Raw genomic sequence first — 57,671 nt, forward strand, 5'->3', positions numbered from 1 at the left:
TGCTAAATCTGATACGTTTTAATTTCAATGTTAGGTTTATTTCTGGGCTTTCGCTAGTAAACTGATAAACAGATAAAATAGCGACCCGAGGAACGCTGTGGACCCTGTATTTTCAATTGGCATCTCATCATTATGGGATGAACTACGCCATATGCCAGCCGGCGGAGTCTGGTGGGTTAACACTGATCGTGTTGAAGATGCTATCAGCCTGGCGAATCAAACGATTGCCTTTCAGACCGGGACTGCAAAAGTCGCGGCCATTTCTATGGGCAGCGATCCTGGGAAAATATTCAAATTAGATGAATCTCACGGCCCGGAAAAAATTCAGTTATTTTCTATGCCAAATTCTGAGAAGGGTCTATACTTTATGACCCGCGATTTGCTCTGCTCTCTTGATCCGACGCATTACTTATTCATTCTTATTTGCGCAAATAATGGCTGGCAAAATATACCGGTTGAACGTTTGCGTCTGTGGCTGGACAAAATGAATAAATGGACGCGTCTCCATCACTGTTCTGTAGTGGTGCTTAACCCCGGTAATAATAACGATAAACAATTCTCTTTATTAATGGGGGAATATCGCTCGCTTCACGGCCTCGCCAGCATGCGTTATCAGGGCGATCAGCATTTGTTTGATATTGCTTTCTGGTGCAACGAAAAAGGAGTCAGCGCTCGTCAGCAACTCACCGTCCGCCATCATGAGGGGCAGTGGGAACTGGCGCAGAAAGAAGAGGCTGAAATCCAACCCCGTAGCGATGAAAAACAGATCCTGAGTAATGTCGCCGTGCTGGAAGGCGCACCGCCGCTCTCCGAACACTGGACCTTATTCGATAACAATGAAGCGTTATTCAATGAGGCGCGCACGGCTCAGGCGGCAACGTTGATCTTCTCGCTTCAGCAAAACAGCCAGATTGAACCGATGGCGCGTAGCATTCATACCCTGCGTCGCCAGCGCGGAAGCGCGCTGAAAATCCTCGTGCGGGAAAACATCGCCAGCCTGCGCGCGACCGACGAACGTCTGCTGTTAGGCTGCGGCGCCAATATGGTGATTCCGTGGAACGCCCCGCTCTCGCGTTGTCTGACGCTGATTGAAAGCGTTCAGGGTCAGCAATTTAGCCGCTACGTGCCGGAAGATATCACAACGCTTCTGTCGATGACCCAGCCGATGAAACTGCGCGGTTTCCAGAAGTGGGACGTGTTCTGTGAAGCGGTAAATAACATGATGAGCAACACCCTGCTGCCTGCCGACGGGAAAGGCGTGATGGTGGCGTTGCGCCCCGTTCCGGGTATCCGCGTTGAGCAAGCCTTAACGATGTGCCGCCCGCACCGTACCGGCGATATCGTGACGATTGGCGGCAACCGCCTGGTCCTGTTTTTGTCGTTTTGCCGCGTGAACGATCTTGATACCGCGCTCAATCACATCTTTCCGCTCCCGACCGGCGATCTCTTTTCTAACCGCATGGTCTGGTTTGAAGATAATCTCATCAGCGCTGAGCTGGTGCAGATGCGCTTACTGGCGCCAGAACAGTGGGGGCAACCGCTGCCGCTGACCCAGAACGTGAAACCTGTCATTAACGCCGAGCATGATGGCAAGACGTGGCGGCGCATTCCGCAGCCGCTACGCTTACTGGACGACGAAGTGGAGCGCTCATCATGATGACTATCAGCGATATCCTGCAAATCATCGTTGTTTGCGCACTGATTTTCTTCCCGCTGGGGTATCTGGCGCGTCATTCACTACGCCGGATCAGTAACACGACCCGGCTGTTATTTGCAAAACCTCGTTATGTTAAACCGGCCGGAACATTGCGCCGCACGGTGATTTCCAGGGCAACGAAAAAATGACTCAACAAACGCAAAACGCATCACTGCCTTCACCACTCTGGCAATACTGGCGCGGCCTTTCTGGCTGGAACTTCTATTTTCTGGTGAAGTTCGGCCTGCTCTGGGCGGGCTATCTTAATTTTCACCCACTGCTGAACCTGGTCTTTATGGCATTCCTGCTGATGCCTATTCCACGTTACAGCCTGCATCGCATTCGTCACTGGATTGCCATTCCGATCGGTTTTGGTCTGTTCTGGCACGACACCTGGCTGCCTGGCCCGGAAAGCATTATGAGCCAGGGCTCACAGGTTGCGGGTTTTAGCACGGACTATTTACTGGATCTTGCCACCCGCTTTATCAACTGGCAGATGATTGGCGCGGTGTTTGTCCTGCTGGTCGCGTGGCTGTTTTTATCGCAATGGATTCGGATTACCGTCTTCGTGGTAGCGATTCTGGTCTGGCTGAACGTCCTGACGCTGGCAGGCCCCAGTTTCTCTCTGTGGCCAGCGGGCCAACCAACGACCACGGTGACCACCACGGGCGGTACGGCGGCACAAACGGTCGCAACCGCCGAAGGAGCGCCGGTCGTCGGTGATATCCCGGCACAGACCGCGCCGCCGACCTCGGCGAATCTCAATGCGTGGTTGAACACGTTCTACAACGCGGAAGCCAAGCGCAAAACACCTTTCCCGTCAGCGCTTCCTGCGGATGCGCAGCCTTTTGAGCTGCTGGTCATCAATATCTGCTCCCTCTCATGGTCCGATATTGAAGCCGCAGGACTGATGTCGCACCCGCTGTGGTCGCATTTTGATATTCAGTTTAAGCACTTCAATTCTGCCACCTCCTATAGCGGCCCGGCGGCGATTCGCCTGTTACGCGCCAGTTGCGGACAGCCCTCGCACACCAACCTGTACCAACCGGCAGGCAACGAATGCTATCTGTTTGATAACCTGTCAAAACTGGGTTTCACGCAGCATCTGATGATGGGGCATAACGGCGAGTTCGGCGGCTTCCTGAAAGAGGTTCGTGAAAACGGCGGAATGCAGGCTGAGCTGATGGATCAGAAAGGCTTACCTGCGCCGCTGTTGGGCTTTGATGGTTCCCCGGTTTATGACGACACCGCGGTGCTGCAACGCTGGATGGAGACCACGGAGAAAGATAAAGATTCCCGTAGCGCCACCTTCTACAACACGCTGCCACTCCACGACGGTAACCACTATCCGGGCGTCAGCAAAACGGCGGATTACAAAGCCCGCGCACAGAAATTCTTTGATGAGCTGGATGCCTTCTTCACCGAACTGGAGAAATCGGGGCGTAAGGTGATGGTTGTCGTGGTGCCTGAACATGGCGGCGCGCTGAAAGGAGACAGAATGCAGGTCTCTGGTCTACGTGATATCCCGAGCCCGTCAATTACGAACGTCCCGGCAGGGGTGAAATTCTTCGGCATGAAAGCGCCGCATCAGGGTGCGCCGATTGTCATTAACCAGCCAAGCAGCTACCTGGCGATTTCTGACCTGGTGGTGCGCGTACTTGACGGTAAGATCTTCACCGAAGACAGCGTGGACTGGGCGAAACTCACCAGCAACCTGCCGCAGACGGCGGCGGTTTCGGAAAACGCCAACGCGGTCGTTATCCAGTATCAGGACAAACCGTACGTCCGTCTGAACGGTGGCGATTGGGTGCCGTATCCGCAGTAACGAAAAAGGCCGCAAGGATCGCCCTTGCGGCCTGGTTCGGGCGCATGTTGCCACTGCGGCAGGCAGACGCCCATCAGCGCATTACTTCCTGCTACGTAGCCAGTTCACAGCCATACCCGCAATGATACCGGCAATGGCTGGAGCTGCTAAATCGTGCCAGAAGGCAATGCCTAACTGAGTCAGCGTCATATCGCCGGCTGTGTTGCAATGGCAACCGTTCGCGGCTATTCTTGATTTGTTGAGGATCAAGTTAGCCCCCGTTTTGTTGCCAGGTTTAGACCAAACAACGTGCGGGGGTTTTCTCTTTCCAGCAACCGATGCCGCCAGGGATCAAGCCCCCGCAACGTTGCGCCTCACCGGGAAAACCCGGCTTGTGGCTGATTCTACGGTAACCCGCCTTGCCCGACATCCAACACGTTTTCGCTTTGCGTGACGCCTCGCAATCAGCCAACTGGCAGAGACCCACACTCTTCTGTAGAATTGCGTCCCCTCGCGGTCATTAAGCCGTGACGGCTCTTTTTGGCAGGGGACTCCATGCAGCACGACACATCACCACTTTCCACTCACCACGCATCCGGCAAACCGGGATCGCAGACTTTACCGTTTACCCGCTACGACTTTGGCTGGGTATTACTGTGCATTGGCATGGCGATTGGCGCAGGAACGGTATTAATGCCGGTACAGATTGGGTTGAAAGGCATCTGGGTTTTTATCACTGCCTCTCTGATTGCCTACCCTGCCACCTGGATCGTGCAGGATATCTACCTGAAAACGCTCTCCGAGAGCGAAACCTGCAACGACTATACCGATGTCATCAGCCATTACCTGGGGAAAAACTGGGGTGTCTTCCTTGGCGTCATCTACTTCCTGATGATTATCCACGGCATATTTATTTACTCGCTTTCCGTGGTGTTCGACAGCGCATCGTATATCCGCACCTTCGGCCTGACTGACGCCGACCTTTCGCAGTCGTTGCTCTATAAAGTGACGATTTTTGCGGCTCTGGTGGCGATCGCCTCCGGCGGCGAGAAGTTGCTTTTTAAAATCTCCGGCCCGATGGTAGTGGTGAAAGTCGGTATCATTGTGGTGTTTGGGCTGGCGATGATCCCCCACTGGAACTTGAGCAATATCACCGCCTTTCCGGAGGCCCCGGTGTTCTTTCGCGACGTGTTGCTCACGATCCCCTTCTGCTTCTTTTCGGCGGTCTTCATTCAGGTTCTCAACCCGATGAATATTGCCTATCGCAAGCGTGAAGCGGACAGAGTGCTGGCCACCCGCATGGCGATTCGCACCCACCGCATCAGCTACATCACGCTCATCGCGGTGATCCTGTTCTTCTCCTTCTCGTTCACCTTCTCTATCACCCACGAGGAAGCGGTCTCCGCCTTTGAACAAAACATTTCCGCACTGGCGTTAGCTGCGCAGGTCATTCCGGGCCCGATTATCCACGTCACCTCGACGGTACTGAATATCTTTGCCGTACTGACCGCGTTCTTTGGGATCTACCTGGGATTTCACGAGGCAATGAAGGGGATTATTTTGAATGTCCTGGGTCGCGTCGTTAACGTCGGGAAAATTCCTTCGCGCGTGATTACGTTAGGGATCTGCGCGTTTATCGTCACCACGCTGGTGATCTGGGTTTCGTTTCGCGTCTCCGTGCTGGTGTTCTTCCAGTTGGGCAGCCCACTGTACGGCATCGTCTCTTGCCTTATCCCATTCTTCCTGATTTATAAAGTCGCTCCACTGGAAAAACTGCGCGGTCTGAAAACCTGGCTGATTTTGCTGTACGGGATCCTGCTGTGCCTGTCGCCGCTGCTGAAACTGATTGAATAGAAAGAAAAAGCCCGAGAGCGTAACCGCATCCTCGGGCCTGGAGAAGTGACGAATTTACGCTACGGGTTTCTGCGTATTTTCATCCTGGTCAACCGCGAAACAGGCGACCAGTTGACCGCTATAGTCTTTCAGCTGCGGCTGCAACTGGGTGCAGGGTCCGAAGCGGCGACGGCAGCGGGCGTTGAAGGCACAGCCTGGCGGTGGATTCAGCGGGCTGGGTAGCTCACCGGTCAGCTTGATGCGCTCGCGACGCTCGTCCGGATTCAGACGCGGCGTGGCGGAGAGCAACGCCTGAGTGTACGGATGGCGCGGGTTGTTGAAGATCTGGTCCTTCGTCCCTTTCTCCACGCAACGGCCTAAGTACATCACCATCACTTCATCAGCAATATGCTCAACCACCGACAGGTCGTGAGAGATGAAGACGTAAGACAGCCCCAGTTCCTGCTGCAAATCCATCATCAGGTTCAGCACCTGCGCACGGACAGAAACATCGAGAGCGGAGACCGGTTCATCAGCAATCACCACATCCGGATCCAACATCAGACCACGGGCGATGGCAATACGCTGGCGCTGCCCGCCGGAGAACATATGGGGATAGCGGTCGTAGTGCTCGGTTTTCAGCCCCACTTTCGCCATCATCGCCAACGCTTTTTCACGGCGCTGCTCTTTGCTGAGCGAAGTGTTGATCAGCAGGGGCTCTTCCAGAATCTGTCCCACTTTCTTACGCGGGTTCAACGAACCATATGGGTTCTGGAACACAATCTGGATTTTCTGCCGACGCAGTTTCTGCGCATGCGGATCGTGCTTAAGCAGATCCTGCCCCTGGTAATACAGCTCACCGCCCGTCGGGGTTTCAATCATCGTCAACAGACGGCCTAGCGTGGATTTCCCGCAGCCGGACTCACCCACCACCGCCAGCGTTTTGCCACGTTCAAGGGTAAAGGATACCCCGTCGAGCGCTTTCACCAGACGTTCCGGGGAGAAAATCCCCTTCTTCACCGGATAGTGTTTTTTCAGGTCGATCGCCTGCAACAACGGTTGTTGCGAGGTGGCCTCATGCGTACTCATAGTGTGGGCCTCCCGGCATCATCGAGTGGGTAATGGCATTTCGACTGGCGACCGCCATCCAGCTGGGCCAGTTCAGGTTCTTCACTGCGGCATTTGTCCGTCGCATAGGGGCAACGCGGGTTCAGCAGACAGCCCATCGGGCGGTCATATTTCCCCGGCACCACACCTGGCAGCGAGGCCAGTCGCGCTTTATCCTGAGCGAACTCCGGCAGCGCACGTAATAACGCCTGGGTATAAGGGTGACGCGGTGCGCGGAAGATATCGCGCGCCGCCCCCGTTTCCACCACCTGACCGGCGTACATCACAATGATTTTGTGCGCCGCTTCCGCCACCAGCGCCAGGTCATGAGTGATGAGCACCAGCGCCATGTTCTCTTTCTGCTGCAGTTCCAACAGCAGTTCGATGATTTGCGCCTGGATGGTCACGTCCAACGCCGTCGTCGGTTCATCGGCAATCAACAGCTTAGGCCGGCAGGCAATCGCCATCGCGATCATCACACGCTGGCTCATCCCACCGGAAAGCTGGTGCGGATACACATCCAGACGCGAGGCCGGATCGGGGATCCCCACCTGGTTCAGCAGGTCAATTGCCCGCTGGCGACGGGTTTTCTTGTTGCCGCCCTGATGTACCTTGATCGCTTCCATAATCTGGAAACCGACGGTATAGCACGGATTCAGGCTGGTCATCGGGTCCTGGAAAATCATCGCCACTTCGGCACCGACCAGGTTGCGTCGCTCTTTCTCAGAGATACGCTTCAGGTCCTGACCGTTAAACAGCAGGTTCTCTGCCATCACGCGACCCGGATAATCGATCAGCCCCATAATCGCCAGCGAACTCACCGATTTTCCTGAGCCTGACTCACCGACAATACCGACCACTTCACCCTGATTCACACTGTAGCTGATGCGGTCTACGGCGCGGAATTCGGAACCCACATCGCCGAAATGCACCGATAATTTATCTACATTTAATAACGCCATCTCGAACCTCTTACTGCTTCAGTTTGGGATCGAGCGCGTCACGCAGACCGTCACCCATCAGGTTAAATGCCAGCACCGTCAGCAGGATCGCCAGACCCGGGAAGGTCACGACCCACCAGGCGCTTTGTGCGAACTGCAACACATCAGCGAGCATGGTGCCCCACTCCGGTGTTGGCGGTTGCGCACCCATGCCCAGGAAGCCAAGCGCGGCCATATCGAGAATGGCGTTAGAGAAACCGAGCGACGCCTGAACGATCAGCGGCGCAAGGCAGTTCGGGAAGATGTTAATAAACATCTGGCGCATTGCGCCGGCACCCGCCACGCGGGAAGCGGTCACGTAATCACGATTGACCTCAACCAGCACGGCGGCCCGCGTCAGTCGCACATAGTGCGGCAGCGCTACGAACGTCAGCGCCAACGCGGCGTTACCAATCGAAGGACCGAATACCGCCACCAGCACCAACGCGAGCAGCAGGCTCGGCAGCGCCAGCATGATATCGACGATACGCATAATGATGTTATCAATGATACCGCCAAAGTACCCGGCAACCAGGCCCAGCACGACCCCCATCACCAGTGACAGCACCACTACCAGGCAGCCCACCAGCAGTGATAACCGTGCGCCGTACATCAGGCGCGACAGAATATCGCGACCCACGTCGTCAGTGCCTAACAGATGCGCTATGCTGCCGCCGTCCTGCCAGGCAGGCGGTGCCAGCAGGGTATCGCGGAACTGGTCAGCCGGGTTATACGGCGCCAGGACATTGGCAAATACCGCAATCAGGATCATGATCGCGACGTACACCAGTCCTACCACTGCGCCCTTGTTGCGTTTAAAATAGTGCCAGAACTCCTGCATCGGCGTCATCGGCACCGGTGCAGCAATAACTTTATTTTCAGTAACCTGTGACATGATGGCCCCTTACTTCTTATGACGAATACGCGGGTTCACCACGCCGTACAGCAGGTCGACCAGCAGGTTGACGAGAATAATCATCGTCGCCACCAGTAACACCCCACCCTGTACAACCGGATAATCGCGACGTTGCAGCGCATCAATCAGCCAGCGCCCAAGGCCAGGCCACGAGAAAATGGTTTCGGTCAGAATAGCGCCCGCCAGCAGCGTACCGACCTGCAGACCAATCACGGTCACCACCGGCAGCATGGCGTTACGCAACGCGTGAATGATGATGACGCGCATACGCGTCAACCCTTTGGCGCGCGCGGTACGGATGTAATCTTCACCCAGTACTTCCAGCATCGACGAACGGGTCATACGCACTATTACCGCCAGAGGGATGGTACCGAGCACCATTGCAGGCAGGATCATATGCGCCACGGCATCAATGAAGTTCCCCTCTTCCCCCCAGATCGCCGTATCTATCAGCATAAAGCCGGTCAGTGGGTTAGAGTCATCAAGGAACACCATATCGCTGACGCGCCCGGAGACAGGGGTCAGGTTGAGCTGTACAGAGACCAACATGATCAACATCATGCCCCACCAGAAGATAGGCATGGAGTAACCGGTCAGCGCCAGGCCAACAGCGGTATGATCGAAAATAGAACCGCGCTTAACAGCAGCGAGAACGCCCACGGGAATGCCCACGGCGGTGGCGAAAATCATGGCGCAGACACCCAGTTCCAGCGTCGCTTTAAAGCGAGGCACGAACTCGTCCCACACCGGTAAACGGCTTTTCAGCGAGATGCCTAAATCACCATGCATAACCCCCCAAATGTAATGGAGGTACTGCTGCCACATCGGCTTATCGAGACCGAGTTCAGCCAACAGTTGAGCATGACGCTCAGGGGAGATACCACGCTCACCCGCCATGATCATCACCGGATCGCCGGGGATCATATGGACAAAGGCAAAGGTGAGAAGGGTGATACCGATAAACGTGGGGATGACGAGTCCCAAACGTCGGAGAATGAACTGCAACATAACCCGGATTCTCTCTCATGACACACGGCCTGGAACCGTGAGTCTGTATTGCTCACAAATCTTATCCCCTCCTCAATGAGAAGGGGATAAAGCATTACTGCCGGGGGCACTACGCGAACCGACTTAACGGTGCGTAGTGCGCGCCTGGCGTTGCTTTTAATTATTCGACTGAGACGTTTTCGAAGTGGTGTTTACCTAATGGATCAACCACATAGCCTTTGACTTCTTTACGCACTGGCTCATACACGGTGGAGTGAGCCACGATCAGCGCCGGAGCCTGGTCATGCATCACAACCTGAGCCTGTTTGTAGAGCTCAATACGCTTGTTGTGGTCGTCGGTCGCACGCGCCGGTTGAATCAGATCTTCAAACGGCTTGTAGCACCAGCGAGAGTAGTTGGAGCCGTCTTTCGCCGCAGCGCAGCTGAACAGGGTCGCGAAGAAGTTATCCGGATCCCCGTTATCGCCGGTCCAGCCCATCATTACTGCCTGATGCTCACCCGCTTTGGCGCGTTTCAGATACTCGCCCCACTCGTAGGTCACGATCTTGGCCTGAACGCCAATCTTCGCCCAGTCGGCCTGAACCATTTCGGCCATACGGCGCGCGTTCGGGTTGTACGGACGCTGTACTGGCATTGCCCACAGTTCAACGGTAAAGCCTTTATCCTGACCCGCTTCTTTCAGCAGGGCTTTCGCTTTCTCAGGATCGTAGGTGTAGTCTTTCACGTCGTCGTTATAGCCCCACATGGTTGGCGGGATCAGATTCTTCGCAGCAACGCCTGCGCCCTGATAAACGGCTTTGATGATCGCGTCTTTGTTCACCGCGTAGGTCAGCGCCTGACGAACTTTTACGTCATCAAACGGTTTCTTTTCGGTATTGAAAGAGAGGTAACCGACGTTCAGACCCGCCTGCTCCATCAGGTTGATGTTTTTGTCCTGCTTCATGCGCGCGATGTCAGCCGGGTTCGGGTACGGCATCACCTGGCACTCGTTCTTCTGCAGTTTAGCGTAACGCACGGAAGCGTCAGGCGTGATGGAGAAGACCAGACGGTCGATCTGCGGCTTGGTGCCCCAGTAGCCTTCGAACGCTTTGTAGAGAATACGGGAGTCTTTCTGGTACTGCTGCAACTGGAACGGACCGGTACCGATTGGGTTCAGATCCACTTTTTCCGGCGAACCGGCTTTCAGCATATTGTCAGCATATTCTTTAGAAAGAATAGAGGCGAAATCCATCGCCAGATCGGCGAGGAACGGCGCTTCCGGACGCGTCAGCACGAACTGAACGGTTTTGTCGTCCACTTTCTTCACTTCACTGATCAGGTCTTGCAGGCCCATGCCTTCAAAGTATTCATAGCTACCGCCGGATACTTTGTGGTACGGGTTTTGTGCGTTTTTCTGACGGTCGAAAGAGAACACCACGTCATCGGCGTTGAAATCACGCGTCGGTTTGAACTCTTTATTGTCCTGCCACTTCACGCCCTGACGCAGGTGGAAGGTGTAGGTTTTACCGTCTTCACTGATTTCCCACTTCTCAGCGAGGCCCGGAACCACTTCAGTCGTGCCGGTTTTGAATTCGACCAGACGGTTATAGATAGGTACTGAGCTGGCGTCATAGGTTGTACCAGAGGTAAACAGCTGCGGGTTAAACCCTTCAGGAGAACCTTCTGAACAATAAACCAGAGTTTTAGCCTGTACACTTGCTGCGACAGTCATAGCCACAAGGCTCAGACCAAGCTTCAGCATCCCTGACTTCTTCAAGGAAATACTCATTCTTCTGCTCCAAATGTGATGTTGTTGTTTTACCCTTTGCAATGGGTTTGCACCGCCTGGCCTTTTTTGTTTTTTAACCGGCTGGGTCGGCGTTAAGAGGTGGGGATTCCTTTCACATAAACGACTGAGTAGCAGTGCGGATTCTCCATGAAATGCCCCTCATGCCCTACAATCTGTCAACAGAATGTGAAAACGTCAATACAGGTAACCATGATTTACAACAACGGTGAGAATTAGCAAACAAAGATTAAAAAAACTTCAGGTGGGTATTTTCAGCAGAGAAATTTATGCTACGCCCTGAATGCCAGAATAAACCCCTTAATATTTAGCAACATTTGGTGATTAACAATTGTGCAGAATAAAAAAAATTTCTGACGAAATGGTGCATATCTGAGCGATAAATCCCACGAACGTTAAAGCGCACAGCGGAAAATGCTAGCGCCAGCCATAAGTAACGCAAAAAAAGATCCAGGCATAGATAAAAAAAGACAATGGAATATGTCACAAAATCGTTAGCAAATAGTGAGAAGTGATGCGCATTTTCTGTAGCAGAAATTAAGGTCGCTCGCAGGCTGGATAAGGTATCTGCATCGCCATCCGGCAATACCAGAAATGATGCAACGAATTGCCTGATGGCGCTTCGCTTATCAGGCCTACAAATGCAAAAAACCCTGCTCATTGAGCAGGGTTTCAAATTTGGTCGGTGATAGAGGATGACTCACCACTTCGTGGCTCGCCCTACGGGCCGTTGCTGCGCAACGTTCTCTCGCTCCGCTCGAGTCGAACCTCTGCCCCCGGAGGTTCTCATCCTCTCGGCTCTGAATGCAAAAAACCCTGCTCACTGAGCAGGGTTTTAAATTTGGTCGGTGATAGAGGATGACTCGCCACTTCGTGGCTCGCCCTACGGGCCGTTGCCGCGCAACGTTCTCTCGCTCCGCTCGAGTCGAACCTCTGCCCCCGGAGGTTCTCATCCTCTCGGCTCTGAATGCAAAAAACCCTGCTCATTGAGCAGGGTTTTAAATTTGGTCGGTGATAGAGGATTCGAACCTCCGACCCCTTCGTCCCGAACGAAGTGCGCTACCAGGCTGCGCCAATCACCGAATGCGGGGCGCATCTTACTGCGCAGGTGCGCGCCCGTCAATCCCTTAGTCGTAAAATGCCATTTGATCGGCGAGAAAGTCGTCAGCCCTTTTATTGAGCAACGCTTTTCTGTCCGTCAGGGATATGACACCAGTTGTTGTTCTCATTAATTCCGCCATCCGGCGAGGTATAACCGAGACAGCCCATGATGGTGTCGTACAGCTCCACATGACGGCGCGGCACCTTCATTTCCGCTTCCTTCTTCAGGTGCGCGAACGCCTGCGCGTTGGCCGGGTTTTCCAGATATTTATCCGACATCCAGACCATCATGGGTACGCGGAACTGCTCCGGTGGCGCCATCATGCGTGGCGTACCGTGCAGGTGCTCCCGCTCATTGATCGACTCACCGTGATCGGCGGCGTAGAACACAATTGCTTTCTTATCGCGTACCCGATCAATCACCGTATCGATAAAATGATCGACGTAGGTAATCGAGTTATCGTATGAATTAATCATCAGGTCTTTCGGGCACTTACGATCGATAGCGTAGCATTCCGGCTTCCACTGGGCGAACTCACGGGGATAACGCTGGGTGTAGTTGTAATGAGAGCCCTTGGTGTGCAGCACAATCAGATGCTTACCCTGCGGGTTTTCCTGCAGCGAACGATCAACTTCATTCACCAGCAGCATATCATCCACGGCTTTACCCCGGTTACGCGGCTCAGCGGCAATCTGTTCGCGATAAGCAATGTTGTCGGCCATCGTGTTGCTGTAGAACCACATTTCACTCTGCATCGCGTAGAGATCGGAGCTAAAGCCTAACTGCTTGAGCACCGCAAAAACGTTCTGTTCTTTCAGCGTACGCTGGGGGTTGTCCTCGGCCCCGCCCTGACGAACGAACATGCAGCGCAGCGACAGTTTCGTCGCAGTATCACAGGAATAGCCACGATACATCACCAGATTCTTCTCTTTGGCGAGCTTCGGCGTGGTGTCGCGGTCATAACCCAACATTCCCATATGATCCCAACGCGTGGTTTCACCAATAATGAAAATCACCCAAGTGTCATCCAGGTTCTGGGTCGGGGTATAGGTGAATTTCTTCGCCGGGTTGATGAGCGATTTGTTATCAGACGATTCATCTACCTGCGCCCAGGCATACAGGCCCAGCGCAGACAGCCAGTTTGACGGCAGATAGGAGTTCGCCAGTACGCCGCCGTAGCTCGGCATATCCACACCCGCAATACGATCGGCACGTTTCTGATGCATCTCCAGAAGACGGATCGGCACCCAGACCAGCAGCCCCGCCATCAGCACGATCAGCGCGCTGCGCCAGCGCACTTTTGGCGTACAGAGTTGGCGCCAGAGGGTATCCGTCGAACGGTTAAACCAGATAAAGATCAGCGGGATAATACTCACCGCCACCAGCCAGAGGACGAACGTCCAGCCGACCACCTCTTTGGAGAGGTCAATATCCGTGGTCATAACTGAGGCCACGATACCGTAACCGATCATCACGTTCATAAAGGTCATGTAATAGCTTGCGCCGGCTGAAATCAGCACCAGCAGCGAAGCCAGAACACGCCATACCGCCCTGCCAGACAGCGACAGGAGTCGTAAAAAGAAAAACGTTGCCAGCACAGTGCCAGCCAGTTCAACAACCGCGGAGATTCCATTCCAGAGGGTAAAGTCTTGCGCGTAACCGTCAAACCGACGGAGGTAAACCGCGCCATTCATAAACAGACCGATATAGATCGCGAGCAAAAAACTCAGCTTTTGCTGCGACATCGACGTAATGTATCTCATGCAAGCAAGCCCTGGAAATCGAGGGGTTAACACCGCCTGCGCAACGGCGACATCCGCCGGGCAGGTGAAATTGCGAAGGTAGTCAAATAGCAAAATCGACACGCGCGGCTAAGTAGACCACAAGCAGCACAGAAAGTGGCAACAGAGAATGTGATTGAAAGAGATATTTACAAAAATCAAGTTTGAAAGCGGACTATTAACAACAAAAAAAGGCCAGCACATCGGCTGGCCTGTAGAAAATTTTACCGGATATCAGGCGTGTGCCATTTCCAGCGCTTCGCGTGTTGGCTGACGAATGGTGGTGGAGAGCGCCAGCGAGAGGATCAGCAGAGCGAAAATAACGCAGAAGGTCACGTAGAACCCACCGAACAGCGACGCGATAATCGAACCACAGATACTGCCAATCCCAAAGCCCAGATAAATCACCCCGTAGTTTTTCGCCAGGTTGTTCAGACCGAAGAACTCGCTGACCAGCGACGGGAAGACGGTGATCGTCCCACCAAAGTTAAAGGCGATACAGGCAATGGCAGCGAAGAAGGTCAGCGCATTCAGCGGCGCAAACAACAGAGCGGCCATCCCTACCAGAGATACCACCTGACCAAGGGTGATCACACGGATACGGGCGATTTTGTCGGACAGGATACCCAGCACCAGACGACCAGACAGGTTAGCAATAGAAATCACCGTCACTGCATTGGCCGCCGAAGCCACGTCCATATGCGCCAGACCTTGAGCGATATCTTTCGCCACGCCAATCACATACAACCCGCTCATACACGCCGTCAGGAACATTACCGCCAGCATCCAGTACTGCGGTTTACGCATGGACTGTGCCAGGGTGTAGTCGTTTTCCACCACGCCGTTTTGGGTTTTGACTTCCTGATTGGGTGCATCTTTCATCAGCGTAGAGCCAAAGACGATCATCACCAGCACAATCGCCCCCCAAATCACAAAGGTATTTTCCAGACCGACGGTCGCCAGAAGTTGGCTGTCGATGAATTTAAAACCCAGGCTTCCCAGGCCATAAGAGCCAATGGCAAAGGCAGAGATCAGCCCTTTACGCTCCGGGAACCACTTCACGCAGTTAGATAGTGTTAACAGGTAGCCCGCGCCATCGGCCAGTCCCACCAGCACGCCTGCGCTCAGCCACAGCATCATCAGGTTGCTGGAGTGCGCGGTCAGGAAGAAGCCCAGCCCGAGCAGTATACCGGACGCCATGGTGACGCGTTTCACGCCAAATCGTTCCTGCAATTTCCCGGCGACAGAAGAGGATATCGCCAGGCCTAAGCTCAACAGGCCGAAAGAAAAGGCCACCTGGCTGACAGGCTCACCCAACTTTTCGGAAAGCACGCCATTAAACAGACTCCAGGTATACACAGAACCTAAGGCAAATTGCGTAATAATAGTACCGATAAGGGTCAACCAACGGGTGCGCTGATACGATGTGGTTTTCATGGCAGTCTTCCTGCATAAGCAAAAGGGGAAATTCTCTGCCGATAACCATAACGAAATGCATTTTATGCGGGGAGAAAACGGCATGAAGTGCCATCAGAACGGAATGAAATGCCTGGAATAAGGAATGAATGACGAGACAAATTTTCAGCGAACAAATATTTGCCCATCAGTTAGTGCATACTATCACCACAGCCACTGTTATCTCTGCGTTTAAATTGTAAACCACAGGTTAAAACCGGGCGCTCACCCCCATTGTGTAGAGGTAGTCGGTATTGTTGGTGGTGTTTTCCGCCTGCGAGAGCGCGGCATAGGCTGCCATATGCTGATTGAGTAGCATATCTGCGCCAACGGTCACATCCAGCCAGTTACTGTCCTGAGTGGTAGCCGTCATTCGACTGAGTCCCGACTGCGCCTTCCAGACATTTTCGCCAAACTGCTGGTTGTAGCTGATCTGCGCCCACGGCCGCAGATCGCCAAATTGCGAATTCACTCGCCAGCCCAGCGTGCTGACGCTGGCATGCCATAACGGATCGGGCGATTGGCTGATCACACTGTCGCCAAATTCGTTATAAATGGAGGAGGTGGTGCCATCGTAATGCAACGCCGCGACCGGCCCGGTGGTTACGTCGCCAGAGACCGGAAAATTCCAGCCCATACTCATGCCGCTGGTGGCTTCCGTCGGCGACGCCTGCTCAAGATTAACGGCCAGACCAGGCACACTTTGTGTCGTCCGGATACGCTCAGCCAGAATGTCGTCATAGCGCGGTTGGTGATCGCTGTCCCATGTATAGCGTTCAGTCGTATATCCAGGCGTGGTATCAACGATATATTCTTGCTGCCAGGCACGGGCTGTGTTGATGTAAAGCGAACAGACCACGACGCTCGCCAGGAGAATAATTTCCCGGCGACCACTGCATTTTTTTATCATCATCAATGCGACTCCAGAAGAGAGCCGAAATCGGCGATATTATTGTCATTGTAATTTAAGGGATGACAGGCGAAAGCCCTGTATTAAATATTGTCTTTTTCGCTGGCGCGTCAAGGTGCCTGAACGATATTTTTATGGCAAGTCAAAGAGCGAGGGAAAGTATGGAACGTTGCGGTTGGGTCAGTCAGGACCCGCTTTATATTGCCTACCATGATAACGAATGGGGCGTGCCCGAGCACGACGGTAAAAAACTGTTCGAAATGATCTGCCTGGAAGGTCAGCAGGCCGGTCTTTCGTGGATTACGGTCCTCAAGAAACGCGAAAATTATCGCACTAACTTCCACCAGTTCGATCCCGTACGCGTGGCCGCCATGCAGGAAGACGATGTGGAAAGATTGCTGCTTGATGCCGGGATCATCCGCCATCGGGGGAAAATTCAGGCCATCATCGGTAATGCCCGGGCGTATCTGGCGATGGAGCAAAACGGCGAACCGTTTGCCGACTTTGTCTGGTCTTTCGTGGAAAATCAGCCGCAAATCACCCGCGCCGCTACGTTGGGTGAGATCCCGACCTCCACTCCGGCCTCGGACGCCTTGTCAAAAGCATTAAAAAAACGGGGATTTAAATTCGTTGGCACGACTATCTGCTACTCCTTCATGCAGGCCTGCGGACTGGTCAACGACCACATCACCGGCTGTTTCTGCCATCCAGGAGATAAAAATGATTCGCGAGTTTCATAGTGATGACATGACACCGTTGCTGGCGTTATGGCTGGAAAGCACCATCTATGCGCATCCTTTTATTCCCGAACGTTACTGGCATGAAAGTGAAGAGGTTGTGCGTGATGTTTACCTGCCCGCCGCGAGAACCTGGGTCTGGGAAGAAGAAGGGGGGTTGAAAGGATTTGTCAGCGTTATGGAACAACGCTTTTTAGGGGCGTTGTTTGTCGCTCCGGATACGTTACGCAGTGGGATTGGTAAAGCGCTGGTGCAGCATGTTCAGCAGCGTTTCAGCGTGCTGAGCCTCGAGGTATATCAAAAAAACCAGAGCGCGGTGAATTTCTACCATGCGCTGGGTTTTCGTATCGAAGACAGCGCATGGCAGGAAGATACCCAGCATCCCACCTGGATTATGGGCTGGCGGGCGGATCAAACGCAGTAAGCGTGTGCGCTGGCCCGCTGTATTTCTCCATCCACGCCAGGGCGGTATTGCCTGCGCAGCCGTTCCCCAGACGCGAACTGGGCAGGTCTTTGGTCAGCACATTCACCGCGCCATTTTTACAGATGCCCCCGGCAGCAGGGTCGAGATCCGGCCATGCCCCTTCATGAATGCAGATCACGCCGGGTTTGATACCGTCGGTGACCACTGCGCCCGCCAGGATCTGACCACGATGGTTCCAGATACGCACCGTATCGCCCTCACGAATACCGCGCGCCTGCGCATCCTGCGGATGAATCGTCACGGGCTCGCGGTTCGCAACGGCGTACCGTTCACGCAGGTGACTATAGTTAAGCTGGCTGTGCAGCCGATGCGCCGGGTGCGCCGACACGATCTGTAGCTGCTCAGGTTCGGCATTGCCGTGCCACTCATCTGGCTCCAGCCACATCGGATGTCCAGGACAGTCCGCATAGCCATAACCGGCAATCCGCTGCGAATATATCTCGATCTTACCGCTGTCGGTTTTCAGCGGATGCGTGTCCGGATCACGGCGAAAATCAGCAAAGCGAATGAACTGCGCGTTAGCCGGATTATCCGGCATTTCAATCAGTTGATTAGCAGCCCAGAATTCAGCAAACGGCGGCAGTATCACCTGCTGGCTGGCCCCGCGCTGCCCGGCAATGGTGTAGAACGTTTCCAGCCATTCCAGTTCGCTCTTCCCTTCCGTGAAGCGTTGATATCCCCCCGCTTCCCAGCGCTCACTCAGTTCGGCAAAGACGTCAAAATCATTGCGCGCTTCTCCCTGCGGCGGCACAACCTGCTTCATCGGTACCAGATGCTGGTTGCTGTAATCTCCGGTCATGGTGAGATCATTACGCTCAAAAGAGGTCGTCGCTGGCAGTACGATATCGGCGTGCTTTGCGGCAGCGGTCCAGAAGCATTCTGAGATGACCACCAGCTCAGGTTTTTGCCAGGCGCGTATCAGTCGGTTCGTATCCTGATGATGGGTAAAATTCGCCCCACCCGCCCACCAGATGAAGCGGATATCCGGGAAGTGCCGGTTCATACCGTTGTGCTGATACGGCGCACCGGGATTTTCCAGCGCTTCAACAATGCGCGCCACCGGGATTTTCTCCACCGCGTCAGTACCACCTTGCAGGCTGGCCTGCATTGATGCCAGCACAGCAGAACGCCGCGTCGGGTTACCGCCGTTGGCAAAGTGATAGGAAAGGCCAAAACCGCCACCGGGCGTACCTATATGTCCCAGCATGGCGGCCAGGGTGACAATCATCCAGTGCTTTTGTTCGCCATACTGCTGACGCTGCATGCCCCAGCCGGCCATCAGCATTGTAGTATTTTTATGGAATAATTCCGCCAGTTCACGGATTTTCGCCGCCGGAACGCCGCAAATATCAGCCGCCCATTCGGCGGTTTTACCGATACCGTCGTTCACCCCCAGCAGATAATCTGAGAAGACCGCGTAACCCGTGGTGCAGCGGGCAAGAAACGCCTCGTCATGCCAGCCATTTTCCACCAGCGTATGCGCAATGCCGAGCATCAGCGCCACGTCAGTCCCCATATGCGGCGCAATCCACTCCATCTTGTCACCGAAGAAATCGACACTTTCCGATCGCACAGGATCGATACAGATCAGCCGTTTTCCACTGTTACGCAGCGCATCAAAGTAAGGTATCCCCTGTTCATCTGACGCGTTCCAGGCAATCTTCAGTGTATTCAGCGGGTTGGCGCTCCATAACACCACCACCTCGCTGTGTTCCAGAATGACCGGCCAACTGGTCTGCTGCTGGTAAACCTCGCTGCCGCCTACCACGTACGGCATGATGGCCTGTGCCGCGCCAGTAGAATAGTCGCCCAGATGTCCGGTATACCCGCCCGCCAGCGCCATGTAGCGTTGTAACAGCGTCGCCGATTTGTGCAGGACGCCATTGGAACGCCAGCCGTAAGAACCGGCAAAAATAGCAGAGGGACCCCAGCGGTCGCGGATGCGCTGATGCTGTGTATGAATCAGCGCCAGCGCATCGTCCCAACTCACGCGCACAAACTCATCCTGTCCGCGCACGCCCTGCGGCTGTGCAGGCGAGGCAAGAAACCCTTTGCGCACCATCGGATAACGCACCCGGGTTTTACTGTGCACCTGATCGCGGACCGCACTTTGCAACGAATTCGGATGCGAAGTGGGCAGCGCGCCCCGGGAGGAGAGCACCTTTTCTCCGTCCGTTTCGACAAGAATGGGTCCCCAGTGGGCGGCGGTTAACACCGGATTGTGCGTCGTCAAGTCAGGCACTCCTGCAGATGGGCTGATGTATTACGGCGTTCAATGTTACTTACAAATTTCAGAGAGATCCCAGGAATTTTCTTCATCTTCACACGTCATAATCAACCGCCACGGTCGCTGTGGTAAAAAATAAGAATGTCATTAAGGAATTAAGATGAAGAAACGTGTTTTAGTCATTGCCGCGATGGTGAGCGGTGCCCTGGCGGTTTCTGGCTGCACAACCAACCCTTACACCGGTGAACGCGAAGCGGGTAAATCCGGCATCGGCGCGGGCATTGGTTCGTTGGTCGGCGCGGGTATCGGCGCCCTCTCCTCCTCGAAGAAAGATCGCGGCAAAGGCGCGCTAATTGGCGCAGCGGCGGGCGCGGCGCTCGGCGGCGGCGTCGGTTATTACATGGACGTGCAGGAAGCAAAACTGCGCGACAAAATGCAGGGAACCGGCGTAAGCGTGACGCGCAGTGGCGATAATATCATCCTGAACATGCCGAATAACGTCACCTTCGACAGCAGCAGCGCTACCCTGAAACCGGCGGGCGCGAATACGCTGACCGGTGTGGCGATGGTGCTGAAGGAATACGAAAAAACCGCCGTCAATGTGATCGGCTATACCGATAGCACCGGCGGCCAGGATCTGAATATGCGTCTGTCGCAACAGCGTGCAGACAGCGTGGCCAGCACGCTGATCGCTCAGGGCGTTGCCGCCAGCCGCATTCGCACCAGCGGCATGGGGCCGGCAAATCCGATTGCCAGCAACAGTACGGCGGAAGGTAAAGCCCAGAACCGTCGTGTCGAAATTACCTTAAGTCCAATTCAGTAACGGTTATGCCGGGTGGTGACGTTACCCCCGGCATGAATCAACTTGCCATCGTCAATTTTCGCGTTAAGGTGTTCTCACTTTCAGGCGAGAGAACTTCCCATGGCAAAATCAACACGCCCCACCATCAGCGATGTCGCGAAAGCGGCAAAAACCGGTAAAACCAGCATTTCACGTTATCTCAACGGCGAAAAACACCTGCTCTCCGATGCTCTGTTGGCGCGTATTGAAAAAGCCATTGCCGATCTCGACTATCGCCCCAGTCTGATGGCTCGCGGCCTGAAACGAGGTCGTACCCGCCTGATAGGCCTGATCATTGCCGATATCACTAATCCCTATTCCGTCCACGTCTTAAGCGGTATCGAGGCCGCGTGTCGCGAGAAAGGTTTTACGCCCCTGGTCTGTAATACCAATAACGAGGTGAATCAGGAACTGCACTATCTCGATCTACTGCGCAGTTATCAGGTAGAAGGTATCGTGGTCAATGCCGTGGGGATGCGCGAAGAGGGGCTGAATCGCCTGCAACAGTCGGCGTTGCCGATGGTACTGATCGATCGCAAAATCCCAGACTTCGCCTGTGATGTCGTCGGACTGGACAACACCCAGGCCGCCACTACCGCCACCGAGCACCTGATTGAACAAGGCTTTGAGGCTCTGCTGTTTCTCAGCGAACCGCTGGGCATGGTCAATACTCGCCGTGAGCGACTGAGCGCTTTTCGGGCAACGCTGGCACGCTATCCGGGCGTTGTCGCCGAAAACGCCGAAGTCCCGCTTAGCGAGAATACGCAACTCGATAACACCTTACGTCAGTTCCACCAGCAGCATCGCGGGATGCGTAAGGCGGTGATCTCCGCTAACGGTGCGCTCACCCTTCAGGTCGCCCGTTCTCTGAAACGCATTGGCCTCAACTGGGGCAGCGATATCGGTCTGCTGGGCTTTGATGAGCTGGAATGGGCCGAACTGGCAGGTGTCGGGATTACGACCCTGAAACAGCCCACGTGGCAGATTGGTTATGCCGCCGTCGAACAGGTGGTACGCCGGATTGAAGGCGGTAGCGATGCCATTCATGAGCAGGTTTTTTCCGGTGAACTGATCGTTCGTGGTTCCACCGCCCGCTAATTTTCCTTCGTGATGGTGATCATAATTTCGACACATCGTGCTTTTCTTTGGAACCGGTTCCATCTAGCGTAATCACAATAGCGTTAGTTCTGGAGTTCCCATGCAGAGAAAAATTATGGTGGTCACCGCCGCCTACGGCTACGACACCGTCCGCGCTGCCGGCGGACAAGCCGCGATGCTGCCGGTCATTGCCGGTGCAGGTGCAGACGGCGTCGAGATCCGCCGCGAAATGTTTACTGACGCTGAACTCAGCGCCCTGACTACACTGGCTTCAGCCATCGAATGCTTCGATCTGCTGGCCTGTTATTCCGCGCCACAACCGCTGTTCATGGAAGATGGCCGCCTTAACCCACAACTGCCGTCGCTGCTTCAGGAAGCGCAAACGCTGCGGGCGCTGTGGCTAAAAGTCTCGCTGGGCCATTTCGTCCACGCAGATCAGTTTGACACCCTGCGCGACTGGCTGGAAAGCAGCGGTATGGCGCTGGTGGTAGAAAACGACCAGACCGCCTGCGGACGACTGGCTCCGATGCAACGTTTTAACGCCGCCTGTCAGCAGCATGCGCTGCCGGTGCAACTGACGTTTGATATGGGCAACTGGCTGTGGGTGGGCGATTCGCCGGAAGAGGCCGCTCGTCAACTGGCCGCGTCTGTCGGTTATATTCACGTTAAAGCCGCCACTGCACACCATGACAGCTATCGCGCAATTCCCCCTGACGACGCCGAACCGCGCTGGCTTGATCTGCTCAACCAATTGCCCACCGACGTTCCACGCGGCATTGAATTCCCGCTGGAAGGGGCCGATTTGACTGCGGTCACCCGCCACTACGTCGATTTGTTACGTAAGGAGTAATGCATGAAGCACTCACTGGATGTCATCACGATCGGCGAAGCGATGGCGATGTTTGTGGCGACGCAGACCGGCGATCTGGCCGAGGTCGAGCAGTTTATCAAGCGCGTCGCCGGTGCCGAACTGAACGTTGCCACAGGCCTGGCGCGACTGGGTTTAAAGGTGGGCTGGGTGAGCCGAGTAGGCAACGACAGCTTTGGCCGCTTTGTTCTCAATTCATTGAAAAAAGAAGGTATTGATGCGCAAGGCGTTACGCTGGATGAGCGTTACGCTACAGGCTTTCAACTGAAATCTAAAGTTGAAAATGGAACCGATCCCATTGTGGAATACTTCCGCAAAGGTTCCGCAGCCAGTCATCTTTCCGTGGCGGATTACAACGAAGCGTACTTCTCTGCTGCCCGCCATCTGCATCTGAGCGGTGTCGCAGCGGCACTTTCCGCCAGCTCGTACGAACTACTGGCGCACACGGCGCGCACCATGAAAGCACAGGGTAAAACGCTCTCTTTTGACCCCAACCTGCGCCCGGTGCTGTGGAAAAGTGAAGCCGAGATGGTTGAAAAACTGAACCGCCTCGCCTTCCAGGCCGACTGGGTGTTACCGGGCCTGAGAGAAGGGATGATTTTAACCGGACAACAGACGCCGGAAGGGATTGCGGATTTCTATCTCCGCCACGGCGTGAAAGCTGTGGTGCTGAAAACGGGCGCGGACGGTGCCTGGTATAAAACCGCCGACGGCGAAAAAGGCAGTGTCGCCCCGGTCAAAGTGGACAACGTGGTCGATACGGTCGGTGCTGGCGATGGCTTCGCGGTCGGTGTCATCAGCGCCCTGCTGGAAGGCCGTACGCTACATCAGGCCGTTACACGCGGCAACAAAATTGGCGCACTGGCCATTCAGGTACAAGGCGACAGTGAAGGCTTACCCACACGTGAAACGTTAGGCGAATAACCTTACGTAATGATAACAGCCCCCCTGTACCCTACAGACAGCGGCGGCAGAAACCACAGAGGTTGATTATGGCAAACTCAACAAATGCAGCAAAACGCTGGTTGTACATCATGCCTATCGTGTTTATCACGTATAGCCTGGCGTATCTTGACCGCGCAAACTTCAGCTTCGCCTCCGCTGCGGGCATTAACGAAGATCTCGGCATCACCAAAGGGATCTCATCCCTGCTCGGCGCCCTGTTCTTTCTCGGCTATTTCTTCTTTCAGATCCCCGGCGCGGTGTACGCCGAACGCCGGAGCGTGCGCAAACTGATCTTTGTCTGCCTGATTTTATGGGGTGGCTGCGCATCGCTGACCGGGATGGTCAGCAATATCCCGGCACTCGCCGCCATTCGCTTTATTCTCGGGGTGGTAGAAGCCGCCGTCATGCCCGCGATGCTGATTTACATCAGCAACTGGTTTACCAAATCGGAGCGCTCGCGAGCGAATACCTTCCTGATCCTCGGTAACCCGGTGACGGTCCTGTGGATGTCGGTCGTGTCCGGTTACCTGATCCAGGCGCTCGGCTGGCGTGAAATGTTCATCATCGAAGGGGTTCCTGCCATCCTGTGGGCCTTCTGCTGGTGGGTGCTGGTGAGGGACAAACCGGCGCAGGTTGGCTGGCTTAGCGAGTCAGAAAAAACGGCGCTGCAAACGCAACTCGAACAAGAACAACAGGGCATCAAAGCAGTACGCAACTACAGCGAAGCCTTCCGCTCTCGTAACGTGATCCTGCTGTGTCTGCAATATTTCACCTGGAGTATTGGCGTCTACGGCTTCGTATTGTGGCTTCCGTCGATCATCCGTGAAGGCGGCGCGAATCTGGGAATGGTCGAAGTGGGCTGGCTCTCTTCTGTACCGTATCTGGCGGCTACCGTGGCGATGATTGTCGCCTCCTGGGCCTCGGATAAACTGCAGAACCGTAAGCTGTTCGTCTGGCCTCTGCTGCTGATTGCTGCGTTCGCTTTCATCGGTTCCTGGGCGGTCGGGACGAATAACTTCTGGGCTTCTTATACCCTGCTGGTGATTGCCGGTGCGGCGATGTACGCCCCGTATGGCCCGTTTTTCGCCATCATTCCGGAAATGTTGCCACGCAACGTTGCTGGCGGGGCGATGGCGCTAATCAACAGTATGGGCGCGCTCGGCTCGTTCCTCGGTTCCTGGTTTGTGGGTTACCTCAACGGCGCGACCGGCAGTCCATCCGCCTCGTACATTTTTATGGGGGTGGCGCTTTTCGCCTCAGTATGGCTAACTTTGGTCGTCAAACCCGCGAATAATCAGCAAGTACCCGTTGGCGCACGCCACGCGTAAACTTTACCTTATGGAGAGTCGTATGAAGCCGTCCATTATTCTCTACAAAGCGTTACCTGACGATTTACTGCATCGCCTGGAAGAACATTTCACCGTCACGCAGGTACCGAATCTGAGTCCGCAGACGGTTGAACAACACGCGCAAGCCTTTGCCAGTGCCGAAGGTCTGCTGGGCTCCAGCCAAACCGTCGATACCGCGCTGCTGGAGAAAATGCCGAGGCTCCGCGCAACCTCAACGATCTCCGTAGGGTATGACAATTTCGATGTGGATGCGCTGAACGCACGCAAGGTACTGCTGATGCATACGCCCACCGTGCTGACGGAGACCGTCGCCGATACGATCATGGCGCTGGTGCTGTCGACCGCTCGCCGTGTCGTGGAGGTGGCCGAGCGCGTGAAGGTCGGCGAATGGAACTCCAGCATTGGCCCTGACTGGTTTGGTATCGATGTGCACCACAAAACGTTGGGTATAGTCGGTATGGGACGCATCGGCCTTGCCCTGGCGCAACGCGCCCACTTCGGCTTCAACATGCCGATTCTCTACAACGCCCGCCGCCACCATCAGGAGGCAGAAGAACGCTTCAACGCTCGCTATTGTGACCTTGATACGCTGTTGCAGGAATCGGACTTTGTCTGTCTGATCCTGCCGCTAACCGACGAGACGCATCATCTGTTTGGCGCAGAACAGTTCGCCAAAATGAAGTCCTCTGCCATCTTCATCAACGCCGGGCGCGGTCCGGTCGTTGATGAAAAGGCGCTGATTGCCGCACTGCAAACGGGCGAGATCCACGCTGCTGGTCTGGATGTGTTCGAGCAGGAGCCGCTGCCGGTTGACTCACCGCTGCTGTCGCTGAACAACGTCGTGGCGGTGCCGCACATCGGCTCGGCTACGCATGAGACGCGCTATAACATGGCGGCCTGCGCGGTAGATAATCTGATTGATGCGTTACAAGGAAAGGTTGAGAAGAACTGCGTGAATCCGCAAATTGCGGGATAACAAAATGGCCGGGAGGCGCTATCGCCTGCCCGGCAATTTCATCACTGGATGGCGTTTACCGCCGCAGTCCAGGCCTGATTAAATGCCTGATGCTGCGAGGCCAACGGCCCAATCAATGTGTTGTACTGACTTGCCTGTTGTGACGTCGGGAACTGAATACCATTCGCCACAAAGCTCACCTGCGTATCCTGCTGCGCGACAAAGTCACCCACCTGGACAAGTTGCTGAGTGAAGATCTGCGCGGCCGGGATCAGCGGCTGTAACGCGTCTGCTGGCGTCGTCACCACTTTCTTATAGACCTGGTCAAATACCAGCTTCAGGTCATCGGCCTGCTTCAGCGCGCCATGTGCCGCATCCGCCTGCAGTTTCGCATTTTGCAGCTGCTGCCCCAGTACGCCGAGAGAACCGTTCAGGTCGCGCAGCGGCCCACGTTGCGTCACATAATCTTGTGGCACACGGATGGCGTTAACGCTATCAACGACCGGACGCAAAGCAGAATCCATCGCCTGGTTCACCTGCTGCGAGTAGCCATACAGAATCGCGTAATCAGAAACAAACGGGCCGAACTGTTTTTTCTGATCGGCAGTCAGGGTGGGTAGACGTTCGCCACTACGCATCACCGTATTCTGTAGAAAATCGACAAACGCTTTACGCTGATCGCCTTCTTTATCAAAACACCCACTCAGGCTAACTACCATTAATAACGCCGCAAGAGGCGCAAACCAGCGAGAGCAGGACTTACCTGTCGCCATTTTAATACTCCTTTCACCCAAAAATGCGCACAACGCAACACGCGTGCCTTACGGCTTACAAGGATAGTCCAGGTCAGGCTCGCAGGATACCCCTTACGCGTAATCTTGTGGCGGAAATTCGCAGGGCGAAATGGCGATCGTTGATTTGTTGCTTTATTGTTAATTGCATCACATTTACCGCCTCTGTCATGCGCGCATCGCCATGAAGTAGTTCTATGATTTTAATAGAGTTTCATCGTTCACGTAGCCCGTATAAGGGTAATTCGTACGATTATCGCACGTTTACCACGGCGGGATGATTGCCGAATAAGGACTTCAATGTTTTGATTAAATGAACGATTAACGAATAAACGTTCGATAATCGCACAATTAATCCAAACGCTTGCGGTGGAGAAAATAAAAACGCCCTCTGTCCCCCGCTTTGCTTTCGCAGGAATGACTACATGACAAACAGAACGACTGATATTCAAGCGTTTATTAACGAGCATCCCTTTTCAAAATACCAGTGGATGATTCTCGTGCTGTGTTTTGTGACCGTCGCGATGGACGGGTTCGATACCGCGATTATCGGCTTCATCGCCTCCGATCTCGTTCAGGAGTGGGGCGTTGAAAAATCCGCACTCGGCCCGGTCATGAGCGCTGCGCTGGTCGGTCTCGCCGTGGGGGCGCTGACTGCAGGTCCACTGGCTGACCGTATTGGCCGTAAAAAAGTCCTGATTATGTCGATTCTGGTGTTCGGCGGCTTCAGCCTGCTTACCGCCTTTGCCGGCACACTAAACCAACTGACGGCACTGCGCTTTTTAACCGGTCTGGGCCTGGGGGCAGCAATGCCCAATGCCGCGACCCTGATGAGTGAATATGCGCCAGAACGCCGCCGCGCGCTGCTGGTGAATCTGATGTTCGTTGGGTTCCCGATTGGTTCGTCGATGGGCGGGTTTATCTCTGCCTGGCTGATCCCGCATTACGGCTGGCAAAGCGTGCTGATCCTCGGCGGCGTGATGCCGCTGGCACTGGCGGTGGTACTGATCTTCCTGCTGCCAGAATCCGCCCGCTATCTGGTCGTAAAAAACAAATCACAACAGCAGATCGGCACCATTCTGCGCCGTATCGCCCCGCTACCGGAAGCAACTCACTTTGTCCTGCGTGAAACCGGCCAGATTAAAGAGAAATCAGCGCTGGGCGTCATCTTCTCTCCACGTTACGCACTGGGCACGGTGATGCTGTGTCTGACCTACTTTATGGGGTTACTGATCTTCTATCTGCTGACCAGTTGGCTGCCGCTACTGATCCGTGAAACGGGGGCCACGCTGAGTCAGGCGTCCATCATCACAGCCCTGTTCCCGCTGGGCGGTGGGATTGGCGTTCTGGTGCTGGGGGCGCTGATGGACAAATTTAACCCGAACAAAGTGGTAGCGGTCGGCTGGTTGCTAACCGGAGTGTTCGTCTGTCTGGTCGGGTTCTCCACCAGCAGCCTGGTGCTCATGGGGGTGATGGTCTTTATCGCCGGGACGATCATGAACGGCGCACAATCGTCTATGCCCGCGCTGGCGGCAGGTTTTTACCCCACACAGGGCCGTGCGACCGGTGTGGCGTGGATGTTAGGTCTGGGCCGTTTTGGCGGCATCCTCGGCGCATTTAGCGGCGCTTTCCTGATGCAGGCACAGCTCGCGTTCGAAACCATCTTTACGTTCCTTGCAATTCCGGCACTGGTTTCTGCATTTGCCTTAATGGTGAAATACTGGGCAGGTAAACGCCTACTCTCTACCGCATCAACACTTGCTGAATCGCCGGCTCACGCCGCGCAAAAAGCCTGATGCCCTCTTCCTGGCAGGTAACGGCCTGCCAGGAAATAGTCAGATTTTCGTAATCTTTACAATTCTCATTACGACGAGAAATATAGTGCCCGTTATCAGATCGTTAGCATGCTACAAATACACCCTCTCCTCTTCGCTGAAACGAGTCTTTTACCCCCCTGATAATGTGACGCCCTCCATACTTTCTCTTTTGCGACTATTCTTAACTGGCTTCGATGAAATTCACGATCCCGCTGTGTGATTTAGAGGAGTTCTCAATGGAATCTAAAGATCCGATGTTTGAGCTGCTGAGCAGCCTGGAACAAATTGTTTTTAAAGAAGAATCATCAAAAATCACCCTGACACATAAGCCAAGCCCCTTTAGCGAATTCGAACAGCTACGACGGGGGAGTGGACTTAAGACAGATGATTTCGCCAGAGCGTTAGGCGTTACGGTAGCACTGGTACAGGAGTGGGAATCAAAACGCGTTAAGCCCTCCAGTACAGAATTGAAGCTGATGCGCCTGATACAGGCTAACCCGGCATTGAGTAAGCAGTTGATGGAGTAGTCGACAAGGGTTGATGAACGGTCCTGATACAGGGCCGTTTTCTGACCAGTTAACCCACAAGGAGAAAAATAACAGTTGCATCACCTGGCGTTACATGAGTTAATGCGTCCCACGGTTTGACGTACAGACCATTAAAGCAGTTTAGTAAGGCAGTCCCCTTCAAGAGTTATCGTTGATACCCCTCGTAGTGCGCATTTCCTTAACGCTTAAAAAATCTGTAGAGCACGCCATATCGCCGAAAGGCACACTTATTTTTTAAAAGGTAATACACTATGTCCGGTAAAATGACTGGTATCGTAAAATGGTTCAACGCTGACAAAGGCTTCGGCTTCATCACTCCTGACGATGGCTCTAAAGACGTGTTCGTACACTTCTCTGCTATCCAGAACGAAGGCTACAAATCCCTGGACGAAGGTCAGAAAGTTTCCTTCACCATCGAAAGCGGCGCTAAAGGCCCGGCAGCTGGCAACGTAACCAGCCTGTAAGCTTACACAAGCTCAGAATTCAAGATCCCTGCCAGACGGCGGGGATTTTTTTTATCTCTCTCCCACTTTTCGCCATCCCATTCCCCTTCTTTGCATTACTTTACCTGTCCAGGCTTTGACCTTTCCCTAAGGGTAAGCTTTATAGTAAAAACCCTGTTTTACACATGGAATTGACCGCTATGTCCAGACTCCCTTTGTTCCTTACGTTAGGTTTACTCGCCAGCGGCACCGCGTTTGCTGCATCACCAGAAGCCGCATTCCTTGCCGAACATGGTCTTGCCGGTAAGTCAGTCGAACAGATCGTGGATACCATCGATCAAACGCCGCAGTCCCGTCCGCTACCGTATTCGGCTTCCATCACCAGCACCGAGTTAAAACTCGCCTCTGACGGGCAGATGTATACCCTGCCGCTGGGCGAAAAGTTCTATCTCTCCTTTGCGCCTTACCAACAACAGACGCACCCATGCTTTAACCACAGCCTTTCCGGCTGTCAGGGTGAAATGCCGGATACCACGTTCAACGTTAAAGTGACAGATAAGAAAGGCGATGTGCTGATTCAGAAGCCCATCAAAAGCTATCAGAACGGGTTTATCGGCGTCTGGTTGCCGCGTAACATCGAAGGGACAATAGAAGTGAGCTACAACGGCAAAACGGCGTCACACGCGATTGCCACGAAGGATGACAGTCAGACCTGTCTGACGGAACTGCAGTTGCAGTAAGCGCACAGACAGCCCTGCCCAAACTGAACCCATAAAAAAACCTGCCCGAAGGCAGGTTTTTATTTCTGGCACCACGCTTATTGCAGCAGCGAAATATCTGCCACACGCAGGAACAGCTCACGCAGTTTTTCAAGCATCGAGAGACGGTTAACGCGCAGGTCTTTATCCTCGACGTTCACCATCACTTTTTCGAAGAAGAGATCGACCGGCTCACGCAGTTCAGCCAGTTCTACCAGCGCATCCTGGTAACGCCCTTCGTTAAAGTACGGTTCAAGTTTGTCACGCAGCACGACAACCTGCATCGCCAGCGCGATCTCTTCCGGCTCTTTCAACGTTGCGGCGTTAACACGCTCATTCAGCGTCTCATCGGACTTCGCCAGAATGTTGGAGACACGCTTATTGGCTGCCGCCAGCGCAGAGGCCGCATCCAGAGTCCGGAAGTGAGAAACCGCCTTCATCCGCGCATCGAAATCTGCCGGACGAGTCGGACGACGTGCCAGCACCGCCTGGATAGTATCCACAGTGTAGCCTTCATCCTGATACCAGGCGCGGAAACGGCCGAGCATAAAGTCGATGACATCATCAACGACGTTAGCGTTGGTCAGCTTGTCACCGTACAGACGAACCGCTTCTTCGGTCAGCGTCTGCAGGTCAAGGTTCAGGTTCTTCTCAACGATAATGCGCAGCACGCCCAGCGCTGCACGACGCAGCGCGAACGGATCTTTGTCCCCTTTCGGGTGCTGACCGATACCGAAGATACCCGCCAGGGTATCCATCTTGTCCGCAATCGCCAGTGCGCAGGCAATCGGGTTAGACGGCAGGTCATCACCGGCAAAGCGCGGCTGATACTGTTCGTTCAGGGCAACAGCGACATCTTCCGCTTCGCCATCGTGACGGGCGTAGTGCATGCCCATCACGCCCTGGGTGTCGGTGAACTCGAAGACCATGTTAGTCATCAGGTCACATTTCGACAGCAGGCCCGCGCGGGTAGCATGATTAACGTCTGCGCCAATCTGACCGGCAATCCAGCCCGCCAGCGCCTGAATACGATCGGTCTTGTCGCGCAACGTACCCAGTTGCTGTTGGAACAGCACGGTTTGCAGACGCGGAAGATGATCTTCCAGACGTTTTTTACGGTCGGTATTGAAGAAGAACTCAGCATCCGCCAGACGCGGACGCACCACTTTCTCGTTACCGGAGATGATTTGCTGTGGATCTTTCGATTCGATGTTCGCCACGAAGATGAAGTTCGGCAGCAGTTTGCCGTCGTTGGCGTAGACCGGGAAGTACTTCTGGTCACCTTTCATGGTGTACACCAGCGCTTCAGAGGGCACCGCGAGGAATTTTTCTTCGAATTTCGCCGTCAGTACGACTGGCCATTCCACCAGCGAGGTCACTTCTTCCAGCAGACTTTCGCTCAGATCGGCATTCCCGCCAATGGTACGGGCTGCGTCTTCCGCATCCGCTTTGATTTTGGCTTTACGCTGTTCATAGTCGGCAATGACCTTACCGCGCTCCAACAGGATCTGCGGATACTGATCGGCATTGTCGATGGTAAATTCCGGCTCGCCCATAAAGCGATGACCGCGAATGACGCGATCGGACTGGATACCCAAAATGGTTGCCGGAATGACTTTGTCACCCAGCAGCAGGGTGACGGTGTGCACCGGACGCACGAAGTGCACGTCGCTTGCTCCCCAGCGCATCAGTTTCGGGATCGGCAGTTTCGCCAGCGACGTGGCTACCATGTTCGGCAGCAGTGCTTCGGCGCTTTCGCCTTTCACGTGCGCACGATACAGCAGCCATTCGCCTTTATCGGTCGTCAGGCGTTCGGCCTGATCAACGGTAATGCCGCAGCCCCGAGCCCAGCCTTCTGCCGCTTTGCTCGGTTTGCCTTCGGCATCAAATGCCTGGGCAATCGCCGGACCGCGTTTTTCAACTTCGCGATCGGGCTGAGATTCTGCCAGGTTAGCGATTTTCAGCGCCAGACGACGAGGTGCCGCAAACCATTCGACTTGACCGTGCGCGATGCCGGCATTGTCCAGCTCCGCAGTCACGTTCGCAGCAAAGGACTCTGCCAGGCTGCGCAGAGCTTTTGGTGGCAGCTCTTCTGTGCCGATTTCCACCAGGAAAGTTTTCTCAGACATGGCCGCCTCTTATTTGTCTTTATTGCACATCGGGAAGCCGAGAGCTTCACGGGAAGCATAGTAAGCTTCTGCCACTGCTTTGGTCAGGGTACGAATACGCAGAATGTAGCGCTGGCGTTCAGTCACGGAGATGGCTTTACGCGCATCCAGCAGGTTGAAGCTATGGGCGGCCTTCAGAATACGCTCGTAGGCAGGCAGCGGCAGTGGCGTTTCCAGCGCCAGCAGTTGCTGCGCTTCTTTCTCGTACTGCTCAAAGCAGGTGAACAGGAAGTCCACATCCGCGTATTCGAAGTTGTAGGTGGATTGCTCCACTTCGTTCTGATGGAACACGTCGCCATACGTGGTTTTACCCAACGGACCGTCGCTCCAGACCAGGTCGTAAACGCTGTCTACGCCCTGAATGTACATCGCCAGACGCTCCAGACCATAGGTGATTTCACCGGTGATCGGCTTACATTCCAGTCCGCCGACCTGTTGGAAGTAAGTGAACTGCGTCACTTCCATTCCGTTCAGCCACACTTCCCAGCCCAGACCCCAGGCACCCAGCGTTGGGTTTTCCCAGTTATCTTCCACGAACCGAATGTCGTGAATGGTAGGGTCCATGCCCAGCTCTTTCAGCGACCCGAGATAAAGCTCCTGGATGTTGTCCGGAGAGGGCTTAATCACCACCTGGAACTGATAGTAGTGCTGTAAACGGTTCGGGTTTTCGCCGTAGCGTCCATCAGTGGGACGACGAGAAGGTTGCACATACGCGGTTGCCATCGGTTCTGGCCCCAACGCACGCAGGCTGGTCATCGGATGCGAGGTACCGGCGCCCACTTCCATGTCCAAAGGTTGAACAATGGTGCAGCCCTGACGAGCCCAGTAATCCTGTAATGTCAGGATCAGGCCCTGGAAGGTCTTGGTATCAAACTTTTGCATAGTATTTCGTGCTGGATACGTGTGGTTTTAAAAGGAAGGGTTCAGTATACCCGCTGACTGCAAGATATACAGTACGAAACGGGAAAAAGGCAGGGCTTAACGCATGGAAAGATGTAAAAACTGCCCATCCGCGTCAAAAGAGCAGACAAAACTCTCTTTACGGAAGGTAGCACCGCGCATCTCATAACTCCCCTGAAATTGTTCAAAGCCTGTGACATCAATTTTCTGCGTACCGGTGTTATAGCGTCGCGCAGCCTGATCTTTGCACAACGCTTCCATATCCAGCGTGCGCGTGGGACTGACTTTCATTTTCTGCGCCTTTTGTATCGGCGGTTGTTGGGAGGGGGTACATCCTGCCAGCAGAAGAATCACCATTGCCGGAAAGAAAGATTTCATCATCATTTTATTACCGCCTAATTTACTGATCAGTCTTATTATTATTACGTTCGGTGTGGCAGACGCATTTTGCGAATCTCATCGGACCATCACAAGCTTTAGTGTAAAAACTCAGATTAATCCAGCGAGACAGGCTGACGAAATGTGAGTCAGAGCATTTTTGAAACGAAAACAGAGGAACTGATGCAGCCCAAAATTTTCTGGATTGATAACCTGCGAGGGATCGCCTGTCTGATGGTGGTTATGATCCACACCACAACCTGGTACATCACCAATGCCCAGAGTGTCAGTCCCGTTAGCTGGGATCTTGCCAACATACTGAATTCGGCATCACGCGTCAGCGTACCGCTGTTTTTTATGATTTCGGGCTATCTCTTTTTTGGCGAGCGCAGCGCGCAATCGCGCCATTTTTTACGCATCGCGTTGTGCCTGCTGTTCTACAGCGCCGTCGCCCTGCTCTACATCTCGCTGTTCACCTCGATTAACGCCGAACTTTCTTTAAAAAATTTGCTGCAAAAACCGGTGTTCTATCACCTGTGGTTTTTCTTCGCGATCGCCGTGATCTATCTGGTCTCACCACTGATTCAGGTAAAAAATATCAGCGGCAAAATGCTGCTGGTACTGATGGTAGTCATTGGCATTCTCGCCAACCCAAATACCGTGTCGCAAAAAGTGGGCGGATTCGAATGGCTCCCCATCAATTTGTATATCAACGGCGATACCTTTTACTACATTTTGTACGGGATGCTGGGACGCGCTATCGGCATGATGGAGACACAAAGACGCGTGCTTACCTGGCTAAGCGCAGGGCTTTTCGTGGTTGCGGTGTGGATCATCTCTCGTGGAACACTGCATGAATTGCAGTGGCGCGGTAATTTTGCCGATACCTGGTATCTCTATTGCGGCCCGATGGTTTTCATCTGCGCCGTCGCATTGCTGACGCTGGTCAAAAACACGCTAAACACACAAACTGTCCCAGGCCTGGGATTGATCTCCCGCCATTCGCTCGGCATTTATGGTTTTCATGCGCTTATTATTCATGCATTGCGTACTGGCGGACTGGAAATCAAGCGCTGGCCGCCGCTGGATATGCTGTGGATCTTTAGCGTCACCCTCGCGGGCAGTTTATTGCTTTCAATACTGTTACAACGCGTCGATACGCGCAGGCTGGTCAGTTGATGTTGAAATGCCCGGCCTTTTAGACCGGGCGTTTTCGAGAGACTTAAACCGTTATGAGGGAGAGCGCCGTTTAAGACGCCTTAACAGATAGCATGCCAGGAAACCCCACAGCAAAGTGACCCCCTTTGATTTAATGACACGATGCGCGAACCAGGCGTACGAAACCCAGTAACCCCATAAAGAGCGCTGCCGGATAGAGTCCCCGCCCACTCAGTGATAGCGGTGCATTGAGGATGCCTACCAGAAACAACCCCAGCGTGATCAACGCGACCATTTGGCACACGGTAACGAAGCCATCATCCAGGTGCTCACATTTTTCCTCACGCAGATAAGCATACGTAACAAACATTGCGGTCGTCAGGACACTGAGAAAATAGCCCTTTCCGCTCAGTGACGGACATGCCATCCATAAGCCGATAACGTAAGTCGATGTGCCTGAAATGAGCAACAACCATGAAATTAACGTTGAGCTTTTCACTGGAATCTCCTTATCCAATAGCGGCTCAGATTAGGGATAACCCTGTTAAGACAGCAATAAAAAATAGCGTCAACCGGAGAATTCAGAATTAATTCATGCGATTAATTTATGACTTTGGTTTTATTATCGATTAGACAAATCCCTCCTGTGACCAGGAGGGATTCAGTCTCAGGACATAAGGGGAAGTAATTGCTGATAAAGACGACGGAAGGTTTCGCGACGTTGTTGATAAACGGTATGACGTTGTGCATCAGGCCTATGCGTCTGCTCAAGCGAGAGCTGTGGCAGCAGTTCCTCTAACGATCTCTCCGGGCTCATCGCAATTTGCGCCAGTCGGGCGGCGCCCAGCGCTGGCCCCACATCGCCGCCGGTACGATAATCCAGTTGTAAACCGCTGATATCCGCCAGCATCTGCCGCCAGTACGCGCTGCGTGCCCCCCCACCTATCAGCGTGATGCTACGCGGCTGAACGCCACAGGCATGTACCACGTCCATCCCGTCTGCCAGCGCATAGCCCACACCTTCCAGCACCGCGCGCGCCAGTTCAGCGGGCCCATGCTGATGGGTCAGACCAAAGAACACGCCTTTCGCCTGAGGATTATTATGCGGTGTGCGCTCACCTGAAAGGTACGGCAAAAACCAGATCGGATCTGCGGTATCATCAGCCTGCTGCGCCGCATCAATCAGCGCTGGCACCGTCTCCAGACCGGTTAACGTCGCCGCCCAGTCCAGACAGGAGGCCGCACTTAGCATTACTGACATCAGATGCCAGCGCTCAGGTAATGCATGGCAAAAGCTATGTACCGCGCTTTCGGGCTTGCTCAGGAAACCGTCGCTGACCGCAAAATAGACGCCAGACGTCCCCAGTGACAGCATGGCCTGATCGGCATTGATCATCCCCACGCCCACCGCGCCAGCGGCATTGTCGCCACCGCCCGCAACGACAGAAACCGCGGGCATATCCCACGCCATCGCCACATCAGGCAGCAACTTACCGGTAATCTCACTCCCTTCGAATAGCGCGGGCATATGAGCACGCGTCAGGCCACAGGCATTCAGCATCACGTCACTCCAGTCACGTTTTTCCACATCCAGCCACATCGTTCCCGCTGCGTCAGACATGTCACTGGCAAACTCACCCGTCATGCGTAAACGCAGATAGTCTTTCGGGAGTAGCACTTTTGCCACCTGACGGAAGACCGCGGGTTCGTGGCGCTGTATCCACAACAGCTTCGGTGCCGTGAATCCGGGCATCATCAGATTACCGGTGATGGCCCGCGACTGCGGCACCATTGACTCCAGCAACGCGCACTCCTCGCCACAGCGTCCGTCATTCCACAGAATAGCCGGTCGCAGTACCTGTTGCTGACTGTCGAGCAGCGTCGCGCCGTGCATCTGCCCGGCAATCCCCAGCGCTTTCACGTTGCTTAATGAATGCTGTTTGCCCAGCGCCTTCAGGGCGCGGTCCGTCGCCTGCCACCACTGTTCAGGATCTTGCTCCGACCAGAGCGGATGAGGACGGGAGACGGTGAGTTTTTCCGTTTGCGACGCGACCACCTCGCCTTGCTCATTGAGCAAAATCGCTTTCACGCCCGAGGTGCCAAGATCGATCCCAATATACATAAAGTGGGTTCCTTAAATTGAACATGCCCGGTAGCACAACGCTCCCCGGGCTTGTAAAAAACGACCAACCGGGAAAACGCAGCGTCACCCGGCGATGTCGATTACTTATCGAACAGGTAATGATTCACCAGGTTTTCCAGCCGTTCCTGATGACCGCTCTGATGTACCGGTGCCAGGTTGTGCTGTTCAGCATAATGCGCCAGTTCGCTTAGCGACATCTGTCCCTTCAGGATCTGCTGGCCCAGTTCGCTACTCCAGCCGGCATAACGCTTCGCGACGCGCTTATCCAGTTCGCCATCCTCAATCATGCGCGCGGCAATTTTCAGTGATAGCGCCATCGTGTCCATTGCGCCGATATGGCCATAGAACAGATCGTACTTATCCGTGCTTTGGCGGCGCACTTTAGCGTCAAAATTCAGACCGCCAGTGGTGAAACCGCCCGCTTTGAGGATTTCGTACATCACCAGCGCATTCTCTTCTACGCTGTTCGGGAACTGGTCGGTATCCCAGCCCAGCTGTGCGTCACCCCGGTTGGCATCCACAGAGCCGAACAGACCCAGCGCAATTGCCGTCGCGATTTCGTGGTGGAATGAATGACCCGCCAGCGTTGCATGGTTAGCTTCGATATTCAGTTTGATCTCTTTTTCCAGACCGAACTGCTTAAGGAAGCCATAAACGGTAGATGCGTCGTAGTCATATTGATGTTTGGTCGGTTCCTGCGGCTTCGGCTCGATCAGCAGCGTGCCCTGGAATCCCGTTTTGTGTTTGTGCTCAACCACCATCTGCATGAAGCGGCCAATTTGCTCACGCTCCTGACGCAGGTCGGTATTCAGCAAGGTTTCGTATCCTTCACGCCCGCCCCACAGCACGTAGTTTTCACCGCCCAGTTTGTGCGTGGCGTCCATCGCCGTCACTACCTGGGTGGCCGCCCAACTGAAGACTTCCGGATCCGGGTTCGTCGCCGCACCGGCACCATAACGTGGATTGGTGAAGCAGTTTGCCGTGCCCCACAGCAGCTTCACGCCGCTCTGTTCTTGCTTCTCAGCCAGGACATCAACCATGTGGGCAAAGTTATTTTTGTACTCTTTCAGCGACGCGCCTTCCGGCGAAACATCGACATCGTGGAAGCAGTAGAACGGAACGTGCAGCTTGTGGAAAAACTCAAACGCCACGTCCGCTTTACGCTTCGCCAGCGCCAGCGCATCCCCTGGTTGCTGCCATGGACGATCAAACGCCCCGACACCAAACATGTCCGCCCCGTTCCAGCAGAAGGTATGCCAGTAGCAGGCTGCAAAACGCAGATGATCTTCCATCCGTTTGCCCAGTACGATCTCATCAGGATTGTAATGGCGGAATGCTAACGGATTAGTGGAACGGGGGCCTTCATAACGAACGCGATCGAGTTGGTCAAAATATGCCTGCATAATGAACTCCATAATCAGGGAATACGGCGGGGATAGGTCATGCGGTAATATTGGGCACTCTATTCTCGTTGCTCAATTATGTTATTTCACACTGCTATTGAGAGAATTCACAAGTGTGCGCCACCTCGCAAAATAAAAATATCCATTTGCAAAAAATGGGTACTCTGCTGGCATAAATGCAACATCCAGTATCCACGATAAAAAAGTAAGATCCTGGTCATAATTCAGGAAATAAACCAAATTTCGTAATCGCAAGATAAAAATCTGTAATTGTCTTCCCCGTATGAATTGCTAAATTCTGCAACGTCTTATGCTGTGATTGTTACTTTTATTGTTGCTCCCTCTAACAAAAGGCATCACGATTATGAAGATGAAGAATCTCTTACTCACCGTCTGCACCTCCCTTTTGCTTACCAGCGTGGCAGGACATGCCAAAGAAATTAAAATCGGCATGGCGATTGATGACCTGCGACTCGAGCGCTGGCAAAAAGATCGCGATATTTTCGTCAGCAAGGCCGAATCACTGGGTGCTAAAGTCTTTGTCCAGTCCGCGAACGGGAATGAAGAAACCCAAATGTCGCAGATTGAAAATATGATCAACCGAGGGGTGGATGTCCTCGTTATTATTCCTTATAACGGGCAAGTATTAAGTAACGTGGTGAAAGAAGCGAAACAGGAAGGTATTAAAGTTTTAGCTTATGACCGTATGATCAATGACGCTGACATTGATTTTTATATTTCATTTGATAACGAAAAGGTCGGTGAATTACAGGCCCAGGCATTAGTTGAACGCGTTCCTCAGGGAAATTATTTTCTGATGGGCGGCTCGCCGGTCGATAATAATGCCAAACTCTTCCGCGCCGGACAGATGAAAGTCTTAAAACCGTATATCGATTCCGGAAAAATAAAGGTGGTTGGCGATCAGTGGGTTGACGGCTGGCTGCCGGAAAATGCGCTGAAAATTATGGAAAACGCCTTAACCGCGAACAATAACAACATTGATGCCGTCGTCGCCTCCAATGACGCGACGGCGGGCGGGGCAGTTCAGGCGCTCAGTGCGCAGGGGCTCTCAGGAAAAGTTGCGATTTCAGGCCAGGACGCCGACCTTGCGGGCATCAAACGCATTGTCGCGGGAACACAGACAATGACCGTCTATAAGCCAATTACGCTGCTGGCAAATACCGCCGCTGAAATCGCCGTTGAACTGGGTAATGGGCAGCAACCTAAAGCCGATGCCACGTTAAACAACGGTCTGAAAGAGGTTCCTTCCCGCTTATTGACACCCATTGACGTTAACAAAAACAACATCAATGAGACCGTGATTAAAGACGGATTCCATAAGCAGAGCGAACTGTAAGCGCTGCGCCCTGGCAACCGCTGAGGGCGCGCATTTCCCACCAGCCGGGATCTCTCATTAGCTAATGCGGAGTCGCTATGTCCTGTCTACTTGAAATGAAGAACATCACCAAATCCTTCGGTGCCGTCAAGGCGATTGATGACGTCAGCCTCAGACTGAATGCCGGTGAAATTGTTTCATTATGCGGCGAGAATGGCTCAGGGAAATCGACGCTGATGAAGGTGCTGTGCGGTATTTATCCCTATGGCAGTTATGACGGTGACATTGTTTTTGCGGGAGAAACACTACAGGTCAACCATATTCGTGATACCGAACGCAAAGGAATAGCCATCATCCATCAGGAGCTGGCGCTGGTTAAACACTTAACCGTGCTGGAGAACATTTTTCTCGGTAGCGAAATAAGTCGCCATGGCGTTCTTGATTACGACCTGATGACCTTGCGCTGCCAAAAATTGCTCAATCAGGTCAGCCTGTCTATTTCGCCCGATACCCGAGTGGGCGATCTGGGCCTCGGTCAGCAACAACTGGTTGAAATTGCGAAAGCGCTGAATAAACAGGTGCGCCTGCTGATTCTGGACGAGCCGACAGCGTCACTCACCGAACAGGAAACGACAGTGCTGCTGGAGATCATCCGCGATCTGCAACAGCACGACATCGCCTGCATCTACATTTCACATAAGCTGAATGAAGTGAAAGCCATTTCCGACACGATCTGCGTGATCCGCGATGGCAAGCATATTGGTACCCGCGATGCGGCAGGGATGAGCGAAGACGATATCATCACCATGATGGTTGGCCGTGAACTCACCGCACTCTACCCCAGCGAACCTCACACCACTGGCGAAGAGATTTTACGCGTTGATCATCTCACGGCCTGGCATCCCGTCAATCGCCATATCCGGCGCGTAAATGACGTTTCTTTCTCGCTAAAGCGCGGCGAAATCCTGGGGATCGCCGGTCTGGTGGGCGCGGGACGCACGGAACTTGTCCAGTGTCTGTTTGGCGTATGGCCCGGACGCTGGGAAGGAGACGTCGTGATTGACGGCCAGTCTGTAAACATCCGCAACTGTCAGCAAGCCATTGCCCACGGGATCGCCATGGTGCCGGAAGACCGCAAACGCGATGGCATTGTGCCGGTTATGGCGGTGGGGAAAAACATTACCCTCGCCGCGCTCGATCAGTTTGCCGGTAAGGTGAGCCAGCTAGACGATGCAGCCGAACACAAGTGCATCCTCGAATCCCTGCAACGTCTGAAAGTCAAAACGTCCTCTCCTGAGCTGGCGATCGGACGTCTGAGTGGTGGGAACCAGCAAAAAGCCATTCTGGCGCGCTGCCTGTTGCTCAACCCGCAAATTCTTATCCTTGATGAGCCTACCCGGGGCATCGACATCGGCGCGAAATATGAAATCTACAAACTCATTAACCAGCTCGTTCAGCAAGGTATTGCCGTGATCGTCATCTCGTCGGAATTGCCCGAAGTGCTGGGACTCAGCGACCGCATTCTGGTGATGCATGAAGGAAAACTGAAAGCCAACCTGGTCAATCATAACCTTACGCAAGAGCAGGTGATGGAAGCCGCTTTGAGGAGCGAACAACATGTCGAAAAACAATCTGTCTGAAGCCAAACTCGCCGCCCCACTGACGGGCGTTTTTCCCGGGTTTAAATCGCTGAATCTACAGGTGTTCGTGATGATCGCGGCCATCATAGTAATCATGCTGTTCTTCACCTGGACAACGGACGGCGCGTATCTCAGCGCACGTAACGTCTCCAACCTGCTCCGCCAGACCGCGATTACGGGGATCCTGGCAGTCGGCATGGTGTTCGTCATTATCTCAGCGGAAATCGATCTCTCTGTCGGTTCCATGATGGGGCTGCTGGGCGGCGTCGCGGCTATCTGCGACGTCTGGTTGGGCTGGCCATTACCGTTCACCATTATTGTAACGCTGGTGCTGGGACTGCTGCTCGGTGCCTGGAATGGCTGGTGGGTCGCCTACCGCAAAGTCCCATCGTTTATTGTGACTCTGGCCGGGATGCTGGCGTTTCGCGGTATCCTGATCGGCATCACCAATGGTACAACCGTATCGCCGACCAGTTCTGCCATGTCGCAAATTGGACAAAGCTACCTGTCCAATGGGTTGGGCTTCACCCTTGGCGCGATCGGTTTGATGGCGTTTATCGGCTGGCAATGGCGTGGGCGCATGCGCCGACAATCCCTGGGTCTCGATGCTCCTGCATCAACCAGCGTAGTGGGTCGCCAGGCGTTAACCGCCATCATTGTGTTAGGCGCCATCTGGCTGCTGAATGATTATCGCGGCGTGCCGACGCCCGTTCTGCTGCTGGTTTTTTTGCTACTCGCCGGGATGTTCATGGCCACACGAACCGCATTTGGTCGACGTATTTATGCCATCGGGGGCAATCTGGAAGCCGCCCGTCTTTCCGGCATTAACGTCGCCCGGACCAAACTGGCGGTATTCGCCATCAACGGTCTGATGGTGGCGATTGCCGGACTTATCCTCAGTTCGCGTCTCGGTGCCGGGTCGCCATCTGCGGGAAATATCGCCGAACTGGATGCCATTGCTGCCTGCGTCATTGGCGGAACCAGCCTGGCTGGCGGCATCGGTAGCGTTGCAGGCGCGGTCATGGGCGCATTTATTATGGCTTCTCTGGATAACGGAATGAGTATGATGGATGTCCCAACGTTCTGGCAGTACATCGTGAAGGGCGCAATTCTGTTGCTGGCAGTATGGATGGATTCGGCGACAAAACGCCGCGCCTGAACCACAGAAAATAGGGCTATTTTCATGCCGGTCATGACTGTCCGGCATTGTCGTTTATGAAAGATTGAGCAGAGACAGAAACATGTTTGATAAACGTCACCGTATTACCCTGTTATTTAATGCCAACAAAGCCTACGACCGTCAGGTTATGGAAGGGGTCGGTGAATATCTACAAGCCTCGCAATCCGAATGGGATATCTTCATTGAGGAGGATTTCCGCGCGCGTATTGATAACATCAAAGAGTGGTTAGGCGACGGCGTGATTGCAGACTACGACGACGATGATATCGCGCGACTGTTAGTTGATGTACATGTACCCATTATCGGTGTCGGAGGCTCCTATCATCTGGCGGAAAATTATCCCCCGGTCCATTACATCGCCACCGATAACCATGCCCTCGTTGAAAGCGCCTTTCTGCACCTGAAAGAAAAAGGCGTCAACCGTTTTGCTTTTTACGGCCTGCCCGCCTCCAGCGGAAAGCGTTGGGCAGCAGAGCGCGAGTATGCCTTCCGCCAGTTGGTGGCGGAAGAGAAATACCGTGGCGTGGTTTATCAGGGGTTGGAAACGGCACCTGAACTCTGGCAACACGCTCAGAACCGACTGGCGGACTGGCTGCAAACCCTGCCGCCGCAGACGGGTATTATCGCGGTTACCGACGCCCGCGCCCGCCATGTGCTTCAGGTCTGCGAACATCTGCATATTCCGGTACCCGAAAAGCTGTGCGTCATTGGCATTGATAATGAAGAGCTGACCCGCTATCTGTCACGGGTTGCGCTGTCGTCGGTGGCTCAGGGCGCGAGGCAAATGGGATATCAGGCGGCAAAATTGTTGCATCGCCTGCTGGCAAATGAGGAACTGCCACTTCAGCGCATTCTGGTCCCACCGGTACGCGTTGTTGAGCGCCGTTCGACAGATTACCGTTCCCTCTCCGATCCCGCCGTCATTCAGGCGATGCACTATATCCGTAACCACGCCTGCAAAGGTATCAAAGTGGATCAGGTGCTGGATGCGGTTGGAATCTCACGTTCCAATCTGGAAAAGCGGTTTAAAGAAGAAGTGGGAGAAACCATTCATGCGGTGATCCATGCTGAAAAGCTGGAGAAAGCGCGCAGCCTGTTGATTTCCACTACGCTCTCGATCAACGAGATCTCGCAGATGTGCGGCTATCCTTCGCTGCAATATTTCTATTCCGTCTTTAAGAAAGAGTACGACACGACGCCGAAAGAGTATCGCGATCTGAACAGCGAAGTGTTGGTGTGATGCGGTAAGCCAGAAACAAAAACGCCTTCTTTGCAGAAGGCGTTGGTAGATTACATATGCGCTGCGATTAATCGCTGGTTATCCTGATACATCGCAAACAGATAGTTGTTGTAACTCTGTCCCTTCGTTGAATAACCCTTCAACTTATGAATCATCGCCGTCGCCGTCACTTCCTGATCCGCTTTGCGCAGCTGCGCGCGCGATTTACGGAAAGAGGCGTAAGCCGGATGCGTGTTCAGGTTGATCACATAGGCGTTGACCGACTCTTTGACGGAATCGAACTGAGAGTAACCTTTCACTTTACCCGGCGCATTGTTACAACTCCCTTTCGCACACTTCATGCCAAACAGGTTGTTATTGCTACGCGCAAGCTTAGAGGTACCCCAACCGCTCTCTGCCGCCGCCATCGTCGCCACCATACTGGTAGGGATAATGTCCACGCGCTCCAGCAACGTATTCCACGGAATGCTCCGCGTGTTGCCAGACCATTTCACCTTGTAGCGCTTCGCTATGTTCTTCATACGCGTACGCTCGGTCGGTGACCAGCGATTCTGGTACTGCTTTGAAATCAGCCAGTTACGATCGGCCGTGATCGCAGCATTTTGACTGGTAATATAAGGCATAACGGTCCGGAGAAACGCTTTTTTCCTTGGTGTTCCGGAAGGGTATTTTCGCAAATCAGGAAGTGAACTGCTCTTTGCACTATTGCGAGAATACTCTTGTTTACTGCTTACCTGTTTATGACTTGTCTTGGTTACGTGGGACTTCTGACTCGATGTTGTTGTGTGCGTCTTTGCCAGCACCTCACCCGAAAATACGATGGTGAGTAACATAAGAATCATTGCCCCATATCGTCGTATGGGAGTCAATATCATTAGGTCTCCTGGTCGGATTGAATCATTCCAACACCTTTTATTTTTCACAATTTTGAGAGTTGAATCTCAAATCATATCAAAAATAGTGATCAAGAGCACCCTTAGGAATAGGCCAATTCCGAAACCATGTCACGCATAAACTATTCCGCAAGGGACTAATTCGAAAGATTTGTGGTGGTTATCTCAAATTAAGGTTATTTTTTGCCCAAAATCACTCATCCGCCCCCCTCATCCTGGTTGAATGCGGTTGAAGGATGAGTTTCGTCAGCGGGTTCTCGGGCAAACTGGTCAAAATCGCCGCAAAAAGGACCGCACAATGAAACTTGCCGCTATTGCCCTCGCGCTGCTGCCAGGTATCGCGAGCGCCGCAACATGGACGTCTCAGGGCTTCCCCTCCTTCACCGCCGAGGGAACCGGTAAGTTTGCCAGCCACGCTGAGTTGATGAAGGGTACTCGCTCATTAACACTAAATTTTGACCATCAGTGCTGGCAGCCGGCAAACGCGATAAAACTCAATCAGATGCTCTCGCTGATCCCATGCGAAGGCACCCCGCCGCAGTGGCGTCTGTTCAAAGACGGCAGCTACACGTTGGAAATCGATACCCGTTCTGGCACGCCAACATTGATGATTACGGTGCCGCGCGAGGCCGAACCAACGGCAAATGTGGTGCGCCAGTGTCCAACGTGGGATGGTTCGCCACTGACGTTAGAGGTCGCGCAAACTTTCCCGGAAGGCAGCGTGGTACGCGATTTTTACAGCGGACAGACCGCTATGGTTAAAAACGGACAGATAACCTTACAACCCGCTCCCGCCAGTAACGGCCTGTTACTGCTGGAACGGGCAGAAACCGATGCACCTGCTCCGTTCGACTGGCACAACGCTACCGTCTATTTTGTGCTGACCGACCGCTTCGAGAACGGCGATCCCTCTAATGACCAGAGTTACGGTCGCCATAAGGATGGCATGGAAGAAATCGGTACGTTTCACGGTGGCGATTTACGCGGTCTGACCCGCAAACTGGATTATCTGCAACAACTGGGCGTGAATGCGTTATGGATAAGCGCGCCGTTCGAACAAATCCACGGCTGGGTGGGCGGTGGCACGAAAGGCGATTTCCCACACTATGCCTATCACGGTTATTACACCCAGGACTGGACCACTCTTGATGCCAACATGGGCAGCGAGGCCGATCTTCGTGCATTGATTGATGGCGCACATCAGCGCGGGATCCGCATTCTCTTTGATGTGGTGATGAACCATACCGGCTACGCCACGCTGGCAGATATGCAGGAATATCAATTCGGCGCGCTCTATCTTTCTGGCGATGAGTTGAAAAAAACGCTCGGCGATCGCTGGACAGACTGGAAACCCACCGTCGGGCAAAGCTGGCACAGCTTCAATGATTACATCAACTTTAGTGATAAGGCCGCCTGGGAAAAATGGTGGGGGAAAGCGTGGATCCGCACTGACATTGGCGATTACGACAACCCAGGCTTTGACGATCTCACGATGTCGCTGGCTTTTCTGCCGGATCTGAAAACCGGGTCGACGATCCCCTCCGGCCTGCCGGTGTTTTATCAACATAAAGCCGATACGCGCGCGAAAGCCATTGAGGGCTACACGCCCCGGGATTACCTGACCCACTGGCTGAGCCAATGGGTGCGCGATTATGGTGTCGATGGATTTCGCGTCGACACGGCGAAACACGTCGAACTTTCGGCCTGGCAACAGTTAAAAACGCAGGCCAGCGCAGCGCTGGTGGAATGGAAAAAAAACAACCCGGACAAAGCGCTCGATGATGAGCCGTTCTGGATGACCGGCGAAGCCTGGGGCCACGGCGTGATGCAGAGCGATTACTATCGTCATGGTTTTGACGCAATGATCAACTTTGACTATCAGGAACAGGCCGCAAAAGCGGCCGATTGCCTGTCTGGTATGGATCTCACCTGGCAACAGATGGCGGAAAAACTACAGGGCTTTAATGTGTTGAGCTATCTCTCTTCGCACGATACTCGCCTGTTCCGCGAAGGTGGTGATAAAGCGGCTGAATTGCTGCTGTTAGCCCCCGGTGCTGTTCAGATATTCTATGGGGATGAATCCTCACGGCCTTTCGGCCCTACCGGTTCCGATCCGCTACAGGGCACGCGCTCAGATATGAACTGGCAGGATATCAGCGGTAAATCAGCCGACAATGTCGCCCACTGGCAACGCCTCGGTCAGTTCAGAGCCCGACATCCGGCCATCGGCGCGGGTCAGCAAACCACGCTCTCGCTCAAACAGGGGTACGGTTTCGTGCGTCAGCATGGCGACGACATCGTGATGGTCATTTGGGCGGGTCAGCGCTAACGTAAACCAGCGTCTGAGGGACTGAAGCCTTTCAGACGCTATAAAATAAAACACCACCATCATAAAAATGATAAGCATAAAACACTAAAACCCTCATGTCGGCTCGATTTGCACCCTGCCAGTGCTAGCGTTAAGGTAACCTCCTTCGACTCAGCGTTTGACAGACCATCCGTTATGACATTTTCACTTTTTGGCGACAAATTCACCCGCCATTCAGGCATTACCCGCCTGATGGAGGACCTCAATGACGGTTTACGCACCCCTGGCGCAATCATGCTGGGCGGCGGAAATCCGGCGCAAATCCCGGCGATGCAGGATTACTTCCAGACGCTCCTGACTGAGATGCTGGAAAACGGCAAACTCACTGATGCGCTTTGCAATTATGACGGTCCGCAGGGGAAAACCGAGCTGCTGACCGTGCTCGCTTCGCTACTCCGTGAGAATCTGGGTTGGGATATCGAACCACAGAATATTGCGCTAACAAACGGCAGTCAGAGCGCATTTTTCTACTTGTTTAATCTCTTTGCCGGCCGTCGCGCCGATGGGACCACCAAAAAGGTGCTGTTCCCTCTCGCGCCGGAATACATCGGCTATGCGGATTCCGGGTTGGAAGAGGATCTTTTCGTCTCGGCACGACCGAATATTGAGCTGCTGCCAGAGGGTCAGTTCAAGTATCACGTTGACTTCGAACATCTGCACATTGGTGAAGAGACCGGCATGATCTGCGTCTCTCGCCCCACCAATCCGACGGGTAACGTGATCACAGATGAAGAGCTGATAAAACTCGATACGCTTGCCAACCAGCACAATATTCCGTTGGTGATTGATAATGCCTACGGCGTGCCGTTCCCGAGTATTATTTTTAGCGAAGCGCGCCCGCTGTGGAATCCCAACATTGTGCTGTGCATGAGCCTCTCTAAACTGGGACTGCCTGGCTCGCGCTGCGGCATCATCATCGCCAATGAAAAAATCATCACGGCGATTGCCAATATGAACGGCATCATCAGCCTCGCCCCTGGCGGGATCGGGCCGGCCATGATGTGCGAGATGATTAAACGTAACGACCTGATGCGACTGTCAGAAACGGTTATCAAACCGTTCTACTTACAGCGTGTTCAGCAGACCATTGCGATCATCCGCCGCTATTTACCTGAAAATCGCTGCTTAATTCACAAACCTGAAGGGGCGATTTTTCTCTGGCTGTGGTTCCAGGATCTGCCCATCACTACCGAGTTGCTCTACCAGCGCCTGAAAGCACGCGGTGTGCTGATGGTGCCGGGACATTACTTTTTCCCGGGACTCGATAAGCCCTGGCCGCACACGCACCAGTGTATGCGCATGAACTATGTCCCCGATCCAGAGAAAATTGAAGCTGGGGTAAAAATTCTGGCTGAAGAAGTAGAACGCGCCTGGGCGGAAAATCAGTAACGTTACCCGGCCCCACCAGGCCGGATGACTCGCTATAAAGGCTGTGCGTGTAGACGCTGACGTTGCACGCTCGCCGCATCCAGACAAGTTAATGCTCCCGTCGGGCAAGCCTCCACGCAGGCAGGTCCTGTATCACGATGCCAACAAAGATCGCATTTTACCGCCTGTACGCGCGAGGTTTGCGCAACGACGTTCATTGCGCCGAACGGGCAAGCCAACATGCAGCTTTTACAGCCAATACAATGCGCCTGTTCAACAAAGATATGTCCACGATCGCGACGAATGGCCTGTGTCGGGCAGACATTGGCGCACGGCGCGTCTTCACACTGGTGGCAGGCAACGGCAGTGGTGAAGGTATTTTCCTTAATCACCCGGATACGTGAGACAAAGCGTCCTGCTGACACCGCGGCACAATCCTGATTCTCTTGATGCGAGACCACGCATGCGACTTCGCATGTACGACAGCCAATACACTTTGCCGCATCCGCCATAATAAACCGGTTCATTGCTCCCTCCACCCGCCGTAAAAACACAGAGTGCCAGAGAAAATGGCGCGGCTGCCTTGATCAAACAAGGGAAATGGTCGAATTTTGTCAGATGCCTGAAACGTTCAGTGGATTCGCCTTATGTTAGCGACCCGTTCGCTGCCTGATGTATAAAAAAAACCCTGGGCGTTGACGTCCAGGGATAATAATCCGCAGGCGACATCACGCTACGGAATAAGCTGGCACCCGATTGAGTGATACCTATATTTGATAATCTGCCTCATCTACCACACTGTAGAGCGGTTGAATATTATCCAGTGCCAGTATGTATCCGCTTCCTTTTACGCTGACGATAGAATGCTGAGGTAATCCCAGTAAATATAATTTGTTGTTGAGATTTTTTACCATCGTTGACAAACGCTGTGTGGAAGCACTTAATTCATTTTTTTCCCAGACGTTGACGAGTAACTCATCTTTTGAAACATAATGGGTCCGGGCATTCAGTAAAAGATAAACAAACAAGCGTAGCATTGTACTGTTAAAAAATACGCCACCAAATGCAATTACACTGTCCATCTTATTTACCGGAAGCCTGAAAATTCTCGACTCATTGATATCAAAAAATATTTCCCGACCTATCATAAATCCATGTAACTGGTATTCCATCATTACATACTCACGTTTTACTGAACTATCGATAGCTAAACATGTGTAAGTCCTTGTAGATATTGTCTTACGCAAGTTTAAAAAAAATAGCGTTAATTTCAATAGATACCTGAAGCGATCATTTTAATCTCGCTATAGGCAAAGTGTAGACTGAATAGCTGAAGGATAAATCCAGGCGATGCTAAATAATTCCCAAAAACAAATTATCAGAGAATTACTCTATTTCGGTGTGAATAGTAGACAATGCAAATTAAACGGGCATATTTATCACAAACTGCAGCTTAATATGCTGAATGGATCAATAATGCTTCATGGAGAGGGAAATTGACTCCCGATAACAGACCGTTCCGGGACAATCATCATTACAGTGTAGTTCTGTTATCAGAATAGCGGTAGAAATATGCCGAATGGCGGCAGACCCGTGGATTGATACAATCCCAGGTCGGGACAATGGTCGCCAGCCGGCAATTCGTCTCTCGTCTTTAGAAGCGCCAGCTCACGCCTGATATGAAAGTGAAACTATCGTCACGGTCGATCATCGGGCTGTCTTTAATTTCATCCGGCAGCACGCTGTAAGCCGCGCTTGCCATCAAAACGATATTGTCGGTGACGGGATACTTTGCGGTCAGGCTGACGTAAGGAACCCAGCTATCCTGCGCAGAATAGCTGTTTAACCCGCTGCGGCGGGATTCGCTGCCTGACACACCATAATAGTAGTCGTTGAAATTTTCATCGTAGTAAAGAACGCCGACGGATGGGATCAGAGAAAGCTGGCCAACAGGAATTTTATGGAACCACGATAATTCCCCTACCCAGCCATTGCTATTATCCAGAACATCGGCGGTCGCAGAGACCTTCACACTGCCCCAACTTTCATGGTGATACCATGCCGCGCCTGCCATCATCGTGCTGTCGCGCTTGTCGAGCTTTCTCATGGCGTGATCGTCATTATCGGAAGGATCAAATTCCAACGGCATCCAGGAGGCGGTCACGCTAAATTCATTTTGTTCACTTTTAGACAAAATGTAGCCCAGAGTAGTCTGCCGGACATAAAAAGATTCGCCTTCATAGCTAATGAGGGGAATGGCATGGGTATTTTCATTATATCCACGATAAGGAGATTCATTATATACTGCACCCGCACCGACGGATAATTCAGAAGCAGATGCACTGGCGATAAAGGAGAAAGCAAATAATGCCATTATATTGCGTTTAATTAACATGCCCGACATTCCATTTTAAATAAGCCATAAATCGTCGGAATAATAATGCTTACAAATTCTTCGGTGCAAGGCACATATTTATATAGTAATATATAAAAACTTATATATATAAGGGCTGCAGCGATGAATAAATTACAACTCAAGCACCGGGAGCTAAAGATCATATCGGTAATAGCTGCCAGTGAAAACATCAGTCATGCCGCTACCGTGCTTGGCATCGCACAGGCCAACGTCAGCAAGTATCTTGCTGATTTTGAATCAAAAGTCGGTCTTAAAGTCTTTGAGCGGACGACCCGGCAACTGACACTAACGCCTTTTGGCGCGGCGCTTCTGCCCTACATTAATGACATGCTCGACAGAAACGAGCAGCTTAACCATTTCATTGCTGATTATAAGCACGAAAAGCGGGGACGGGTAACGGTGTATGCGCCGACAGGCATCATCGCTTACTTAACGAAACACGTCATTGCGCAAATTAAAGATATCGGCGACATCACTTTATCGCTGAAGACATGTAATCTTGAACGGAAAGCCTTTTTTGAAGGCGTTGATTTCCCTGATGACTGTGATGTATTAATTACCTATGCCCACCCAAAGGACGAATCGCTGGTTGCCAGCTTTATCACCAAATATGCCGTAACTGCTTTCGCCAGCCCGACTTATCTTGAGAAGCATCCCATTCATCAACCTGACGATCTTGAGCGTCATTCCTGCATTCTGATTGATTCAGTGATGATTGATGATGCAAATATCTGGCGGTTTAACGTCACCGGCAGTAAAGAGGTTCGAGATTATCGCGTCACGGGGAACTACGTCTGTGACAATACCCAATCGGCGCTGGAACTGGCGCGAAATCATCTGGGTATTGTCTTTGCCCCTGATAAAAGCGTACAAAGCGATCTACAGGACGGTACGCTGGTAGCTTGCTTCCCTGAGCAAAATGAATGGTGGCTGGATCTGGTGGCAATCTTCCGCAAGCGGGAGTACCAGCCGTGGCGAGTGCAATACGTGCTTGATGAAATGTTACGTGAATTACGCAACCAACTTGCTCAGGCGCACCTGTTGCGGTCCGAGCAAGCATCCGTCAACGACAATTAATGGTCGAGATAGAGATAGTGCACCCAACTTGTCATGCGTAACAGCACCTTACGCATGACAGAGACATGGCTGAAATGGTCGGAGTAGACCGCAACCTGCGCATAGATCCCATCCGGTAGCGCGCGTAAATCCGCATGGTCGTTCAACTCAATCGTCGCGATGACGCCTTCCGATCCCGGTACGGTATTCAACGACTGCAATGTCCCGCCAGGCTGGTACGTTCCGCCAGGCACCGCCGGGCTTATCGCCGCCAATTTACCGCTGAATACCTTGCCTGGTAAGGCATTAAACACCACTTCCGCGTCATCGCCAGGCGTTAGTCTTAGCAGCGAATTCTGGCGGAATTGCGCAACAATTTGCCGCTTCTGCGCGGGAATAAACACCATCACCGGGCGAAGGGGTAACGCAGCCGCATAGGTGCCAGGGCGAATCAGTACCTGGGTCACATAGCCATCGCTCGGTGCGCGAACAATGGTCTGTTCAAGGTTGTATTCCGCCTCGGCCAACTGCGCTTTCAGACTGGCGATTTGTGAATGCTCTCCCAATACCTGGCTATCTAACTGGCTTTGAATCTGCTGTTGCTCCGCCGCTGACGATTTCACCGTGGCCTCTTGCGCCAGATAGTTCTGCCGTGCGACATCAATATCGCGCTCAGAAAACGGATTCACTTTCGCCAGGCTCCCCTGCGCATAGCGTTGATACTCTTTCGCAAATTTGTCTCGCGTGGCTTTCGCCTGCTGTGTATTGGCGGCCATTTCATCCAGTTCGGCACCTAACGCACGCTGCTTATGTTGCGCCGTCACGATATCCGCCAGCAAACGATCCACCCTGGCCTGATAGCGCGTAGGATCAAGCCTGAACAGCACTTCACCTTTTTTAATCAGCGTATTTTTTTTGTCCGTCACGTCAATCACCACGCCGGTGACCTGGGGAACAACAGGAATAGATACCACCGCTTTTTGCGCTTTAAACGTATAGGGGTGGTTATAATTCATTAATAAGATTAAGCCGCTGACAATAAATATCCCACCCAGCACCGCCGTCGGTATTGTCCATTTATTGGCGGGAATGTTGAAGATCTTAAAAATCGCCCATGCGAAAGCCACATAGGTCAGAATAATCAGTAAATCCATAATTAATACCCGGCAGCGGAGGATTTAAGCTCAGCCAGCTGTTTTTCCAGTCCGGCAATTCGCTCCTGGAGTTGCACAACGCCAGGCTCAGGGCCTTGCATTCCCCACCCACGATCCGGACGATAAAGCGTTGCCCAAATCCACAAGAAAGGCCAGATAACATGTAATGTAAACAAACTCACCCATCCCGCAACATGAATGGCATCGGCATGAGGATGATTGCGTTTTTTCGCCATTAAATAGGGAATATCATGCAAAATAATAATCCCATAGAAAATGACCAGGAATACAAAAACAAGCACCCCAAGGGCAAAATAATCGAGGAACATATCCCCCCCCCAGTAAATAGAATTAAAAAAGAGTTTAAGAATGATAGTAGAATGACCAGATGTCATGCAATTCTCATATTTATATATCGACATATGGTTTTTTATATACTGTACTTTTTTTAGTGTATTGTTTTTTATGCAAGTCGCAGTTTATTATGTTTTAACACCAATACAACAGGAACAAAAATGAACAACGCGGAAGCCTCATCCACCGTTAGCCTCAAGCGCATCAAAGCGGCTATTATCTACCGGTTATTACTCATTGGTCTTGGTATCCCGATGATAACTTTCAGTTTTGTTTGCGGTGTTCTGAGTCTCTTTGGCTTCGACCTGGTCAAGTGGAACGATCAACCCGTGCATGGTTTTCTGGCTATTCCTGCCGCGCTGTTCAGCGGCATATTTATCACGGTACTGTTTACCGTTTTCATCGGATCGATTGCTTGCCTGGGACTGTGGGTCTATAGCCGTTTCCGTCCATTGCAGGTTAAGGTGATGGATTAATCGTTATGCCCGATAAGCAAAGCGCCATCGGGCATAACGCCACCAGTTAAAAAAGTCCCAGCGGTTTATCAGAGTAGCTCACCAGCAAACATTTCGTCTGTTGATAGTGCTCCAGCATCATTTTGTGGGTTTCGCGCCCGATCCCCGACTGCTTATAGCCGCCAAAGGCTGCATGGGCCGGATAAGCATGGTAGCAGTTGGTCCACACGCGTCCTGCCTGAATGCCGCGTCCCATTTTATACGCAAGATTGCCGTTACGGCTCCAGACACCCGCTCCAAGCCCATACTGGGTATCGTTGGCTAACTCCAGCGCCTCGTCCATTGTTTTGAAGGTTGTTACCGCCAGTACCGGGCCAAAGATCTCCTCCTGGAACACCCGCATATTGTTCTTACCAAACAGGATGGTAGGTTCGAGGTAATAACCGTCTTTCAGCTCACCTTCGAGCTGCTTACGCCGCCCACCGGTCAGGACATCCGCCCCCTCTTTCTTGCCGATATCAATATAATTCAGGATAGTTTCCATCTGCCCATGAGAGACCTGCGCCCCCATTTGTGTCACGCTATCCAACGGGTTACCGCTGCGAATGCTTTCCACGCGACGAATAGCGCGCTCCATGAAGCGTTCATAGATGGATTCCTGCACCAGCGCGCGACTCGGGCAGGTGCAAACTTCGCCCTGGTTAAAGGCAAAGAGCGCAAAGCCTTCCAGCGCCTTATCGAAGAAAGCATCTTCTTCATCCATCACGTCGGCGAAGAAGATGTTTGGCGATTTCCCGCCCAACTCCAGGGTGACCGGGATGATATTCTGCGTGGCGTACTGCATGATTTGCTGCCCAACTTCCGTTGAGCCGGTGAATGCCACTTTGGCAATGCGTTTCGAGGTCGCCAGATACTCACCAATCTCACCGCCAGCGCCATTCACCACGTTCACCACGCCGGGGGGAAGAAGATCGCCAATCACTTCCATCAACAGTAAAACGGACAGCGGCGTCAGACGCGCGGGCTTGAGCACCACGCAGTTTCCTGCCGCCAGCGCGGGCGCCATCTTCCAGCTCGCCATCAGTAAGGGGAAGTTCCACGGGATAATTTGCCCGACCACACCGAGCGGTTCGTGGAAGTGATAAGCCACGGTATCGCTATCCACTTCACTGATTCCGCCCTCCTGGGCACGAATGCAGGAAGCGAAATAACGGAAGTGGTCGATCGCCAGCGGAACATCCGCCGCACTGGTTTCACGGATCGGTTTACCGTTATCCCAGGTTTCCGCCGTCGCCAGCAGTTCGAGATTCTGCTCCATGCGGTCAGCAATTTTGAACAGAATCGCTGCCCGATCCTGAACAGAAGTATGCGCCCACTGATCTTTCACCTTGTGAGCCGCATCGAGTGCCAGGTCAATATCCCTTTTACCGGAAGAAGCCACTTCGCATAACAGTTGCCCGGTAACGGGCGTCAGGTTCTGGTAATACTCGCCATCACTCGGGGCAACCCAGTCGCCACCGATAAAGTTGTCGTAACGGGCCTTTAACTTCAGGGGAAAACCATACTCGCCGGGTTGAATACGGGGGGGATTATTGGTCATGATCGTCTCCTTGCTCCAGGGGTATAACAAGGGTAGACGTGGCTGGCGATTTTCTCGCCAGCCGCTCATCGGTTTACGACAAAGGTCACGAATTACATCGCCGCGCGATAGATAGCCATAATCTCGTCGTGTGTCGCCTGGATTGGGTTAGTCAAACCGCAGGCATCTTTCAGCGCATTGGTCGCCAGCACCGGAATATCCTCTTCTTTCACCCCCAGGTCACGCAGGCCTGCCGGAATATTGATTTGCCGCGCCAGGGAGCGGATCGCATCGATACAGGCTTTAGCACCTTCGGCGTCGGTCATCCCCGCGACATGCACGCCCATTGCTGCCGCACAGTCACGCAAACGCGCCGCAGTCACCTGACTGTTAAACACCTGAACATGCGGCAGCAGAACGGCATTACACACGCCGTGCGGCAGGTCATAGAAACCGCCTAGCTGGTGCGCCATCGCGTGGACATAACCTAACGACGCATTATTGAAGGCCATCCCCGCCAGGAACTGCGCATAAGCCATTGCTTCACGCGCATGCACATTGCCACCCGATTCCACGGCGATGGTCAGATTGTCAGAAATCATGGTCATCGCTTTCAACGCGCAGGCATCGGTGATCGGCGTCGCGGCCACAGAGACATACGCTTCGATCGCATGGGTCAACGCGTCCATACCCGTCGCCGCCGTCAATGATTTCGGCATGCCGATCATCAGCGAAGAGTCATTCACCGACAGCAACGGCGTGACGTGTTTATCCACAATCGCCATTTTGATATGACGATCGACGTCAGTAATAATGCAGAAACGCGTCATTTCGGACGCAGTTCCTGCCGTAGTGTTAATCGCAATCATCGGCAACTGCGGTTTTGCCGAGCGATCAACCCCTTCATAATCGCGAATATCGCCTCCATTCGCTGCCACCAGCGCAATCCCTTTGGCACAATCATGTGGGGAACCACCGCCCAGAGAAATAACGCTATCGCAGTCATTTTCTTTCAGGATCTTCAGACCATCGGCGACGTTTGTTGTCGTCGGATTGGGGTGTGTCCCAGCAAAAATAACGCTAAATATATTGCGTTGCTGTAATGCTTTTTGAATTTCACCCGCCATACCTAACTGCGTCAGTACGCTGTCCGTGACAATTAGCGTCCGGCGAAAACCATATTCCACCATGGTATTCATTGCATCTTTTAATGAATCACCCCCTATTATATTCACCGAAGGAATATAAAATGTTGAAGCAGCCATATGCTCAATCCTTAATAGTTTCAGAAAGAATTGCAGCATACGAACGAACCTCTGGAGAAAATATGATCGCAGTAGTTCTTTATTTAAAGAAAAAATAAAAGAGCACATTAGGCTACAAATTAATGGGCTCTTTTCGTTTCAAACTATTTATTGTATCAATTCATTCTTATTTTAAATAAATCGTATTATTCCTTTTCCGGAAATAATAATGCATCACGTAATAGATGATCGTTTCCACGACGACGAGTAAAGCCAATCCGGTCGAAGTATTCCAGAATCTGAATCGCCAGTTTTCGCCCTACGCCCAACCGATCGCGAAAATCTGCTGCGCAGGTTGAGCCTTTCTCCAGATCCAGTTCGCGGATCATGCTGGCGAAAGCCACAATGCGATCGTTACGGTAGTAACGATCTTTTACGATCGCCGTAATCATCCCCTGCTGTGCCGCCTGTCGCAATACCAGACGCATCGTTTGCTCTTCGGTGGCGGTTTCACGGGCGAGATCGCGGACCCACCAGGGTTCGTCGCCAAATAACGGCGCGGCTTTTAGCCAGACAGTCTGCTGTTCGTCAGTAAATCCGGCCTTATGATCCGGCAGATGCAGCCAGCCGTGATGGCTGTGGATATCTCCACTTTCGCGCATCTGTTCAATCAGCAACAGTACCAGCGCTTCATCTTCCATCGGTAGCGCCATGCGGCGCAGGCGTTCGCGCCCCGGGCCTGGCTCATCGCGATGCTGCTCATGGTAAGTCGCCAGCGTGTCGAGAATTTTGCGCTGCCAGCGCGCGGCGACCACTGCATTCAGCAGGCTATAACCTGCCTGAATAAAACCATGCTGGTGAATGAGTGAACGCATGCCGTCGCCATTCAACTGGCGTGCCCACGCAAAGTCAGGCAAATTTACCGCGCCACGTTGCAGATGCACAGCCAGCGCGGCACCGTCATCTTTCGCCGCCGCCAGGGACGCCAGCCATTGCAGA

General features: G+C 53.2%; 51 protein-coding genes, 1 tRNA gene and 2 other RNA genes (1 of these 54 running past the window's edge). 25 read left to right on the forward strand and 29 right to left on the reverse strand.

The genetic code is table 11. From position 1 onward, the window contains the following. Positions 1-97 precede the first annotated feature (97 nt). From bcsE to bcsG, 3 genes are read left to right on the forward strand one after another with little or no spacing between them, the layout of a single operon-like run. Positions 98-1,657, forward strand: a complete 1,560-nt coding sequence (bcsE, locus tag I6L53_RS21715) for a cellulose biosynthesis c-di-GMP-binding protein BcsE (protein WP_042323158.1) — start codon at positions 98-100, stop codon at positions 1,655-1,657. After that, on the forward strand, positions 1,654-1,845 hold the full coding sequence (gene bcsF / locus I6L53_RS21720) for a cellulose biosynthesis protein BcsF (protein ID WP_042323160.1): 192 nt from the start codon (positions 1,654-1,656) through the stop codon (positions 1,843-1,845). Before bcsE ends, bcsF begins: the two co-directional genes overlap by 4 nt. Next, positions 1,842-3,521, forward strand: coding sequence for a cellulose biosynthesis protein BcsG (gene bcsG, locus I6L53_RS21725; protein WP_042323162.1), 1,680 nt, complete (start codon positions 1,842-1,844; stop codon positions 3,519-3,521). Before bcsF ends, bcsG begins: the two co-directional genes overlap by 4 nt. A gap of 81 nt (positions 3,522-3,602) precedes the next feature. On the opposite strand, the gene I6L53_RS21730 is transcribed toward bcsG, so the two are convergent. Then, positions 3,603-3,710 (reverse strand): type I toxin-antitoxin system toxin Ldr family protein, encoded by a 108-nt coding sequence (locus I6L53_RS21730; RefSeq protein ID WP_042323163.1) that lies wholly within the window; start codon positions 3,708-3,710, stop codon positions 3,603-3,605. 345 nt (positions 3,711-4,055) lie between these two features. Here I6L53_RS21730 and I6L53_RS21735 point away from each other — a divergent pair, with 345 nt between their 5' ends. Next, complete coding sequence (locus I6L53_RS21735) at positions 4,056-5,354, forward strand: SLC5/6 family protein (protein ID WP_042323165.1); 1,299 nt, start codon at positions 4,056-4,058, stop codon at positions 5,352-5,354. A gap of 54 nt (positions 5,355-5,408) precedes the next feature. Here the strand turns inward: I6L53_RS21735 and dppF are convergent, their stop codons facing one another. The 11 genes from dppF to I6L53_RS21790 all read right to left on the reverse strand — a co-directional run bounded on the left by dppF (position 5,409) and on the right by I6L53_RS21790 (position 16,381). Continuing rightward, complete coding sequence (dppF, locus tag I6L53_RS21740) at positions 5,409-6,422, reverse strand: dipeptide ABC transporter ATP-binding subunit DppF (RefSeq protein WP_042323167.1); 1,014 nt, start codon at positions 6,420-6,422, stop codon at positions 5,409-5,411. Continuing rightward, positions 6,419-7,402, reverse strand: coding sequence for a dipeptide ABC transporter ATP-binding protein (gene dppD / locus I6L53_RS21745; protein ID WP_042323169.1), 984 nt, complete (start codon positions 7,400-7,402; stop codon positions 6,419-6,421). Before dppD ends, dppF begins: the two co-directional genes overlap by 4 nt. Positions 7,403-7,412: 10 nt before the next feature. Next, complete coding sequence (gene dppC / locus I6L53_RS21750; RefSeq protein ID WP_042323171.1) at positions 7,413-8,315, reverse strand: dipeptide ABC transporter permease DppC; 903 nt, start codon at positions 8,313-8,315, stop codon at positions 7,413-7,415. Positions 8,316-8,324: 9 nt separating this feature from the next. Further along, positions 8,325-9,344 carry a dipeptide ABC transporter permease DppB gene (gene dppB / locus I6L53_RS21755; protein ID WP_042323173.1) on the reverse strand — a complete coding sequence of 340 codons (1,020 nt, stop codon included), beginning with the start codon at positions 9,342-9,344 and terminating at the stop codon, positions 8,325-8,327. A 160-nt stretch (positions 9,345-9,504) separates the two neighbouring features. Continuing rightward, positions 9,505-11,112 carry a dipeptide ABC transporter periplasmic-binding protein DppA gene (gene dppA, locus I6L53_RS21760; RefSeq protein ID WP_042323176.1) on the reverse strand — a complete coding sequence of 536 codons (1,608 nt, stop codon included), beginning with the start codon at positions 11,110-11,112 and terminating at the stop codon, positions 9,505-9,507. A gap of 697 nt (positions 11,113-11,809) precedes the next feature. Then, positions 11,810-11,941: non-coding RNA, RtT sRNA (locus I6L53_RS21765), on the reverse strand. A gap of 31 nt (positions 11,942-11,972) precedes the next feature. After that, positions 11,973-12,104, reverse strand: a non-coding RNA gene (locus I6L53_RS21770) — RtT sRNA. Positions 12,105-12,135: 31 nt separating this feature from the next. Next, positions 12,136-12,212: transfer RNA gene (locus I6L53_RS21775), tRNA-Pro, on the reverse strand. Between the two features lie 91 nt (positions 12,213-12,303). Next, positions 12,304-13,995 (reverse strand): kdo(2)-lipid A phosphoethanolamine 7''-transferase, encoded by a 1,692-nt coding sequence (gene eptB, locus I6L53_RS21780; protein ID WP_042323178.1) that lies wholly within the window; start codon positions 13,993-13,995, stop codon positions 12,304-12,306. 252 nt (positions 13,996-14,247) lie between these two features. After that, entirely contained in the window at positions 14,248-15,450 is a 1,203-nt protein-coding gene (locus I6L53_RS21785) for an L-lactate MFS transporter (RefSeq protein ID WP_042323181.1), read from the reverse strand. A 229-nt stretch (positions 15,451-15,679) separates the two neighbouring features. Beyond that, a complete protein-coding gene (locus I6L53_RS21790) occupies positions 15,680-16,381 on the reverse strand; it encodes an autotransporter outer membrane beta-barrel domain-containing protein (RefSeq protein WP_042323183.1) in 702 nt (233 codons plus the stop codon). Between the two features lie 158 nt (positions 16,382-16,539). Between I6L53_RS21790 and tag the strand changes: the two genes are divergently transcribed. Further along, positions 16,540-17,118, forward strand: coding sequence for a DNA-3-methyladenine glycosylase I (gene tag, locus I6L53_RS21795; protein WP_042323185.1), 579 nt, complete (start codon positions 16,540-16,542; stop codon positions 17,116-17,118). After that, complete coding sequence (locus I6L53_RS21800; RefSeq protein WP_042323186.1) at positions 17,099-17,539, forward strand: N-acetyltransferase; 441 nt, start codon at positions 17,099-17,101, stop codon at positions 17,537-17,539. Before tag ends, I6L53_RS21800 begins: the two co-directional genes overlap by 20 nt. On the opposite strand, the gene I6L53_RS21805 is transcribed toward I6L53_RS21800, so the two are convergent. Next, on the reverse strand, positions 17,508-19,832 hold the full coding sequence (locus I6L53_RS21805; protein ID WP_217437578.1) for a molybdopterin guanine dinucleotide-containing S/N-oxide reductase: 2,325 nt from the start codon (positions 19,830-19,832) through the stop codon (positions 17,508-17,510). The genes I6L53_RS21800 and I6L53_RS21805 overlap by 32 nt on opposite strands. A 154-nt stretch (positions 19,833-19,986) precedes the next feature. On the opposite strand from I6L53_RS21805, the gene I6L53_RS21810 reads away from it, so the two are divergent. The 6 genes from I6L53_RS21810 (at position 19,987) to ghrB (ending at position 25,903) form a co-directional block, all read left to right on the forward strand. Beyond that, on the forward strand, positions 19,987-20,649 hold the full coding sequence (locus I6L53_RS21810; RefSeq protein ID WP_042323190.1) for an OmpA family lipoprotein: 663 nt from the start codon (positions 19,987-19,989) through the stop codon (positions 20,647-20,649). Between the two features lie 99 nt (positions 20,650-20,748). Next, positions 20,749-21,765, forward strand: coding sequence for a LacI family DNA-binding transcriptional regulator (locus tag I6L53_RS21815; RefSeq protein ID WP_042323192.1), 1,017 nt, complete (start codon positions 20,749-20,751; stop codon positions 21,763-21,765). Positions 21,766-21,865: 100 nt separating this feature from the next. After that, on the forward strand, positions 21,866-22,615 hold the full coding sequence (locus I6L53_RS21820; protein ID WP_042323194.1) for a sugar phosphate isomerase/epimerase family protein: 750 nt from the start codon (positions 21,866-21,868) through the stop codon (positions 22,613-22,615). Positions 22,616-22,618: 3 nt separating this feature from the next. Further along, positions 22,619-23,557, forward strand: coding sequence for a sugar kinase (locus I6L53_RS21825; protein ID WP_042323196.1), 939 nt, complete (start codon positions 22,619-22,621; stop codon positions 23,555-23,557). 68 nt (positions 23,558-23,625) lie between these two features. After that, a complete protein-coding gene (locus I6L53_RS21830; RefSeq protein WP_042323198.1) occupies positions 23,626-24,906 on the forward strand; it encodes an MFS transporter in 1,281 nt (426 codons plus the stop codon). A gap of 22 nt (positions 24,907-24,928) precedes the next feature. Then, positions 24,929-25,903, forward strand: coding sequence for a glyoxylate/hydroxypyruvate reductase GhrB (gene ghrB / locus I6L53_RS21835; protein WP_042323200.1), 975 nt, complete (start codon positions 24,929-24,931; stop codon positions 25,901-25,903). Between the two features lie 41 nt (positions 25,904-25,944). On the opposite strand, the gene I6L53_RS21840 is transcribed toward ghrB, so the two are convergent. After that, on the reverse strand, positions 25,945-26,655 hold the full coding sequence (locus I6L53_RS21840; RefSeq protein ID WP_042323202.1) for a DUF3053 domain-containing protein: 711 nt from the start codon (positions 26,653-26,655) through the stop codon (positions 25,945-25,947). Between the two features lie 443 nt (positions 26,656-27,098). Here I6L53_RS21840 and I6L53_RS21845 point away from each other — a divergent pair, with 443 nt between their 5' ends. From I6L53_RS21845 to cueP, 4 genes are all read left to right on the forward strand, one after another. Continuing rightward, positions 27,099-28,469: an MFS transporter gene (locus I6L53_RS21845; protein ID WP_042323204.1), complete on the forward strand. Its 1,371-nt coding sequence runs from the start codon at positions 27,099-27,101 to the stop codon at positions 28,467-28,469. Between the two features lie 257 nt (positions 28,470-28,726). Further along, on the forward strand, positions 28,727-29,017 hold the full coding sequence (locus tag I6L53_RS21850; RefSeq protein ID WP_042323207.1) for an HTH-type transcriptional regulator: 291 nt from the start codon (positions 28,727-28,729) through the stop codon (positions 29,015-29,017). Positions 29,018-29,289: 272 nt separating this feature from the next. After that, positions 29,290-29,502 (forward strand): transcription antiterminator/RNA stability regulator CspE, encoded by a 213-nt coding sequence (gene cspE / locus I6L53_RS21855; protein ID WP_004126446.1) that lies wholly within the window; start codon positions 29,290-29,292, stop codon positions 29,500-29,502. Between the two features lie 179 nt (positions 29,503-29,681). Beyond that, entirely contained in the window at positions 29,682-30,221 is a 540-nt protein-coding gene (cueP, locus tag I6L53_RS21860; protein WP_042323210.1) for a copper-binding periplasmic metallochaperone CueP, read from the forward strand. Between the two features lie 77 nt (positions 30,222-30,298). Here cueP and glyS read toward each other — a convergent pair whose 3' ends face one another. The 3 genes from glyS to I6L53_RS21875 all read right to left on the reverse strand — a co-directional run bounded on the left by glyS (position 30,299) and on the right by I6L53_RS21875 (position 33,691). Continuing rightward, positions 30,299-32,368, reverse strand: a complete 2,070-nt coding sequence (gene glyS, locus I6L53_RS21865; protein WP_042323212.1) for a glycine--tRNA ligase subunit beta — start codon at positions 32,366-32,368, stop codon at positions 30,299-30,301. 9 nt (positions 32,369-32,377) lie between these two features. Beyond that, positions 32,378-33,289 carry a glycine--tRNA ligase subunit alpha gene (gene glyQ, locus I6L53_RS21870; RefSeq protein ID WP_042323214.1) on the reverse strand — a complete coding sequence of 304 codons (912 nt, stop codon included), beginning with the start codon at positions 33,287-33,289 and terminating at the stop codon, positions 32,378-32,380. 96 nt (positions 33,290-33,385) lie between these two features. Then, a complete protein-coding gene (locus tag I6L53_RS21875; RefSeq protein ID WP_042323216.1) occupies positions 33,386-33,691 on the reverse strand; it encodes a YsaB family lipoprotein in 306 nt (101 codons plus the stop codon). A 177-nt stretch (positions 33,692-33,868) separates the two neighbouring features. Between I6L53_RS21875 and I6L53_RS21880 the strand changes: the two genes are divergently transcribed. Beyond that, on the forward strand, positions 33,869-34,864 hold the full coding sequence (locus tag I6L53_RS21880) for an acyltransferase (RefSeq protein ID WP_042323609.1): 996 nt from the start codon (positions 33,869-33,871) through the stop codon (positions 34,862-34,864). Positions 34,865-34,994: 130 nt separating this feature from the next. Here I6L53_RS21880 and yiaB read toward each other — a convergent pair whose 3' ends face one another. From yiaB to xylA, 3 genes are all read right to left on the reverse strand, one after another. Continuing rightward, on the reverse strand, positions 34,995-35,342 hold the full coding sequence (gene yiaB / locus I6L53_RS21885; RefSeq protein WP_042323218.1) for an inner membrane protein YiaB: 348 nt from the start codon (positions 35,340-35,342) through the stop codon (positions 34,995-34,997). 168 nt (positions 35,343-35,510) lie between these two features. Beyond that, a complete protein-coding gene (gene xylB / locus I6L53_RS21890) occupies positions 35,511-36,965 on the reverse strand; it encodes a xylulokinase (RefSeq protein WP_042323221.1) in 1,455 nt (484 codons plus the stop codon). A 101-nt stretch (positions 36,966-37,066) separates the two neighbouring features. Continuing rightward, positions 37,067-38,389, reverse strand: a complete 1,323-nt coding sequence (gene xylA / locus I6L53_RS21895; protein ID WP_042323223.1) for a xylose isomerase — start codon at positions 38,387-38,389, stop codon at positions 37,067-37,069. 364 nt (positions 38,390-38,753) lie between these two features. Between xylA and xylF the strand changes: the two genes are divergently transcribed. The 4 genes from xylF (at position 38,754) to xylR (ending at position 43,785) form a co-directional block, all read left to right on the forward strand. Next, positions 38,754-39,746 (forward strand): D-xylose ABC transporter substrate-binding protein, encoded by a 993-nt coding sequence (gene xylF / locus I6L53_RS21900; RefSeq protein WP_042323225.1) that lies wholly within the window; start codon positions 38,754-38,756, stop codon positions 39,744-39,746. Between the two features lie 77 nt (positions 39,747-39,823). After that, positions 39,824-41,365, forward strand: a complete 1,542-nt coding sequence (locus I6L53_RS21905) for a xylose ABC transporter ATP-binding protein (RefSeq protein WP_042323227.1) — start codon at positions 39,824-39,826, stop codon at positions 41,363-41,365. Further along, the gene (gene xylH, locus I6L53_RS21910; RefSeq protein WP_042323229.1) at positions 41,343-42,524 is read left to right on the forward strand and encodes a xylose ABC transporter permease XylH; all 1,182 of its coding nucleotides are present in this window, start codon (positions 41,343-41,345) and stop codon (positions 42,522-42,524) included. Before I6L53_RS21905 ends, xylH begins: the two co-directional genes overlap by 23 nt. Before the next feature lie 82 nt (positions 42,525-42,606). Next, positions 42,607-43,785: a D-xylose utilization transcriptional activator XylR gene (xylR, locus tag I6L53_RS21915; RefSeq protein ID WP_042323231.1), complete on the forward strand. Its 1,179-nt coding sequence runs from the start codon at positions 42,607-42,609 to the stop codon at positions 43,783-43,785. Between the two features lie 50 nt (positions 43,786-43,835). Here xylR and I6L53_RS21920 read toward each other — a convergent pair whose 3' ends face one another. Continuing rightward, on the reverse strand, positions 43,836-44,660 hold the full coding sequence (locus I6L53_RS21920; RefSeq protein WP_042323233.1) for a protein bax: 825 nt from the start codon (positions 44,658-44,660) through the stop codon (positions 43,836-43,838). A 316-nt stretch (positions 44,661-44,976) separates the two neighbouring features. On the opposite strand from I6L53_RS21920, the gene malS reads away from it, so the two are divergent. Both malS and avtA read left to right on the forward strand, forming a co-directional pair. Then, entirely contained in the window at positions 44,977-47,007 is a 2,031-nt protein-coding gene (malS, locus tag I6L53_RS21925) for an alpha-amylase (RefSeq protein WP_042323235.1), read from the forward strand. Between the two features lie 174 nt (positions 47,008-47,181). After that, positions 47,182-48,435, forward strand: coding sequence for a valine--pyruvate transaminase (gene avtA / locus I6L53_RS21930; protein WP_042323237.1), 1,254 nt, complete (start codon positions 47,182-47,184; stop codon positions 48,433-48,435). Between the two features lie 32 nt (positions 48,436-48,467). Here avtA and I6L53_RS21935 read toward each other — a convergent pair whose 3' ends face one another. The 3 genes from I6L53_RS21935 to I6L53_RS21945 all read right to left on the reverse strand — a co-directional run bounded on the left by I6L53_RS21935 (position 48,468) and on the right by I6L53_RS21945 (position 50,809). Further along, positions 48,468-48,941, reverse strand: coding sequence for a 4Fe-4S dicluster domain-containing protein (locus I6L53_RS21935; protein WP_042323238.1), 474 nt, complete (start codon positions 48,939-48,941; stop codon positions 48,468-48,470). A gap of 240 nt (positions 48,942-49,181) precedes the next feature. After that, positions 49,182-49,589 (reverse strand): winged helix-turn-helix domain-containing protein, encoded by a 408-nt coding sequence (locus tag I6L53_RS21940; protein WP_225934969.1) that lies wholly within the window; start codon positions 49,587-49,589, stop codon positions 49,182-49,184. Between the two features lie 479 nt (positions 49,590-50,068). Then, positions 50,069-50,809, reverse strand: coding sequence for a MipA/OmpV family protein (locus tag I6L53_RS21945; RefSeq protein ID WP_042323241.1), 741 nt, complete (start codon positions 50,807-50,809; stop codon positions 50,069-50,071). 123 nt (positions 50,810-50,932) lie between these two features. Between I6L53_RS21945 and I6L53_RS21950 the strand changes: the two genes are divergently transcribed. Further along, positions 50,933-51,907 carry a LysR family transcriptional regulator gene (locus I6L53_RS21950; RefSeq protein WP_042323243.1) on the forward strand — a complete coding sequence of 325 codons (975 nt, stop codon included), beginning with the start codon at positions 50,933-50,935 and terminating at the stop codon, positions 51,905-51,907. On the opposite strand, the gene I6L53_RS21955 is transcribed toward I6L53_RS21950, so the two are convergent. Both I6L53_RS21955 and I6L53_RS21960 read right to left on the reverse strand, forming a co-directional pair. Further along, positions 51,904-53,040 (reverse strand): HlyD family secretion protein, encoded by a 1,137-nt coding sequence (locus I6L53_RS21955; RefSeq protein ID WP_042323245.1) that lies wholly within the window; start codon positions 53,038-53,040, stop codon positions 51,904-51,906. The two genes, I6L53_RS21950 and I6L53_RS21955, sit on opposite strands and share 4 nt — an antisense overlap. A 2-nt stretch (positions 53,041-53,042) precedes the next feature. Continuing rightward, entirely contained in the window at positions 53,043-53,369 is a 327-nt protein-coding gene (locus I6L53_RS21960; RefSeq protein ID WP_042323247.1) for a DUF3302 domain-containing protein, read from the reverse strand. Positions 53,370-53,555: 186 nt separating this feature from the next. Here I6L53_RS21960 and I6L53_RS21965 point away from each other — a divergent pair, with 186 nt between their 5' ends. Further along, complete coding sequence (locus I6L53_RS21965; RefSeq protein ID WP_042323249.1) at positions 53,556-53,870, forward strand: hypothetical protein; 315 nt, start codon at positions 53,556-53,558, stop codon at positions 53,868-53,870. A 46-nt stretch (positions 53,871-53,916) separates the two neighbouring features. On the opposite strand, the gene aldB is transcribed toward I6L53_RS21965, so the two are convergent. The 3 genes from aldB to selB form a co-directional block, all read right to left on the reverse strand. Further along, the gene (gene aldB, locus I6L53_RS21970) at positions 53,917-55,449 is read right to left on the reverse strand and encodes an aldehyde dehydrogenase AldB (protein WP_042323250.1); all 1,533 of its coding nucleotides are present in this window, start codon (positions 55,447-55,449) and stop codon (positions 53,917-53,919) included. 92 nt (positions 55,450-55,541) lie between these two features. Next, the gene (gene yiaY / locus I6L53_RS21975; RefSeq protein ID WP_042323252.1) at positions 55,542-56,693 is read right to left on the reverse strand and encodes an L-threonine dehydrogenase; all 1,152 of its coding nucleotides are present in this window, start codon (positions 56,691-56,693) and stop codon (positions 55,542-55,544) included. 185 nt (positions 56,694-56,878) lie between these two features. Beyond that, a protein-coding gene (gene selB, locus I6L53_RS21980; protein ID WP_042323255.1) for a selenocysteine-specific translation elongation factor crosses the window boundary here: on the reverse strand, positions 56,879-57,671 show its 3' end. The gene runs 1,055 nt beyond the window's last position; the window shows 793 of its 1,848 coding nt (coding positions 1,056-1,848); its start codon lies off the right edge, out of view; the stop codon is at positions 56,879-56,881.

Source organism: Citrobacter farmeri, from assembly GCF_019048065.1.
Classification (GTDB): domain Bacteria; phylum Pseudomonadota; class Gammaproteobacteria; order Enterobacterales; family Enterobacteriaceae; genus Citrobacter_A; species Citrobacter_A farmeri.

Coding starts and splice junctions, on each gene's coding strand:
- bcsF (WP_042323160.1), top strand. CDS start 1,654: ATGATGACTATCAGCGATATCCTGCAAATCATCGTTGTTTGCGCACTG.
- bcsG (WP_042323162.1), top strand. CDS start 1,842: ATGACTCAACAAACGCAAAACGCATCACTGCCTTCACCACTCTGGCAA.
- I6L53_RS21730 (WP_042323163.1), bottom strand. CDS start 3,710: ATGACGCTGACTCAGTTAGGCATTGCCTTCTGGCACGATTTAGCAGCT.
- I6L53_RS21735 (WP_042323165.1), top strand. CDS start 4,056: ATGCAGCACGACACATCACCACTTTCCACTCACCACGCATCCGGCAAA.
- dppF (WP_042323167.1), bottom strand. CDS start 6,422: ATGAGTACGCATGAGGCCACCTCGCAACAACCGTTGTTGCAGGCGATC.
- dppD (WP_042323169.1), bottom strand. CDS start 7,402: ATGGCGTTATTAAATGTAGATAAATTATCGGTGCATTTCGGCGATGTG.
- dppC (WP_042323171.1), bottom strand. CDS start 8,315: ATGTCACAGGTTACTGAAAATAAAGTTATTGCTGCACCGGTGCCGATG.
- dppB (WP_042323173.1), bottom strand. CDS start 9,344: ATGTTGCAGTTCATTCTCCGACGTTTGGGACTCGTCATCCCCACGTTT.
- dppA (WP_042323176.1), bottom strand. CDS start 11,112: ATGAGTATTTCCTTGAAGAAGTCAGGGATGCTGAAGCTTGGTCTGAGC.
- eptB (WP_042323178.1), bottom strand. CDS start 13,995: ATGAGATACATTACGTCGATGTCGCAGCAAAAGCTGAGTTTTTTGCTC.
- I6L53_RS21785 (WP_042323181.1), bottom strand. CDS start 15,450: ATGAAAACCACATCGTATCAGCGCACCCGTTGGTTGACCCTTATCGGT.
- I6L53_RS21790 (WP_042323183.1), bottom strand. CDS start 16,381: ATGATGATAAAAAAATGCAGTGGTCGCCGGGAAATTATTCTCCTGGCG.
- tag (WP_042323185.1), top strand. CDS start 16,540: ATGGAACGTTGCGGTTGGGTCAGTCAGGACCCGCTTTATATTGCCTAC.
- I6L53_RS21800 (WP_042323186.1), top strand. CDS start 17,099: ATGATTCGCGAGTTTCATAGTGATGACATGACACCGTTGCTGGCGTTA.
- I6L53_RS21810 (WP_042323190.1), top strand. CDS start 19,987: ATGAAGAAACGTGTTTTAGTCATTGCCGCGATGGTGAGCGGTGCCCTG.
- I6L53_RS21815 (WP_042323192.1), top strand. CDS start 20,749: ATGGCAAAATCAACACGCCCCACCATCAGCGATGTCGCGAAAGCGGCA.
- I6L53_RS21820 (WP_042323194.1), top strand. CDS start 21,866: ATGCAGAGAAAAATTATGGTGGTCACCGCCGCCTACGGCTACGACACC.
- I6L53_RS21825 (WP_042323196.1), top strand. CDS start 22,619: ATGAAGCACTCACTGGATGTCATCACGATCGGCGAAGCGATGGCGATG.
- I6L53_RS21830 (WP_042323198.1), top strand. CDS start 23,626: ATGGCAAACTCAACAAATGCAGCAAAACGCTGGTTGTACATCATGCCT.
- ghrB (WP_042323200.1), top strand. CDS start 24,929: ATGAAGCCGTCCATTATTCTCTACAAAGCGTTACCTGACGATTTACTG.
- I6L53_RS21840 (WP_042323202.1), bottom strand. CDS start 26,655: ATGGCGACAGGTAAGTCCTGCTCTCGCTGGTTTGCGCCTCTTGCGGCG.
- I6L53_RS21845 (WP_042323204.1), top strand. CDS start 27,099: ATGACAAACAGAACGACTGATATTCAAGCGTTTATTAACGAGCATCCC.
- I6L53_RS21850 (WP_042323207.1), top strand. CDS start 28,727: ATGGAATCTAAAGATCCGATGTTTGAGCTGCTGAGCAGCCTGGAACAA.
- cspE (WP_004126446.1), top strand. CDS start 29,290: ATGTCCGGTAAAATGACTGGTATCGTAAAATGGTTCAACGCTGACAAA.
- cueP (WP_042323210.1), top strand. CDS start 29,682: ATGTCCAGACTCCCTTTGTTCCTTACGTTAGGTTTACTCGCCAGCGGC.
- glyS (WP_042323212.1), bottom strand. CDS start 32,368: ATGTCTGAGAAAACTTTCCTGGTGGAAATCGGCACAGAAGAGCTGCCA.
- glyQ (WP_042323214.1), bottom strand. CDS start 33,289: ATGCAAAAGTTTGATACCAAGACCTTCCAGGGCCTGATCCTGACATTA.
- I6L53_RS21875 (WP_042323216.1), bottom strand. CDS start 33,691: ATGATGATGAAATCTTTCTTTCCGGCAATGGTGATTCTTCTGCTGGCA.
- I6L53_RS21880 (WP_042323609.1), top strand. CDS start 33,869: ATGCAGCCCAAAATTTTCTGGATTGATAACCTGCGAGGGATCGCCTGT.
- xylB (WP_042323221.1), bottom strand. CDS start 36,965: ATGTATATTGGGATCGATCTTGGCACCTCGGGCGTGAAAGCGATTTTG.
- xylA (WP_042323223.1), bottom strand. CDS start 38,389: ATGCAGGCATATTTTGACCAACTCGATCGCGTTCGTTATGAAGGCCCC.
- xylF (WP_042323225.1), top strand. CDS start 38,754: ATGAAGATGAAGAATCTCTTACTCACCGTCTGCACCTCCCTTTTGCTT.
- I6L53_RS21905 (WP_042323227.1), top strand. CDS start 39,824: ATGTCCTGTCTACTTGAAATGAAGAACATCACCAAATCCTTCGGTGCC.
- xylH (WP_042323229.1), top strand. CDS start 41,343: ATGTCGAAAAACAATCTGTCTGAAGCCAAACTCGCCGCCCCACTGACG.
- xylR (WP_042323231.1), top strand. CDS start 42,607: ATGTTTGATAAACGTCACCGTATTACCCTGTTATTTAATGCCAACAAA.
- I6L53_RS21920 (WP_042323233.1), bottom strand. CDS start 44,660: ATGATATTGACTCCCATACGACGATATGGGGCAATGATTCTTATGTTA.
- malS (WP_042323235.1), top strand. CDS start 44,977: ATGAAACTTGCCGCTATTGCCCTCGCGCTGCTGCCAGGTATCGCGAGC.
- avtA (WP_042323237.1), top strand. CDS start 47,182: ATGACATTTTCACTTTTTGGCGACAAATTCACCCGCCATTCAGGCATT.
- I6L53_RS21935 (WP_042323238.1), bottom strand. CDS start 48,941: ATGAACCGGTTTATTATGGCGGATGCGGCAAAGTGTATTGGCTGTCGT.
- I6L53_RS21940 (WP_225934969.1), bottom strand. CDS start 49,589: ATGATGGAATACCAGTTACATGGATTTATGATAGGTCGGGAAATATTT.
- I6L53_RS21945 (WP_042323241.1), bottom strand. CDS start 50,809: ATGTTAATTAAACGCAATATAATGGCATTATTTGCTTTCTCCTTTATC.
- I6L53_RS21950 (WP_042323243.1), top strand. CDS start 50,933: ATGAATAAATTACAACTCAAGCACCGGGAGCTAAAGATCATATCGGTA.
- I6L53_RS21955 (WP_042323245.1), bottom strand. CDS start 53,040: ATGGATTTACTGATTATTCTGACCTATGTGGCTTTCGCATGGGCGATT.
- I6L53_RS21960 (WP_042323247.1), bottom strand. CDS start 53,369: ATGTTCCTCGATTATTTTGCCCTTGGGGTGCTTGTTTTTGTATTCCTG.
- I6L53_RS21965 (WP_042323249.1), top strand. CDS start 53,556: ATGAACAACGCGGAAGCCTCATCCACCGTTAGCCTCAAGCGCATCAAA.
- aldB (WP_042323250.1), bottom strand. CDS start 55,449: ATGACCAATAATCCCCCCCGTATTCAACCCGGCGAGTATGGTTTTCCC.
- yiaY (WP_042323252.1), bottom strand. CDS start 56,693: ATGGCTGCTTCAACATTTTATATTCCTTCGGTGAATATAATAGGGGGT.